The sequence below is a fragment of the Micromonospora sp. NBRC 110037 genome, from assembly GCF_001652995.1.
GTDB lineage: Bacteria > Actinomycetota > Actinomycetes > Mycobacteriales > Micromonosporaceae > Micromonospora > Micromonospora chalcea.
On the sequence record NZ_BBVA01000002.1, the window covers coordinates 225874 to 283544 of the forward strand.

A 57671-nucleotide genomic window follows, 5' to 3' on the forward strand; every position below is an offset into this window, starting at 1 on the left:
GCCGAGGTCGTTTCGGTGGGCGACCACATCGAGGCCCTCGTCCTCCAGAAGGAGGACAAGGAGGGTCGGCTGATCCTCTCCAAGAAGCGGGCGCAGTACGAGCGGGCCTGGGGCACGATCGAGAAGATCAAGGACGAGGACGGCGTCGTCCGCGGTTCGGTCATCGAGGTCGTCAAGGGTGGTCTCATCCTCGACATCGGCCTGCGCGGCTTCCTGCCCGCGTCGCTCGTCGAGATGCGGCGTGTGCGTGACCTGCAGCCGTACGTCGGCCGCGAGCTCGAAGCCAAGATCATCGAGCTGGACAAGAACCGCAACAACGTGGTCCTGTCCCGCCGTGCCTGGCTGGAGCAGACGCAGTCCGAGGTGCGCACCGAGTTCCTCAACAAGCTGCAGAAGGGGCAGGTCCGCAAGGGCGTCGTCTCCTCGATCGTCAACTTCGGCGCGTTCGTCGACCTGGGCGGCGTGGACGGCCTCGTGCACGTCTCCGAGCTGTCCTGGAAGCACATCGACCACCCGTCCGAGGTCGTCGAGGTGGGCCAGGAGGTCGAGGTCGAGGTCCTGGACGTCGACCTGGACCGCGAGCGGGTCTCGCTGTCGCTGAAGGCGACGCAGGAGGACCCGTGGCGTCAGTTCGCCCGCACCCACGCGATCCAGCAGATCGTGCCGGGTAAGGTCACCAAGCTGGTGCCGTTCGGCGCGTTCGTCCGGGTGGACGACGGCATCGAGGGCCTGGTCCACATCTCCGAGCTGGCCGAGCGCCACGTGGAGATCCCGGAGCAGGTCGTGCAGGTCGGCTCCGAGGTCATGGTCAAGGTCATCGACATCGACCTGGAGCGCCGCCGGATCTCGCTGTCGCTCAAGCAGGCCAACGAGGGCTTCGTCGAGGGCGAGGAGCACTTCGACCCGACCCTCTACGGCATGGCCGCGACCTACGACGAGCAGGGCAACTACATCTACCCGGAGGGCTTCGACCCGGAGACGGGCGAGTGGCTCGAGGGCTACGACAAGCAGCGCGAGACCTGGGAGCAGCAGTACGCCGAGGCACGTCAGCGCTGGGAGGCCCACACCAAGCAGGTGCAGACCTCCCGCGCCGCCGACGCCGAGGCCGCTGCCAACCCGGCTCCGCCCGCCACCAGCGGCACCACCACCTCGACCTCGGCCCCGAGCCGTCAGGCCGAGGAGCCGGCCGGCACGCTCGCGACCGACGAGGCGCTCGCCGCGCTGCGGGAGAAGCTCGCCGGCGGCAAGTGACCGGACGCTGACGCCGGCTCGTCCCACCGGACGAGCCGGCGACCGCCTCTGACGACGGGCCCCGTCCCCGCGTTCCGCACCAGCGGAGCGCCGGGGGCGGGGCCCGCGTCGTGTGCCGGGACGGTTTGGCATGTGGACGAGCGATCCGGTTGACTGTCCGGGTGCTGAAGGTGGGGCTGACCGGCGGAATCGGATCGGGCAAGAGCGCGGTGGCGAGCCGCCTCGCCGCGCTGGGCGCGGTGATCGTCGACTCGGACCGCATCGCCCGCGAGATCGTCGCGCCCGGCACCGACGGGCTGGCCGAGGTGGTCGCCGCCTTCTCCGACAGGGTCCTCGACGCCGACGGGGCGCTGGACCGGGCCGCCCTCGGCGCGCTGGTCTTCGGCGACGAGGCCGCCCGCCGCACGCTCGAAGGGATCACCCACCCCCGGGTACGCGCACGCAGCGCCGAACTGGTCGCCGCCGCCCCGGCCGACGCGATAGTCGTCAACGACGTCCCGCTGCTGGTCGAGGTGGGGCTCGCGCCCACGTACCACCTGGTGGTCGTGGTGCAGACGGCCGTGCCGACCCGGATGGCCCGGCTGACCCGCGACCGGGGCATGGCCGCGGCGGAGGCGCAGCGGCGCATCGCCGCGCAGGCCGACGACGCCACCCGGCGCGCGGTCGCCGACGTGCTGCTGGCCAACGACGGCACGCTCACCGAGCTGCACGCCGCCGTGGACGCCCTCTGGCGGGACCGCCTGGTGCCCTACGAGCGCAACGTCCGCGAGCGCCGCGCCGTGTCGGCCGACCCGGCGGCGCTCGCCGGGCCGGACCCGACCTGGCCCGAGCAGTACGCCCGGCTGGCCGCCCGGATCCGCCACGCGGCGGGCGGTGACGTCCGGGTCGACCACGTCGGCTCCACCGCCGTGCCGGGGCTGGCCGCGCCGGACGTGATCGACATCCAGGTGACTGTCTCCTCGCTGGACGAGGCGGACGGGCCGCTCGCGCAGCGGCTGGCCGAGGCGGGCTTCCCGCGCCTGCCGGGTGACTGGTGGGACGTCCCCCGGCAGCCGGAGCCGGTGCGCTGGCCCAAGCGGCTGCACGGCGGCGCGGACCCGGGGCGTCCGGTGCGGCTGCACCTGCGCGAGGCCGGCTCGCCCGGCTGGCGGTACGCGCTGCTGATGCGCGACCACCTGCGCGCCGACCCGGCGCGGCGGGCCGACTACCTGCAGGTGAAGCGGGAGCTGGCGGCCACCGCGCCGGAGCACGCCGCGTGGGGCACTGTCAACGACCCGTGGTTCGACGAGGAGCACCTGCGCGCCGAGGAGTGGGCCGCGCAGACCGGCTGGCGTCCCTGACGCTCACCCGCGGCCTCGCGCGCGGCGGCGGGCGGGTCAGCGCGACGCCGGGCCCGCTGGACCGGCGGACACACGGCCCGGCGTGAGGTCGAGCCGGACCCAGACACCGGACCCGGTGCGCAGTTCCAGCCGGCGTGGCAGCCCACCGCGGTCGAGCCACCAGCGCCTGCCGCCCGGCACCTCGACCACGTCGACGGTCCGGTCGGCGACCCGGTCCTCCCGTACCCGGAGGGCGCCGTCCGGCGCGTGCGTCCCGGCGCGCAGCGCCGCGTCGATCAGCCGGTCCAGGTCGTCGCCGGGCGGGCGCGCGGGCGCCGCGAGCAGCCCGGCCGGCATCGGCGTCGGCGGCGTGGCCGGCCCGTCGGGGGACCGGTGCGCCTCGGCCACCCGGCCCGGCCGGACCCAGCGCAGGGTGCGCCGGCCGCTGCCGTCCTCGATCACCACCAGGTACGCCGACGAGGTAGCCCAGCTCAGCGTGCCCGTGCCGCGCAGGGTGGCGGACGGGCCGAGCGGGGCGGTCACGGTCACCGCCGCGCCGCCGACGGCGCGCAGGCGGGCGGGCAGCGCGGCCAGCCGCTCGGCCTCGTCGTCGGTGAGGTCACGGGGTTGCCCGGGCCGGCCGCCGAGGGCGTCCACCGGGTGCAGCGTGGGCCGGTCCGCGCGGCTCAGCTCGACGGTGACCGGGGTGCCGTCGGCCAGCCGTCCGGCGAGCCGGTGCAGGCGGGCGTCGGCGTCCAGCCAGAGTGTGGGCCGCGGGTCGCCCGGCACGGCGAGCGGGGCCTGGAGCACGTCCACCGGGATCCCGCCGACGCTGTCGTGGCGCAGCCATCGGCCGTCGGCGCCGGGCGGGTCGACCCGCGCGGCGCCGAGCCCGATCAGCAGGTCGCGTACCGCGCCCAGGCCGTGCCCGCCGCCCGGGGCCCGCATCCGCCAGCCGTCAGTGGGCGGCACCAGCGGGGGCCGGGCCGGCGTGGGGAGCGCGCCGGGGTCGGGGCGCACGAGCAACGCGGAGCCGGTGGCCTGGGCCAGGCCCCGGTCGGCGTCCGCGCCGGGGCCGCCGACGTCCAGGTAGACCAGGGGGCGGGCCCAGTCGACCCAGCCGACCAGTTCGGTACGGGCGCCGCCGGCGCCCACAGTGACCCGGACGCCGGCGCGTACGTCGCGCAGGTTGGTGACCCGCAGCGCGGCCACCCGGTCGGCCTCGGCGGAGGTGAGCGGGCGAGTCGTCCCGGCCGGTGCGTCGGGCCCGGGCGTCCCGGTCAGCAGCGCGGCGACCAGCGCCGTCGCGGAGATCACGGCGGCGCCGGCGAGCGCGGCGAGCATGATCCGGCGGCGGCCCGGCCCGTCCGGTGGGTCGTCGGCGCCGTCCAGTTCCGGGCCGCCTCCGGGCCGGGCCGGGTGAGCGGGGGAGCGGCCGGTGACGAGCTCGCGGCGGCGCCGGCCGGCCACGGTGGCGGGCCGGGCCGGCGTGCTGGTGCGGGCGCGGCGGTGCCGGCGGCCGGGCTCACGGGGCACGGACTGGTCGCCGCCGCCCCGGGCGGTGAGGCGGCGGGGGCGACCCGCGCCGCGTGGGCGGCCGGCGTCGTCGGCGGACGGGGGCGCGCCGGTGTCGGGCGGCTCGCGTCGCGGCCGGCGGTCGGGAGAGGTCCCCACGAGTGGAAAACGCGAGAGCGGGGTTTCGGTGACGAGCAGGGGCGCTCGCGGCGGCCGGTCAGCGCCTGCGCGCGACCACCGTCGGCGCGCACGCCGGTCGACCCGGGTGCTGCGGCCCTGGCGCCGGGGGCAACCGGCCCTCGGAAGGGGGCGGTCGCCGGCCCGGTCGGCCGCCGCGAGCGGCCTACGGTACGAGGGTAAACCCGTGAGATGAGCCACACAATGGGAATATCGAAGCTGATCAGGGACGGTCCGTGGTCGTGGCCGGAAGTGTCGGACCGCGGGCGTACGGTTGGTGTCATGGCGCTCGACATTCCCCGGCTCGACGGCCGCTTCCAGGTCGTCAGTGAGTTCCAGCCGGCCGGTGACCAGCCGGCTGCCATCGACGAGCTTGAGCGTCGCGTGCGGCGCGGCGACCGCAACACGGTGCTGCTCGGCGCGACCGGCACCGGCAAGAGCGCCACCACGGCGTGGCTGGTCGAGCGGCTGCAGCGGCCGACCCTGGTGCTCGCCCCCAACAAGACCCTCGCGGCCCAGCTGGCGAAGGAGTTCGGCGAGCTGCTGCCGCGCAACGCCGTCGAATACTTCGTCTCCTACTACGACTACTACCAGCCCGAGGCGTACATCCCGCAGACCGACACCTACATCGAGAAGGACTCCTCGATCAACGAGGAGGTCGAGCGGCTGCGGCACTCGGCCACCATGTCGCTGCTCACCCGGCGCGACGTCATCGTGGTCGCCACCGTCTCGGCGATCTACGGGCTGGGCACGCCGGAGGAATACCTCGACCGGGCCGTGCGGGTGAAGGTGGGGCAGGAGCTGGACCGTGACCAGTTGCTGCGGCGGCTGGTCGACATCCAGTACACGCGCAACGACATGGCCTTCCAGCGCGGCACCTTCCGGGTCCGCGGCGACACGCTGGAGATCATCCCGGCGTACGAGGAGCTGGCGGTCCGCATCGAGCTGTTCGGTGACGAGATCGAGAAGCTCTACTACCTGAACCCGCTGACCGGTGACGTGGTCCGCGAGGTCGACAGCTTGATGATCTTCCCGGCCACGCACTACGCCGCCGGCCCGGAGCGGATGGAACGGGCGATCCGCGACATCGAGGCCGAGCTGGGCGAGCGGCTGGCCGAGCTGGAGCGGCAGGGCAAGCTGCTGGAGGCCCAGCGGCTGCGCATGCGCACCACCTACGACATCGAGATGATGCGGCAGGTGGGCTTCTGCTCCGGCATCGAGAACTACTCCATGCACATCGACGGCCGGCTGCCCGGCAGCCCGCCGCACTGCCTGCTCGACTACTTCCCCGACGACTTCCTCACCGTGGTCGACGAGTCGCACGTGACGATCCCGCAGATCGGCGGCATGTACGAGGGCGACGCCTCCCGCAAGCGGATGCTCATCGACCACGGCTTCCGGCTGCCCAGCGCGGCGGACAACCGCCCGCTGCGCTTCGACGAGTTCCTGGAGCGGGTGGGCCAGATGGTCTACCTGTCCGCCACCCCCGGCCCGTGGGAGCTGGAGCAGGCGCAGGGCGAGTTCGTCGAGCAGGTGATCCGCCCCACCGGCCTGATCGACCCGGAGGTCGTGGTCAAGCCGACAAAGGGCCAGATCGACGACCTCATGCACGAGATCAAGCTGCGCACCGAGCGGGACGAGCGCGTCCTGGTCACCACGCTCACCAAGAAGATGGCCGAGGACCTCTCCGACTACCTGCTGGAGAACGGCATCCGGGTGCGCTACCTGCACTCCGAGGTCGACACGCTGCGCCGGGTCGAGCTGCTGCGCGAGCTGCGCAAGGGCGACTACGACGTGCTCGTCGGCATCAACCTGCTCCGGGAGGGTCTCGACCTGCCCGAGGTCTCCCTGGTGGCGATCCTCGACGCCGACAAGGAGGGGTTCCTGCGCAGCGGCCGGTCGCTGATCCAGACCATCGGCCGGGCGGCCCGTAACGTCTCCGGCCAGGTCCACATGTACGCCGACAAGATCACGCCGTCGATGGCGGACGCGATCGACGAGACCAACCGGCGCCGGGCCAAGCAGATCGCGCACAACGAGGCGAACGGCATCAAGCCGGAGCCGTTGCGCAAGAAGATCCACGACATCCTCGACGACATCTACCGCGAGGCGGAGGACACCGAGAACAGCAACGTCGGCGGTGCCGTGCGGCAGCTCTCCCGGGGCAAGGCGCCGGTGAAGGAGACCCGCAGCCGCCGGGGCGCCGCGACCACCCCGTCCCGCGAGGGCATGGCCCGGGCCGACCTGGCCAACCTCATCCAGGAGCTCAACGACCAGATGCTCGCCGCCGCGCGGGAGCTGCAGTTCGAGCTGGCCGCACGCATCCGGGACGAGGTCGCCGACCTCAAGAAGGAGCTGCGCGGGATGGACGCCGCAGGAGTCCGGTGACCGGCGTGACGGCCGGGGCGGCGCGATGCTGACCGAGGCCGTCGTCGCGCGCCCCGATCCGCGACTGCGCCAGTGGGTGGACAGCTACCTCGGCTACCGCGAGGACGTGTCCGTCCCGCTGGTGCGCCGGGAGGTGGCGGGCGCGTTCGTGGTGCTGATCCTCGGCTGGGGCGACCCGCTGGACGTCACCGACCCGCGTGACCCGGCCCGGGGCGCATACTCCACGAACGCCTTCCTGGCCGGCCCGTTCGACAGCTGGTGCGCCACCCGCACCGTGGGGACGGGCACCGGGGTCCAGGTGATGCTGACCGCCCCGGCGGCCCGCCGCCTGCTCGGGCTGCCGCTGGCCGAGCTGGCCAACCGGGCGGCGCCGGTCGACGCGGTGGCGGGCTGGCTGGCCCGGCTGCGCGACGAGCTGGCCGCAGCGCCGGGCTGGCCGGAGCGTTTCGCCCGGCTCGACGCCGCGCTGTCCGCGCGGCTGGCGGCGACCACGCCGGTGGACCCGCACCTGCTGGCCGCCTGGCGGCGGCTGGACGGCGGCGGGGAAGCGGTCGGCGTGGCCACGCTGGCCGAGGAGCTGGGCTGGTCGCGTCGCCACCTGTCGGTCCGGTTCCGACGGGAGTTCGGCCTGCCGCCGAGGACCGTCGCCCGTCTGCTGCGTTTCGACCGGGCGTACGCGAGCCTGGGCCGCACCGTGCTCACTGCGCCCTTCGCCGTGCCCGGCGACACCGGCTGGGCGGAGCGGGCGGCCCGGTGGGGCTACTACGACCAGTCGCATCTGATCCGGGAGTTCCGCGAGTTCGCCGGCGTCACCCCGGCCGCGCTGGCCGGGCCGGGATCTCATTCGTCCAATCCGGCCTGACCGAGGCGGCGGCAGACTGGCGGCATGCAGAGCGTTTATCCCGTCTTGCGCTATCCCGACGTGCGAGCCGCCGTCGACTTCCTCTGTTCCGCGTTCGGCCTCACCGTGCGCGAGCTGCACGAGCTGCCCGACGGCACCCTGGTCCACGTCGAGCTGGAGTACGCCGGCGATCTGGTGATGCTCGGCCCGGGGCCGGCGCCGCAGCCCCGCCCGGCCGACGACGACTACCGCGTCTACCTGGCGATCGACGACGTCGACGCGCATCACGAGCGGGCCGGGGCGGCCGGCGCGGAGATCATCAGGGCGCCGTTCGACACCGACTACGGCTCCCGTGACTACATCGCCCGCGACCTGTCCGGGCACGTCTGGTCGTTCGGCACCTACCGCCCCTGAACGACTGGCGCCTACTCCGGGCGTGGTAGCGCTGTGTGGGCGAGGTATTGCCGAGCGTGATGGTCATGCGTACTCTCCTCCCCTGGGAGGCGTGCATGCCGTTGTCAGCAAGTCCCGTGGTCCGGAGGGCGCGGCTCGGTGTGGAGCTGCGCCGGCTGCGCCGTCGCGAGTCGCTCACGTTGGAGCAGGTCTGCGTCCGGCTGGGTTGGGCGTCCACCTCGAAGCTGTCCCGCATCGAGCTGGGGCAGAGTCGGCCCGACCTGGCCGACGTGCTCGACCTGCTCGACGTCTATCAGGTGCCGTCACCGCAGCGGGACGAGCTGATAGTCATCGCCCGGGACGCCGCCACCGGACGCGGCTGGTCCCGGGCGCTCGGCGAGATGGGCGAACGGCAGCGGGCGTACGTCGAGCTGGAGGCGGGCGCCGAGCGCATCGTCGAGTATCAGTGCGCGCTCGTGCCCGGCCTGCTCCAGACCCCGGCGTACGCCCGGTTGCGCGTATCGGCGGGCGCGGCGCTGACCGGGGACGTGGACGTGGAGGCCGAGGTCCGCGCCCGCGCGGCGCGTCAGGAGCTGCTGATCCGGCCGGATCCGCCGCACTACACGGCGCTGATCGACGAGCGGGTCTGCGACCCGGACGGCCTGCCCGGTGACGTGTGGCGTGACCAGATGCGGCATCTGCTCGCCCTCGCCGAGCGGCCTCGCGTCAGCGTCCGGCTGCTGCCCGGCGCGTCCTGCGGCGACGGCCCGCACCCGCTCGCGCCGTTCTCCTACTACGCCTACCCCGATCCGGCGGACCCGCGCACCGTGCTGGTGGAGACGCTGACCACCGACGTGCGCCTGGTGTCCGAGACGGACGTGAGCCACTACGAACGGGTCATCGAGCGGCTGCTCGCGGTCGCGCTGCCACCCGATGCCACGGCCGAGCTGGTGGCCCGGCGGCTGGGGGCTGCGCCGGTGCCCCGTCAGCGCGATCCGCACGACCTGGGCTGACCGGCGCGAGCTGGATCGACCGGCACGAGCTGGCGCGACCACCGGGCCCGGCGCCCCCGATGACCGTCGGGGCCGGTGGCCGCGCAGCGCGCAGGCTACGGCACGGGTACGACAGTTCAGGCCGGGACGTCGGTGAAGTGCTCGACCAGCGGCGGCCCGGCGAAGTACGGGCCGATCAGCCCGCGCCACTGCGCGAACCGGTCGGTCTGGCGGAAGTTCACGTCGTGCGCCTCGACCGAGTCCCACTCGACCAGCAGGACGAACCGGGTGGGCGACTCCACGCCCCGGGTCATCCGCACGGAACGGCAGCCCTCGGCGCCGGCGAGGATCGGCCGTGCCTGCGCGTAGGCGGCGGCGAAGTCGTCCTCGTTTCCGGGCGTCACATCGATCAGCGCGACCTCAAGAACCATGTCCGCAGCCTGCCATGCCACCCCGCCGGGTGTACGCACCGGGGGAGACGCCCGGGCGAGAGTTGCTGGGCTAGCCTCCTAGGATGCGCTACGCGGGGTGAGGCGGCGCACGTCACCCAGCCGTACGACGGCCCGGAGATGCGGCACCTGGGTGTGATGGTGAACAATGGCGCCCGAGGAGGGGAGTATTCCCTCGCGGTGGAGTCGTCAGCACGGAAGAGCGCCGGTACCTTACGGTGGCCCGACCCGGCTCCGTCGGTCGGAACCTGCTGTCAGGCTCCGGCGGAAGAGACCTCCGACAGTCACCCCTGTCAGCGTCGACGCACCCCTGCAGCCCACCCGGCGTACGGTGTGCCCGAGGCCGCGTGTCTGCCGGAGGATGGATTTGAACGTGTCCGCATTGGTGTGGGCGGTAACGCTGATCGCGATGATCGCGGTCCTGCTCGCCGACCTGTTCATCATCGGCCGGCGACCGCACGAGCCCAGCGTCCGCGAGTCCAGCCTCTGGGTGGGCTTCTACGTCGGCCTGGCGCTGATCTTCGGCGGGGTGCTCTGGCTGACCGCCGGTGGCCGCGTGGCGGGGGAGTTCTACACCGGCTGGCTCACCGAGTACAGCCTCTCGGTGGACAACCTCTTCGTCTTCGTCATCATCATGGCCCGCTTCGGGGTGCCCCGGCAGTATCAGCAGAAGGTGCTGCTCGTCGGCATCATCCTGGCGCTGGTCATGCGTGGCGGCTTCATCGCGGCCGGCGCGGCGCTGATCTCCCAGTTCTCCTGGGTGTTCTACATCTTCGGCGCGTTCCTCATCTACACCGCGGTGAACCTGGCCCGGCAGGGCGAGCCGGACGAGGACGAGTTCAGCGAGAACGTGCTGATCCGGTGGAGCCGGCGGGCGCTGCCGCTGTCCCGGGACTACGACGGGGCGAAGATCACCACCCGGGAGAACGGTCGGCGGCTGTTCACCCCGATGCTGATCGTGATGATCGCGATCGGCACCACCGACCTGATCTTCGCGCTCGACTCGATCCCGGCGATCTTCGGCATCACCCAGGAGCCGTACCTGGTCTTCACCGCCAACGTCTTCGCCCTGATGGGGCTGCGGCAGCTCTACTTCCTGCTCGGCGGCCTGCTGGACCGGCTCATCTACCTCAGCTACGGCCTCGCCGTGGTGCTCGGCTTCATCGGCGTGAAGCTGATGCTGGAGGCGCTCGCCGACAACCACCTGCCGTTCATCAACGGCGGCGAGCCCGTGGGGTGGGCCCCGCACATCCCGATCTGGCTGTCGCTCACCGTCATCCTCGGCACCCTGGCCGTGGCCACTGCGGCAAGCCTGGCGAAGTCGTCGCGGGACCGGCGACGGGAGCTGGTCAAGACCCGCCCCTGACCGCAGGGTCAGACGCGGTGCGCGCCGACGAGCGTGGCGGCCCGGTCGGCGGGCAGCTCCTCCTCGACCACCCGGCGGGTCAGGTAGCAGGCGTGCAGCATCCGGCGCCGGCCGCCGTGCGGCTCGGCCGAGACGATCCCGACGTGGTGGACGCGCCGGCCGGGCCGCGCGAAGAAGTAGAGGTCGCCGGGACGTTCGTCGCCGAGCGCCACCGGCGTCGTCGCGTCCGCCTGGTCGTCGGCGTCGCGGGGGAGCGTGATCCCGTGCCGCCGCCAGGCCAGGTGGACCAGCCCGGAGCAGTCGATGCCGTCGGTGGACAGGCCGCCCCAGACGTAGAGCAGGTCACGCAGCCGCTCGGCGACCGCGAGCACCTCCTTGGCCTCGGGGCGTTCGGCCGGCAGCGGCACCAGGTCGCCCTCCGGGGCCCACAGCGGGTCGGCCCGACCCGGTACGCGGACCGGTCGCCCGCCGTCCACCGGCCGCCCGGCCGACTCCAGGCGGGTGCCGAGCACCAGGCCGCGAAGCGCCGGTGCGCCGCCCGGCGAGGCGTGCAGCGTGGTGTGGGCGACGTCGACGGTCAGCGCGGCGCCGGCCGGCTCGGCTGTGGTCAGGTGGGCGGTCCGCACCCAGCCCGGGTAGCCGTCGGCGCCGTGTTTCGCGGCGGGCTGGCCGAGCGCGACGACGCGGGCCCAGCCGTCCGGCCGCGTCTCGGTGATCCGTACCGGCTCGCCGAGCAGCAACTGGGTCAGGACGCAGTCACCGACCCGCTGGTCGCGGTCCATCCCGGCGATCCAGCCGGCGACGTCGGGGCAGTCGGCAAGAGCGGGCCGGTCGATCGGGCGCACCGCATCGGGTGCTGTCCACAGGGTCGCCACCGGCACCCGTACGACGGCCTGTCGGCACGGTTGAGGCGCCACGCGTACCCCTCTCTGGAATGCTTCTCCGGGCGACCATATGAAAAATTCTGCCGCTACTCAACCATGTGACTGAATTTTAGCTTCACGGAGGCCGGTGACGCCGAGACCCGGCGCGTCCGGCAGCAGCACGCTCGCGCCCTCGTACCGGATGCCGCCGGTCACCGGCGACCAGGCCAGCCACCAGGCGGCGTCGAGGTCCGACACGGCGGTGGTGCCGTAGGCGGCGACCAGGCTGGCGGCGGCGCCCACGCCGACCGGGCCCTCCATCATCGAGCCGACGATGGTGCCCATGCCGTGCGCGGCGGCCAGGTCCAGCAGCGTGCGGGCCGGTTGCAGCCCACCGCACTTGGCCAGCTTCACGTTGACCATGTCGGCGGCCCGCCGCCGGATCACCTCGACCATGTCCCGCACGTCGAAGACGGACTCGTCGGCCAGGATCGGCAGCCCGACCCGGTCGCTGACCCAGGCCAGCCCGTCCAGGTCACGGCGGTGCACCGGCTGCTCGACCAGCTCGACGTCGAGCCCCGCGTCCTCGATCGCGCGGATCACCCGCACCGCCTCCCGGGGCGTCCAGCCCTGGTTGGCGTCCAGCCGGATGCGCACGTCCGGCCCGACCGCGGCCCGCACCGCGCGCACCCGGTCCAGGTCGCCGCGGGCGTCGGTGCCGACCTTGAGCTTGAGCACCCCGAACCCCTCGGCGCCGCGCCGCGCCGCCGTCGCGGCCAGGTCGACCGCGTCGCCGGCGGCCAGCGTGACGTCCGTCGGCACGCGCAGCGCCGTGCCGCCGAGCAGACGCACCAGGGGTACGCCGAGCCGCCGCGCGGCCAGGTCGTGCAGCGCCACGTCGACCGCCGCCTTCGCCGACTCGTTGCCGACCACCGCGCGACGCACCAGCGCGCAGCCCGCCTGGAGGTCGTCGGCGTCCCGGCCGATCAGCAGCGGCGCGAGCAGTTCGCGTACGCACGCCTCGGCGCCGGCCACCGACGCGCCGGTCACCTGCCAGACCTGCGGCGCCTCACCGAAACCCGAGCGGCCGTCGCCGTCGATCACCTCCACGACCAGCGTGTCCACTGTGGTGGTGCGGCGCAGCGCGGTGACGAACGGGGTGTGTAAGGGGGCCGACAGACGGTGGGTGCGTACCGCGGCGATGGTCATGTGGGGCACCCTATAGCCAACTGGCGGCGAGCAGGGGAGGGCCGATGACCGGGCGGGAATGGGAGCTGGTGGGCGCGCCGAACGCGCGTGACCTGGGCGGACTGCCGACGACAGACGGGCGGCGGATACGCGCCGGGCGGCTCATCCGCACGCCCGCGCTGGGCCGGCTCACCGACGAGGACCTGCCGGTGCTGGGCAAGCTCGGCCCGGCCTGCGTGGTGGACCTGCGTGACGTCCACGAGCAGGCGGTGGCCCCGCCGGACCGGCTGGCCGGTGCGCCCCGCGTGGTGCACCTGCCCGTCTACGACGCGGCGCATCCCGTTTTCACGTACGTCTCGGCGGTGCTGCAGGGCCACGACCTGAACGCCTACGCGGCGCTGGCCCGGGAGGGCATGCCGGGGGCGATGACGGCGATCTACCGCTGGTTCGTCACCGGCGAGTCGGCGCGGGCCGGTTTCAGCGCGGCGGTGCGGCTGGCCGTCGAGGACGCGAACCTGCCGCTGCTGTTCCACTGCTCGGCCGGCAAGGACCGCACCGGCTGGCTGTCGGTGGTGCTGCTGACCGCGCTGGGCGTCCAGGAGGAGGCGATCCGCGCCGACTACCTGGTGCACAACGAGCTGACCGAGAGCCTGCGCGAGGTGCTGCTGTCCGCGATGATCCAGCGCCGGCCGGACCTGGATCCGGCGGTGGCGCGGCCGCTGCTGGAGGTGCGCCCGGAATACCTGGACGCCGCCTACGACGAGGTGCGCCGGACGCACGGCTCGTTCGAGGCGTACCTGCGCGACGGTCTGGGGGTGACCGACGCGGACCGCGCGGCGCTGCGCGAGCGGCTGCTGGAGTAGCCGGGTCAGCCGGCCAGGTCGTGTCGCGCCGCCCAGACCCGCGCGGAGACGTGCGCGATCAGCCGGCAGGCGTCGTCCTCCACCTCGTCGCCGTCCGCGCCGCCGTCGGCCAGGTCGGTGGTGGTGCAGACGACGATCGTGTACGGCGGCGCGTCGTCCGGGAAGACCACGCCGGCGCCGTGGCGCACGCCGCGCACCCAGCCGTTCTTGTGCGCGACGCGGGTGCCGTCGGGCAGCCCGGCGGCGAGGTCCTCGCGGTGCTCCTGGGCGGCGAGCACGTCGAGCATGGCCGCGCAGGCAGACGGCGAGGCGAGCGGGCGGGGCCGGGTCGCGCCGAGCGCCAGCTCGCCGAGCAGGGCGGCCAGGTCGGCGGCGGTGACCAGGTTGTCGATGCCGGAGTCGCGGGCGGCGAAGTCCTCGATGCCGCGGCCGGTGACGCTGTGCCGCGCCCCGGCGAGCGCCCACGCCCGCGCCACGGCGGGCAGCCCCACCTGGCCGATGCAGATGTTCGTGGCCAGGTTGCTGGACCGGACGATCATCCGTTCGGCGAGCCAGCGCAGCGGCGCGTCCCCGCCGACGCGGTCCCAGACCGCCTCGTCGTTGTCGTAGTTCCGGGCGTTGGCGAACCGGGGCGCGCCGGGCAGCGCGGAGTCGAACGAGTTGCGCACCGGCACCGGCGCGTCCAGGTCGAGCCGGCCGGCCTCGGCGGCGCGGAACAGCGCCACCAGCACGGCGAGCTTCATCGTGCTCGCCGCGTAGTGGGTGGCGTCGGCGCGCCGCGTCCACGTCGGCCGCGCGCCGGGCCGGCCCACGTACGCGGAGACGGTGCCGGGCACCTTGTCCAGGTGCGCGTCGAGCTCCTCCCAGGTCATGGGGGCACCGTAGCCGATCTGCGGGGCAGCGGCGGGCCCGGTGCGGGGCTAGCGTGCGGAGATGACGACCCCGTTGTACGACGACATCGCCGACTGGTACGAGGAGTACGCCAGCGAGACCTCGTCGGTCTACATGGACCGGATCCGGTCGGTGCTGGCCGGCCTGCTGGGCGAGGGCCCGGGCCGCTGCCTGGACCTGTGCTGCGGCACCGGCGCGCACGCGGCCGAGCTGCGCCGTCTCGGATGGACGCCGGTGGGTGTGGACCTGTCCGGCGGGCAACTGCGCCACGCCCGGTCGCGGCTGCCGGTGGCCCGGGCTGACGCGACAGCGCTGCCGCTGGCCGCCGGCGCGGTGCCGGCCGCGGTGTGCGTGCTCGCGCACACCGACATGCCCGACTATCCGCCCGCGCTCGCGGAGGCGGCGCGGGTGCTGGCGCCCGGTGGCCGGCTGGTGCACGTCGGGGTGCATCCGTGTTACGTGGGCGCGTTCGCCGACCGGTCCGAGCCGGAGCGGATCGTGATCGACGGCGGGTACGCCTCACGGGAGCACACGCTGCGGTCGTGGAACGTCGTCGGGGTGCGGGCGCGTGTCGGCGCCTGGCACCTGCCCCTGGCCGACCTGCTCAACGCCGTCACCGCGGCCGGTCTGGTGGTGACCCGGGTGGTCGAGTCCGGCTCCGGGCCTGTCCCCGACGCCCTGGCGATCGCCGCCACCAAGCCCCGCTGACGCCTCGTCCCCACGATCGTCCTGTTACGGGCGTTCGTCCGGGGCAGTGCCGCCACCGCTGTCGCCCGACCTCCACCGTGGTCGGCCACTCGTCCGCCCGCTTCCGGGATCCGCCCGCCCGCTCCTGCCCCCGTCCGCCGGCTTCCGCCTGCGTCGGCCCGCTCGCTTCTCCTCCGCCCACCGGTTCCGGCCTGCGTCGGGACGTCCACTGCTGGCTCAGTCCGCCAGTTCCACGTCATCCGACGGCCGCTCCCATGCCGTCCGCGGAGACCGCCCAATCTCCCACTATCCGGGATCTAGAAGGTCATATCCCGAGATCCGTGTAGATCTTGGTAGGAATCGGCCCCTGGAGGGGCCATTTCGTACCAAGATCTCGCGCTTGGCGGTCGATCATGAGGTTGGCGGCGGTTATGGAGATCGAAAACGCCGCCAACCTCATGATCAACCGGGCAGGGCAGGGCAGGGCAGGGCAGGGCAGGGCAGGGGGAGAGACGGGGGAGCCCGGTCCGCCTGGGGCGGGCCGGGCTCCGGGTGGGGCGGGGTGGGTCAGCCTGCGTGCTTGCGGCGGGCCGCCATCCGGCCGCGCTGGGTCTGGTCCAGCACCACCTTGCGGATGCGCACCGCGGCCGGGGTGACCTCGACGCACTCGTCCTCGCGGCAGAACTCCAGCGCCTGCTCCAGGGACAGCTTGCGCGGCGGGATCAGCTTCTCGGTCTCGTCGGCGGTCGACGAGCGCATGTTGGTGAGCTTCTTCTCCTTGGTGATGTTGACGTCCATGTCGTCGGAGCGGGAGTTCTCGCCGACGATCATGCCCTCGTACACCTCGGTGCCCGGCTCGACGAAGAGCTGGCCGCGTTCCTGGAGGTTGGTCATCGCGAACGCGGTGACCGCGCCGGCCCGGTCGGCGACCAGCGACCCGTTGTTGCGGGTGCGCAGCTCGCCGAACCACGGCTCGTACGACTCGAAGACGTGGTGCAGGATGCCGGTGCCGCGGGTCTCGGTGAGGAACTCGGTGCGGAAGCCGATCAGGCCGCGCGCCGGGACCAGCCACTCCATCCGGATCCAGCCGGTGCCGTGGTTGACCAGCTGCTCCATCCGGCCCTTGCGGGTTGCCAGGAGCTGGGTGATCGCGCCGAGGTACTCCTCCGGGGCGTCGATGGTCAGCCGCTCGACCGGCTCGCAGGTCTTCCCGTCGATCTCCCGGGTGACGACCTGCGGCTTGCCGACGGTGAGCTCGAAGGACTCGCGGCGCATCTGCTCGACCAGGATCGCCAGGGCCAGCTCACCACGGCCCTGCACCTCCCAGGCGTCCGGCCGCTCGGTGGGCAGCACCCGCAGCGACACGTTGCCGATCAGCTCCTTGTCGAGCCGGTCCTTGACCATCCGGGCGGTGACCTTGGCGCCCTTGACCCGGCCGACCAGCGGCGAGGTGTTGGTGCCGATGGTCATCGAGATGGCCGGCTCGTCCACGGTGATCAGCGGCAGCGGCACCGGGTTCTCGGCGTCGGCGAGTGTCTCACCGATCATGATCTCCGGGATGCCGGCCACGGCGATGATGTCGCCCGGCCCGGCGGACTCGGCCGGCTTGCGCTCCAGGCCCTCGGTCATCAGCAGCTCGGAGATGCGTACCCGCTGGGTGCTGCCGTCGGTGCGGCACCAGGCCACGGTCTGGCCCTTGCTGATCGTGCCCTGGCGGACCCGGCACAGCGCGAGCCGGCCCAGGAACGGCGAGGCGTCGAGGTTGGTGACGTGCGCCTGCAGCGGCGCGCCCTCGTCGTACGCGGGCGCGGGGATGGTGTCCAGCAGGGTGCGGAACAGCGGCTCCAGGTTGCTGCTGTCGTCCGGGACCGCGCCGTCGGCGGGCTGGGTCAGCGAGGCGATGCCGTCGCGGGCGCAGGCGTAGACGATCGGGAAGTCGATCTGCTCCTCGTCGGCGTCCAGGTCGAGGAACAGCTCGTACGTGTCGTCGACGACCTCCTTGATCCGGGCGTCCGGACGGTCCACCTTGTTGATCACCAGGATGATCGGCAGCCGCGCGCGCAGCGCCTTGCGGAGCACGAACCGGGTCTGCGGCAGGGGGCCCTCGCTGGCGTCGACCAGCAGCACCACACCGTCGACCATGGTCAGGCCGCGCTCGACCTCGCCGCCGAAGTCGGCGTGACCGGGGGTGTCGATGATGTTGATGGTGACCGGTTCCGAGCCGTCCGCCGGCAGGTACCGCACGCCGGTGTTCTTGGCGAGGATGGTGATGCCCTTCTCGCGCTCGAGGTCCATCGAGTCCATGACCCGCTCGGTGTTCTCACCGCGGGCGCCGTAGGCGCCGGCCTGCCGCAACATGGCGTCGACCAGGGTCGTCTTGCCGTGGTCGACGTGGGCGATGATGGCGACGTTGCGGAGGTCGGTGCGTAGCTGCATACCCTCCATACTCCTGTCTGCGGTAGCCCGGGCACGCCTCGGGGTCACCCCGAGATCGCCCGGATCTGCGTCGAAAGTGCTGTGCCGACCGTTCCAGCGACTGGCATGCTGACACCCGTGCGGGGTGTCCGATGCCTGACCTGCTGAGCTGGCTGCAGGAGCTGCCGCCCCTGCTGATCTACCTGGCCGCCGCGGCGATCGTCGCGGCGGAGACCGCGGTGATCGTCGGGCTGCTGATGCCCGGCGAGGCGACCCTGCTTCTGGTCGGCTTCCTAGCGTACGCGGGGACGCTGCGCCTCGCGCCCGTGCTGGTGGCCATGACCGCCGCCGCCGTGATCGGAGACACACTCGCGTGGCGGGCCGGGCGGCGGTACGGCCCACGGCTGCGCGCCTCGGGGGTGGGTGCCCGGATCGGGGCGCACCGGTGGCGGCGGGCCGATTCGCTGCTGGACCGGCTGGGCGGTCGCGGCGTGCTGGCCGCCCGCTGGATCGCGTTCGCCCGTACGCTGGCGCCCCGGCTGGCCGGGTCGGCCGGAATGCCGTACCGGCGGTTCGCGCCGTGGAACCTCGCCGGGGTGGCGAGCTGGGTCGGCGCCTCGGTGCTGGCCGGTTACCTGGCCGGGGAGTCGTACGAGCGGGTGTCGAAGCTGCTCGGCCAGGCCACCGGGGCGGTGCTGGCCCTGCTGCTGTGCCTGCTCGGCGTGGTGCTGGCGGGCCGCTGGCTGGGGCGCAACCCGGACCCGGTGCGCGCGCTGGCCGCCCGGGCCGCCGCGCTGCCGCCGCTGCGCTGGCTGCGGTCCCGGTACGGCGTGCTGTTCTTCCTGGTCGCGATGCGGGTCGGCCCGGCCTGGAGCCTGCTGGTCAACCTGGTGCTGGGGCTGGCGCTGCTGTTCGTCGCCGGGCTGGCCGTGGCGCTGCTGCTGGAGGCGGTGGTCCGGCACAGCGGGCTGGGTGTCCTCGACGGGCTGGTCTCCGACTGGTTCGCCGCCCGGCGTACCCCCGGGGTGGTCGACGCGGCGCAGGCCGCGGTGTCGGGACTGCGCGGCTGGCTGCTCATCGCCGCGGTCGCCGTGGTGGCCGCCGTGGTGACGGGGCGGGGCCGGCCGTGGCGGGCCGACCCGCTCGGGGTGCTGGGCACCGTCGGCGCGGCGGTGCCGCTGGTGTTGCTCGTCGTTGTCGCGGAGCTGACCGATCCGGGTGGCCCGGACCGGGCCGGTGACCTGTTCCCGACCCAGAACGCGGTGGTGACGGCGAGCTTCGGCACGCTGGCCTGGCTGCTGTCCCGCGGCGTGCGCTGGCCGGTCGGCGTGGCCGTGTGGACGGCCGCGTCGGCAGGCGTGGTCATGGTCACCGGCGCGCGGCTCTACCTGGGACTCAGCACCGCGAGCGGCACCGTCACGGCGGTGCTGCTGGGCCTCGCCTGGACCACCGTGTTCGTGGTGGCGTGGGCGACCCGGGACCGGCTGGCGGACGGCGCCGAGCGGCCGGACCCGGCGGACGGCGGCCCGGCCCCACGGGACGCGCCGCCGCGGCCCCGGCGGCGCCGGTCGGCGTCTCGGGTACCCCGCGGACCTGCCGATCCTTGTTAGGGTGCGCCGACGGCAACGACGGGGGAGGTCGGATGCGGCGAGGATTCGGCAGGTGGGCCGCGGTGGCGGTGGCAGCGCTGCTCGCGACGGGCACGCTGACGGCGTGCGGCGAACAGGAACGGCCGGTCCGCGAGGTCGCCGCGGACCTGCCCACGGCGGCGCCGGCGGACGAACCGCAGGAGGCGCCCGCCGACGCGCCCAGCGAGGAGCCACCGGCGGTCGCGGCGATGGGTGGGCGGCCCAGCCCGAGCGCGTCGGCGAAACCGAAACCGGCCGCGAAGCCGTCCCGCACGTCCACGGCCCCGCTGGCCAAGCCGAAGCCGCCGACCGAGACCCAGGTGCCTCCCGCCCCGCCGAAGCCGGCGGACGAGGGCTGTAAGCCGAGCTACCGGGGCACCAAGGCCAGCCAGAGCCAGGTGAAAGCGGCGCTCGCCGATGCCGCGGCGCGCACCTACTGGCCCACCTCGGCGCCGGACATCCGCATCCCGTCGGCCCTGATGAAGGCCACCGCCTGGCAGGAGAGCGGGTGGCAGTCCAACATCATCGCCTGCGATGGCGGGGTCGGGCTGATGCAGGTCATGCCGGCCACGGCGGAGTGGATGAACCAGCGGTTCGGGCAGTCGTACGACATCGACGCCTACCGCGACAACGCCTACCTGGGCGGCACGTACCTGGCCTGGCTGACCAAGTACATCGGCGACATGTACTTCGAGTCCGACTACCGCCTCGACGCCTCGCTGTGCACGTCCACGTTGAACTCCTGCCTGCTCAACGCCGTGATCGCGGCGTACAACTACGGGCACGGCGCGGTGGCGCGGGAGGACCAGCCGCTGACCATCCCCAACCCGCAGTACGTGCGCAACGTGCGGGCGCTGATGACCCAGTGCGAGTGCCTGAGCTTCTGAGCGAACGAGCGAACGAGCGGACAAACGAACGGGCGGGGCCGGCGAACGTGCCGGCCCCGCCCGTCTGTCCAGGTCAGTCCCGCGCGGGCACCGGCTCGGCCGGCGCGTCGACGGCGTCGCTGGGCGCGTCGGCGTCCCGGGTGATCCGGCCGGGCCACCAGAACCGGTCGCCGAGCAGGAACGCCAGCGACGGCACCAGCACGGTACGGACCAGCAGCGTGTCCAGCAGCACACCGATGCAGACGATGATGCCGATCTGGGTGAGCGTGATCAGCGGCAGCACGCCGAGCACCGCGAAGACCGCGGCGAGCAGCACGCCCGCGCTGGTGATGACGCCGCCGGTGACCCGCAGCGCCGACAGCATGCCGTCGCGGGTGCCGGTGCGCCGGGCGTCCTCCCTGGCCCGGGTGACCAGGAAGATGTTGTAGTCGACGCCGAGCGCCACCAGGAAGACGAACGCGAGCAGCAGCACCCCGCTGTCCAGCGCCGGGAAGTCCAGCACGTGGTCGAAGAGCAGCCAGGCCGCGCCGAGGCTGGCGAAGAACGACGCGATCACGGTCACCACCAGCAGCAGCGGCGCCAGGATTCCGCGCAGCAGCAGCACCAGCACCGCGCCGACCAGCAGCAGGATGAGCGGCAGGATCAGCTTGAGGTCCTTGGTGTTCGCCTCGTTCGAGTCGTAGGTCGCGGCGACCGAACCACCGACCAGGGCGCCGTCGGGGGCGTCCGCGCCGTCCACGGCGGGCGGCGCGGAATCCGGTACGGCGGCCACGGCGTCGCGCAGCGCCACCACGGCCCGGTCGGAGGCGGCGCTGCCGGGCTCGGCGGTGAGCACCACGTCGATCTGGGCGACCCGGTCTCCGGCGGCGCCCGGCCGGGCCGAGGCGACCCCGTCGACGTCGGAGGCGGCGGCGAGCACCGCCGGGGCGGCCTGCGGGTTGGTGAGCACCGCAACCGGCTGGGTGCTGCCGGCCGGGAACGCCCGGGCGAGCGTCTCCGCCCCGGCGACCGCCTCCGGCTTCTCACTGAACTGCTCGGTCTCGGACAGGCCGGTGCGGATGCCGAGGCCGCCGAGGGCCAGGCCGGCGAGCAGCAGTACGGCGAGCGCGGCGACCGGCAGCGGCCGGCGGATGACCATCTCGCCGAGGCGGCCCCAGATCCGGCCCTCGCGGGCGGCGCTGCCGACGCGGGGGATGAACGGCCAGAACAGGCCCCGGCCGAACAGCAGCAGGGCCGCGGGGAGCACGAACAGGGCGGAGAGCATGGCGAGGATCACACCGGTGGCGCAGGCGATGGCGAGCGCCCGGTTGGTCTCCTGCTCGGACAGCAGCAGCGTGAGCACGCCGAGGACGACGGTGCTGCCGCTGGCCAGGATCGGTTCGGCGGTGCGGCGCAGCGCCGAGCGCATGGCGGCGAACCGGTCCTCCTCCCGGCGCAGCTCCTCCCGGTAGCGGGCGATGAGCAGCAGGGCGTAGTTGGTCGCGGCGCCGAACACCAGCACGCTGGCGATGCCGGTGACCTGGCCGCTGGGCAGGTAGATGCCGAACGCGGGCACGAGGGACTCCACCACGCGCAGCGTGATCTGCTCGGTCGCGCCCACCACCAGCAGCGGTACGAGCCACAGGAACGGGCTGCGGTAGGTGACCAGCAGCAGCACCGCCACCACGGCGGCGGTGACCAGCAGCAGCGTGGTGTCCGCGCCCTGGAACACCTTGCCCAGGTCGGCGGTGAACGCGGGCCCGCCGGTGACCTCGACGGTCAGCTCGCCGGGCAGGTCACCGACCGCCTCGCGGAGCTTCTCCACCTCGTCGACCACCGCCGACGGGCCGCCCTCGGTGGACAGCGGCACCGCGACCAGCGCCACGGTCCCGTCCGGGGAGACCTGGGCGGGGGAGACCCGGCCGCCGGCGGCGAGTGAGCTCAGCTGGCCGGCGAGGCCGTCGAGCTGGCCCCGGTCGGCGCCGCTCAGCGGAGCCTGGTCGGCGCGGCTGACCACGACCAGGGCGGTCTGGGCGTCCTTGGAGGGCAACTGGTCCTGCAGCCGTTCGACCTGCGTCGACTGCCATTCCACGGACAGGCCGGTGCCGGAGACCGGGTCGGGATTGTCCGGCTTCGGCAGCCCGAAGGCGACTACGCCGACGACGAGCGCGACGGCCAGGGTGAGCCAGGCGGCGAGCCGGCCCCGGACGACGCGGGAGAACAGTGACATCGGATGCCCTCACTATTGGTCGCGGAGGATTCTCTCTGAACGAGTATCTTGATAGGCGAGATTATCCGGGGTGGTTCTATGCTGCAACCGGATCAGTTCGGGCAGGGGGTGTCGGCGAGCGGTGGCGCACAGGATGTACCGGCGACGGGACGACCCGCGCGGGCGGATGATCGCCGAGATCACCAACGACCTGCGGCGCTACTCCGTCGACGCCCAGCACATCGGGCACGCCTTCGCCGGGCTGCACGGGCTCAACGCCACCGACCTGCACGCGCTGATCGCGGTGATGGAGGCCGAGCTGGTCGGCGACCCGATCACCCCGGGCCGCCTCGGTGAGGCGCTCAACATCTCCTCCGGGTCGGTGACCGCGCTCGTCGACCGCCTGGAACGCGGCGGTCACATCCGCCGCGACCGGGACACCGCCGACCGCCGCAAGATCCTCCTGCACTACGCCGACCGTGGCGCCACGCTGGCGCAGAGCTTCTTCGGCCCGCTCGGGCGCCGCACCGACGAGGTGATGGACCGCTTCACCGACGACGAGCTGGCCGTGGTGCAGCGGTTCATGGCGGAGATGGTGCGCTCCATGCGTACCCACCGGGACGAGATCCGCGCCGCGCCCCGCCGCGGCGCCGCACCCGGCCCCGGCGAGGGCGACTGACCGTGCGGCTGGTCACCCGGGCCGCCGCCGTGGCGCTGCGACTACCGGCCGCCCGCACCGGGCGGGTCACCGTCACCCGGGACATCCCGATCCGGGTCCGCGACGGGGTGACGCTGCGTGCCGACCACTACGCACCCGACCTGCCCGGCGCGCACTGCGTGCTGATCCGCACCCCGTACGGGCGGGGCGGGCCGATCCGCCTGCTCGGCCGCCTGATCGCCGAGCGGGGCTTCCACGTGGTCATCCAGTCCTGCCGCGGCACGTACGGCTCGGGCGGCGAGTTCGCGCCGCTGGTGCACGAGCGCGACGACGGCCTCGACACGCTGGACTGGCTGCGCCGCCAGCGGTGGTGGACCGGCGCGTTCGGCATGTTCGGTGCCAGCTACCAGGGCTTCGTGCAGTGGGCGCTCGCCGCCGAGGCGGGCGACGAGCTGCGCGCGATGGTCGCCGTGGTGACCGCGTCGGGCACCCGCGACTCCACGTACGCGGGGGAGTCGTTCGCCCTGGACACGGTGCTCACCTGGGCCGAGCTGCTCCAGGCGCAGACGGTGCCCTGGCTGGCCCGGCAGTGGGAACTCAAGCGTGGTCAGCCCCGCCTCGTCCGTGCCCTGGCGCACCTGCCGCTGGCCGAGGCGGACCGGGTCGCCACCGGTGTCACGGTGCCGTTCTTCCAGGAGTGGCTGCGCCACCACACCCCCGACGCCGACTACTGGCGTACCCGGGTCTTCGGCGAACGGATCACCGAGGTGCGCGCCCCGGTCGCCATGGTCAGCGGCTGGCAGGACATCTTCCTGCCGGCCCAGCTCGACGACTACGCCCGCCTGCGGGCCGCCGGAGCGCGACCCCGCCTGGTCGTCGGCCCCTGGACCCATGGCAGCCCGGGGCTGCTCCTGGCGTCGCTGCGCGAAGGGCTGGACTGGCTCGACACGCACCTGGCCGGGCGACCCGCGCCGCAGCGCGCGCCGGTGCGGGTGCACGTCGGCGGCGCCGGCGGCGGCTGGCGTGACCTGCCGGACTGGCCGCCGCCCGCCACGCCCGTGCGGTGGCACCTGCGCTCGGGCGGCGGGCTCGCCCCGGAGCCGCCGGAGCCCGGCACCGCGCCCGACCGCTTCTGGTACGACCCGGCCGACCCGACCCCGTCGCTGGGCGGGCCGCTGCTCGTGGCCCAGCGGGCCGGCGCGGTCGACAACCGGCCGGTGGAGGCCCGGCCGGACGTGCTCACCTACACCGGTGGGCCGCTGCCGGAGCCGGTCGAGGTGGCCGGGCCGGTACGCGCCGAGATCCACGTGCGCAGCGAACTGTCGTACCTGGACGTGTTCGTGCGTCTGTGCGACGTGGACCGGCGCGGGCGTTCCTGGAACGTCTGCGACGGGCTGGTCCGGGTCGAGCCGGGCCGGTTCCCGCGTGATCCGTCCGGTGTGGTCGCCGTGCCGGTGACGCTCTGGCCGACCGCGTACCGCTTCGCGCCCGGGCACCGGCTGCGGGTCCAGGTCTCCGGTGGCGCCCACCCCCGGTACGCGCGCAATCCCGGCACCGGTGAGCCACTCGGCACTGCCGTGACTCTTCGTGCTGGTTGGCGAGAGATTCTCAGCGATCGTGAGCATCCCTCGGGGTTGGAGCTGCCGCTCACGCGGACACCGTCCACAGCGGGCTGATAGTCCAAAAAACCGTCCCTGAGCTGGGCACTTCTGCCTAACCGTGGTTAAGCTCGGAGCAAGTGCCCGGTGCCGTGCAGTTATCCGGCGGGGCGCGTCCGCGGATCGCACGCCATCACGCGGTGTGATTGTCGTGCCCTCGCCGGTCATCGATCGGAAGGGGATCTGCCATGACGTCGGCCCCGGCGAACCTGCTGGCCGTCCGGAACCTGTTGCTCACCTATCTCAACGTCGACAAGAAGGCCGTACGCGCCGACGACCTGGAGCCGGCGGAGGTCGGCATCGTCGGCGACCCCAACCACCGGGGCGGCTACCACTGCGGATCCGACCGGGTCGTGACGAACGACTACTCGGTGGTGGAGTCCACCCGGGACCGGTCCGGCCTGACCCTGTACGCGTCCGCGTTGGACGTCGGCACGTTCTCCGTCCGCTCCGGCGGCGGTACGCACAACCTGCGGACGTTCTCCACCTGGATGGTGGCGCAGTGCGTGGCGAACGCGGCCGACACCCGGGACATCCGGGAGATCATCTACTCCCCGGACGGGCGGACCGTGCGCCGCTGGGACCGGCTGGGACGGCGCACCAGCGGCGACAGCAGCCACCTGTACCACACGCATTTCAGCTTCTTCCGTGACTCGACAAAGGCGGGGCGTGACCTGACCCCGCTGTTCCGCCGCTATCTGACCGCGATCGGAATGATCGCCACCGCGAAACCGGAGGACGACATGGAACAGACCGACCGGCTCATCAAGGACACCGGCTCGAAGAACCGCACTGTGGGCGACGTCCTGGCCGACCTGCAGAACCTGCGCAACTGGCTGATCTCGCCGGCCAACACCACCGGGCTGGTCAACCCGCCCATGCCCAACTCGCCGTTGCAGCAGATGCTGGCGATGCTGCGCGCCTGGCCGGCGCTGGTCGCGCAGGTGAACGAGTTGTCCGGCCGGGACTTCACCGACGAGCAGCAGATCGTCTCCGGTGTGCTGGCCGGGTTGCCGCCGGAGAAGATCGCCGAGGCCATCCCGCCGCAGATCGCCCGGGACGTGGCCGACGAGTTGTCCCGGCGGTTGATCGCCTGACGGTCCGGCGCCGCGACCGCGGGGTCGCGGCGCCGTCGGCCGGCGCATTCCGCAAGAGCTGTTGCGCAACAGCTCTTGCGGATGTGAGACTCGGGCGCATGGAACAGCGGACCGTCCGGCAGATCACCGACTCGCGGGTGCTCGCCGCGCTCGCCCACCCACTGCGCCGCCGGCTCATGGACGTGCTCAAGGTGTACGGCCCGTGCACCGTCGGCATGCTCGCCGAGCGCACCGACCAGGCGCCGGCGAACGTGAGCCACCACCTCAAGGTGCTGGCCGCCGCCGACCTGCTGGTCGAGGCGCCCGAGCTGGCACGCGACCGCCGGGAACGCTGGTGGCGACTGCGCGATCGCGGGGTGCGCTGGTCCAACAGCGACTTCGGCGACGACCCGGCGGCCCGGGTGGTGGCCGACGCGGCCAGCTCGCTCAACCTGGAGCGGCACGCCGAGCTGGTCCGCGCCTGGCACGCCGCCCCCGACGAGGCGCACGCCGCGTGGCGAGAGGGGCCGTTCAGCACCGACAAGTGGCTGCACCTGACCCCGGACGAGCTGGCCGAGCTCAGCCGTGAGGTGATCGCGCTGTTCGCACGGTGGGCCGACCGGCCGGCGCCCGAGGACGGGCAGCGCCGCGAGCCGGTCTTCGTGTTCGCCCACGGCGTCCCGGGCCGGCCGTGACCGTCCACCGCGTTCCGGCGCCGTGCGGGAACGCCTTACCGGGACGCCCGTCGTGACCGCCCCCGCACGCATGTCGGGGCCGGCCGCCCCGACGCGCGGAGGGCTGTTCCGGCACCGCGACTTCCGGCTGCTCTGGACCGGCCACACGGTGAGCGCCGTCGGCAGCAACATGACCGCAGTGGCGCTGCCCCTGGTCGCGGTCGCGGTGCTCGACGCGAGCACGTTCCAGGTGGCGGTGCTCACCGCCGCGGCGTGGCTGCCCTGGCTGCTGGCCGGCCTGCCGGTCGGGGCGTGGGTCGACCGGGTCCGCCGTCGCCCGGTGATGATCGCCGCCGACCTCGCCGCCGCCGCGTTGTTCGCCAGCGTGCCGGTGGCCGCCCTGGCCGGGATGCTCACCGTCGGGCACCTGCTGGTCGTGGCGCTCGGCGCCGGCCTGGCCCGGGTCTTCTTCGAGACCGCCGACCAGGTCTACCTGCCCACGCTGCTGCGTCCCGAGCAGGTGCCCGAGGCGAACGCCCGGCTGCACGCCACCCAGACCGCGAGCTACCTCGTCGGCCCGGGACTGGCCGGTCTCGTCGCCCAGCTCGTCGGCGCGGTGACCGCGGTGGCGCTGGACGCGCTCACCTTCCTGCTGTCCGCGCTCTGCCTGCGCCGGATCAGCGCGGTCGAGGCCCGGCCGCACCGGGACGCCGGGACGACGTCGCTGCGCCGCGAGGTCGCCACCGGACTGCGGTTCGTCGTCCGCGACCCGTACCTGCGGGTGCTGACGGTCTTCGGGGCGGCGAGCAACATCGGGCTCACCGGCTACCAGGCGGTGCTCGTGGTGTTCCTGGTGCGCTCGGCCGAACTCCCGGCGGGCCTGGTCGGCCTCCTGATCGGACTCGCCAGCCTCGGCGGCGTGATCGGCGCCGCGCTCGCCGCGCGCCTGGCCCGCCGGATCGGCAGCGCCCGGACGTTGCTGGTCGCCGGCGCTCTCACCGGGCCGCCCGCGCTGCTCATCCCGCTCGCCGGTCCCGGCGCTCGCACGGCGTGGCTGGTGCTCGGCGGTGTGCTCGTGAGCCTGGGCGTCGCGGTCGGCAACGTGGTGAAGGGCAGCTTCCGGCAGACGTACACCCCGCACCGGCTGCTCGGCCGCGTGACGGTGAGCATGCATCTGCTCAACTACGGCACCATTCCGCTGGCCGCCCTGCTCGCCGGCGCGCTGGGCGCGGCCTGGGGGCCGGGTGGCGCGATCCGGGTGATGACCGCGTGGCTGGCGCTGACCCCGCTGATCCTGCTGGCCGGGCCGCTACGGAGACGGCGCGACCTGCCGGCCGCGCCGTCCTGATGATGCGCTGCGGCGGCGGTCGGAGCCCCGACCGCCGCCACCGGCACGTCACTACATCGGACGGACGTTGTCCGCCTGCGGGCCCTTCTGGCCCTGGGTCACCTCGAACTCGACCTTCTGACCCTCGTTCAGCTCGCGGTAGCCACTGCTCTGGATGGCCGAGTAGTGGACGAACACGTCCGGGCCTCCGCCGTCCTGCTCGATGAAGCCGAAGCCCTTTTCCGAGTTGAACCACTTGACCGTGCCGGTTGCCATGCGTCTCTCCCTGTTCAATGCGGGCGAGCGCCGGCCCCGCGGCCGGTGGTCGCCCTGTACCACCCCGACAGTAACCGTCCGGACCGCAATCCGCTGCCGGAAGCGCGCGGCGCGCCCGTGAATACGTGCCGCGCCGGGAAAATGACCCCGGCGCCGGGCGCGGCGCGGCATGCTTGCCCCGATGAGCACGCAGACGGCTCTGGCCGACCTGGAACAGGAGATCGCGGTGCCCGGCGCGGGCCCGGACCGCCTGCGACTGGTCGACACGCCGTTCGTGCCCGAGGTGCGCCTGCACCTGGCCGAGGACGCCATCCTGTGGTGGGCCCGGATGGAGGCCGCCGCCGGTCGGTCGCTGCCGCCGCCGTACTGGGCGTCGGTCTGGGCCGGCGGGCAGGCGCTGGCCCGGCACCTGCTCGACCACCCCGAACTGGCCGCCGGGCGGCGGGTGCTCGACCTGGCCGCCGGATCGGGGCTGGTCGCCATCGCCGCCGCGCTCGCCGGGGCGGACGAGGTGGTCGCCAACGACATCGACCCGTACGCGGTGGCGGCCGTCACTGTGAACGCCCGCGCCAACCGGGTCCGGGTGGCGGCCGACGGCGACGACCTGCTCGACGGCGTCGCGGGCGCCGACCTGCTGGTGGCCGGGGACGTGCTCTACGACGCCGGACTGGCCGCGCGGGTCCTGCCCTACCTGCGGCGCTGCGCCGACCACGGCGTCGAGGTGCTGGTCGGCGACCCGGACCGGGGCCACCTGCCGCCGGGCGGGCTGGAGCTGGTGGCCAGCTACCCGGTGCCGACCACCGAGCCCTCCGTCGACTCCCCGGTACGCCGGGTGCAGGTGCTGCGACCCCGATGACCCTCAGGGATCTCCGGGTCGGGTGTCGGGGGCCACTGGGGGATCATGCCCGATGTGCCGGGTGACCGGCGGGCCATAGCGTGCAGCTCATGAACGATCTCGTGGCCGCCGCCGGTGAGCTGCCCACCACCCTCCTGATGGGTCTGCTGGGCATCGTGATGCTCGCCGACGCCGTACCCTGATCGGGGTGCTGGTGCCCGGCGACGCGGCGGTCCTCGCGGCGGTCGGCGCCGGTCGCCCGGCCGGCGGGGCCCTGACCGTCGCCGCGGTGGTCACCGGCTGCCTGGCCGGCTGGTCGCTGAGCTTCTTCGCCGGACGGCGCTGGGGCGGGCAGTTGCGGGAGAGCCGGGTCGGCGGCTGGATCGGCGAGTCCCGGTGGACCGCCGCCGAGACGCTGCTGCACCGCGGTGGCGGACGGATCGTGCTGGTGGCGCCGTTCCTGCCGGTGTTCAACGCGCTGCTGCCGCTGGCCGCCGGCGGGCTGCGGATGTCGTACCGGCGGTTCCTGGCCTGCGCGGCGGCGGGGGCGACCGCCTGGGCCGGGCTCTACGTGGCGCTGGGCCTGACCGCGCGGGCGCTGACCGGGCTGCTGCCCGCGGCGCTCAACCCCACGGTGCTGACCATGGCGGTCGGGCTGCTGCTCGCCGGCCCGGTGCTGCTCGCCACCCGGCGCCGCCTGCGCGCGGTCACCGGCTGACCGCGCCCGGCCCGGCCGCCACGGGGGAGGCCGGACCGGGCGTGTTCACCAGCCGCGGGCGCGCCACTGCGGCAGCGCGGGCCGCTCGGCGCCGATGGTGCTGTCCTTGCCGTGGCCCGGGTAGAACCAGGTGTCGTCGGGCAGCCGGTCGAAGAGCTTGGCCTCGACGTCGTCGATGAGCTGCCCGAAGCGCTCCGGGTCCTGGTCGGTGTTGCCGACGCCGCCCGGGAAGAGAGAGTCGCCGGTGAACAGGTGCGGGGTGCCGGAGGGGTCGCGGTAGAGCAGCGCGATCGAGCCCGGCGTGTGCCCGCGCAGGTGGATGACCTCCAGCGCGCAGTCGCCGACCGGCACCGTGTCGCCCTCGCCGAGCCGCTCGGCGGAGATGGGCAGGCCCTCGGCGTCGTCGGCGTGCACGAGCGCGCGCGCCCCGGTCTTGGCCACCACCTCTTCCAGCGCGACCCAGTGGTCCATGTGCTGGTGCGTGGTCACCACGGCGGCCAGCCCGCCGTCGCCGGCCAGCTCCAGCAGGCGCGGCGCCTCGTTCGCGGCGTCGATCAGCACCTGCTCGCCGGTGGCGTTGCAGCGCAACAGGTAGGCGTTGTTGTCCATCGGGCCCACCGACAGCTTGGTGACGGTGAGCCGGTCGAGCTCGCGCACGGCCGGCGGCCCGCCGGGCGTGACGTCTCCGGTGTAGGTCATGACGATGTTCAGATCCATTCCGGTGGGTTGGGCAGAGGGCCGTCGGGGTCGACGGTGAGCAGCTCGCCCGCGCCCCGGCCGGTCAGCCAGGCGGCGAGTTCCGGCGCGGGGCCGGTGACCGTGGGCGCCCCCTCGGGGTCACCCACGACGAGTTCGGAGGCCGCGCCGTCGAAGCGCAGCACCATGGCCGGCGCGGCCGGATTGCCGGACAGCCCGGTCACCACCTCGTGCAGCAGCCGCTGGGCGAACGCCTCCGGCCAGTCCGCCGGAAGGTAACCGGCCGCCAGGTCGACGTGGTGGACCTCGACCTCGCGCAGCCGGCCCCAGACCAGCATCGCCGCCGGCCAGGGGCCGCGCCGGGTCTGCACGGTGGCGCCCCAGGCGTCCACGGGCATCGCCGCGACCGCCGCGTCGAAGCGCTGGCCGCTGCGGCGTACGTCGTCGAGCAGGTCGGCCGGACCCCGGTCGGCGCCGGCGTCGATGTCGGCGGCGCGGGCCTGCGCCGAGGCGTACATCGGGATGTCCTCGCCGGTGCGCGCGGAGGCGAGCAGGTTGACGAACCCGTCGGCGTTGCGGGCCAGGTGGGTGAGCACGTGCGCCCGGGACCAGCCCGGTAGCAGCGAGGGCGCCGCGACGTCCGCCGCGGTCAGGCCGGACACGGTACGCAGGAGACGGTCGTTCGCCTCGGCCAGCGGGCCGGTCAGCAGCAGGGGGTCGGTGGTCATCGCGTTCTCACGGTTCGACAGTAGCGGGCCCGGGCAGGGCGCGCCGCCGGGGAAATCGCTTTCGGCGCGTCGGCGCGGCACCTACCGTCGGGGCCGACGACCTGGGCCGCCCGGTCCGCGTCGTCGCCAACGCGGCACCGGGAGTCGGAGAGGAGGTGGTGTGCATGCCGGTCGCAGCGCGTGTGCTCCACCACGTATCCCTCGACACCGAAGAGGACACCATGACTCTCGACCTGACCGCCCTCGGCTGGGACGCCGGCTGGGCGGCCCACCTCGACCGGCGCGCCGGCCACCGTCCCGGGCGGGTCGCCCGGGTGGACCGGGGCGTCTGCACCGTGCTGAGCCCGCAGGGGCCGGTGCGGGCCAGCCTCGGCGGCGCCGTGCTCGCCGCCGCCGCCCGTGACCTGGCCGCGCTGCCCTGCGCGGGCGACTGGGTGCTGCTGTCCACCTGGCCGGACGGCCCGGTCACGGTGGAGGCGGTGCTGCCGCGGCGTACCGCGCTGGTGCGCCGTACCGCCGGCAAGGACGCCAGCGGCCAGGTGCTGGCCGCCAACCTCGACGCCGCCGCGGTGGTCGAGCCGGTGCACCCGGAACCGGACGCCGCGCGGATCGAACGGCTGCTCTCCCTGGCGCACGAATCCGGGGCGCAGCCGCTCGTCGTGCTCACCAAGGCCGACCTGGCCGCCGACCCGGAGGCGGTGGCCCGGCAGCTGGCCGACCTCGCGCCGGGCGTGCCGGTGCTGCCGGTCAGCGCCGAGCGGGGCGCCGGCCTGGCGCCGCTGCGCCGGTTCGTCGGCCCCGGGCGCACGCTCGGCCTGCTCGGCCCCTCCGGCGCCGGCAAGTCGAGCCTGGTCAACGCGCTGGCCGGGGCGGACGTGATGCGCACCCAGGCGATCCGCCGCGTCGACGGCAAGGGCCGGCACACCACCACCTGGCGGTCGCTGGTGCCCCTGCCGGGTGGGGGAGCGGTGCTGGACACCCCCGGCGTACGGGCGGTCGGCCTGCTCGACGGCGCGGCCGGCCTGGACCGTGCCTTCGCCGACATCGCCGAGCTGGCCGCCGGCTGCCGGTACGGCGACTGCGCCCACGACGCCGAGCCGGGCTGCGCGGTGCGCGACGCGCTGGAGGACGGCGCGCTGCCGGCGCGCCGCTGGGAGAGCTGGCGCCGGTTGCAGCGGGAGATCGAGTACGAGGGCGGCCGGCGCGCGGCCCGGCTGGCGGCCGAACGGCGGGGCGGCTGGCGTGGCGGACGGCGACGTACCGGGCGTCCGGCGCCGCCCCCGGCACCCGGGGCATTCTGAACCTGCGCGAGCCGGTCGGGTGGGCGTGAGTGGTTCCCGCCCGACCGGCCTGAGCTGGGGGAATGTTCGCGAGACGGAAGTTGTCATACGTCGGGGCTAGAGTTGCCGAGGCGTCTTCTCTGCGCCCCGACAACCTGTGAAAACCACCCAGACCCGGCGTCTGGTGCACAGATCCGCCTCATATTCTTCTTCCGGGAGCACACGCACCGTGGCCGACCGACTGATCATCCGTGGCGCGCGCGAGCACAACCTGCGTGACGTCAGTCTCGACCTGCCCCGGGACGCCCTGATCGTCTTCACCGGGCTGTCCGGTTCGGGCAAGTCGAGCCTGGCGTTCGACACCATCTTCGCCGAGGGGCAGCGCCGCTACGTCGAGTCGCTGTCGTCGTACGCCCGGCAGTTCCTCGGGCAGATGGACAAGCCCGACGTCGACTTCATCGAGGGCCTCAGCCCCGCCGTCTCCATCGACCAGAAGTCCACCTCGCGCAACCCCCGCTCCACCGTCGGCACCATCACCGAGGTCTACGACTACCTCCGCCTGCTGTTCGCCCGCATCGGCGAGCCGCACTGCCCGATCTGCGGCGAGCGGATCTCCAAGCAGAGCCCGCAGCAGATCGTCGACCGGGTCCTGGCCATGGCCGAGGGCACCCGGTTCATGGTGCTCGCGCCGGTGGTGCGCGGCCGCAAGGGCGAGTACGTCGACCTGTTCGCCGAGCTGCAGGCCAAGGGCTACGCCCGGGCCCGGGTCGACGGCGTGGTGCACCCGCTGACCGAGCCGCCGAAGCTCAAGAAGCAGGAGAAGCACACCATCGAGGTGGTGATCGACCGGCTCAGCGTCAAGCCGAGCGCCAAGCAGCGGCTGACCGACTCGGTCGAGGCCGCGCTCGGTCTCTCCGGCGGCCTGGTGCTGCTCGACTTCGTCGACCTGCCGGAGGACGACCCGGCCCGGGAGCGCCGCTACTCCGAGCACCTGGCCTGCCCGAACGACCACCCCCTCGCGATCGAGGACCTGGAACCCCGGGTCTTCTCCTTCAACGCGCCCTACGGCGCCTGCCCCGAGTGCACCGGCCTGGGCACGAAGAAGGAGGTCGACCCCGAGCTGGTCATCCCCGACCCGGAGCGCACGCTGCGCGAGGGCGCGATCCAGCCGTGGGCCACCGGGCACAACCTCGAATACTTCCTGCGGCTGCTGGAGGCGCTGGGCGAGGCCGAGCACTTCGACATCGACACGCCGTGGCGGAAGCTGCCGTCGCGGGCGCAGAAGACGATCCTGCACGGCTCCGACGACCAGGTGCACGTGCGCTACCGCAACAAGTACGGCCGCGAGCGCTCCTACTACACCGGCTTCGAGGGCGTGGTGCAGTGGATCGAGCGCCGGCACACCGACACCGAGTCGGAGTGGTCCCGGGAGAAGTACGAGGGCTACATGCGGGACGTGCCCTGCGCGGCCTGCGGCGGCGCGCGGCTCAAGCCCGAGGTGCTCGCGGTCACCCTGGCCGGCAAGAGCATCGCCGAGGTCTGCAACCTGTCCGTGGGTGAGGCCGCCGACCTGCTGGCCGGCATCGAGCTGACCGACCGGCAGAAGATGATCGCCGAGCGGGTGCTCAAGGAGATCAACGCCCGGCTGAAGTTCCTGCTCGACGTCGGGCTGGACTACCTCTCCCTGGACCGGCCCGCCGGCACGCTCTCCGGTGGCGAGGCGCAGCGCATCCGGCTCGCCACCCAGATCGGCTCCGGCCTGGTCGGCGTGCTCTACGTGCTCGACGAGCCGTCGATCGGCCTGCATCAGCGCGACAACCACCGGCTCATCGAGACGCTGCTGCGGCTGCGCGGCCTGGGCAACACGCTGATCGTGGTCGAGCACGACGAGGACACCATCCGGGTGGCCGACTGGATCGTCGACATCGGCCCGGGCGCGGGCGAGCACGGCGGCAAGATCGTGCACAGCGGGTCGGTGCCGGCGCTGCTGGACAACACCGAGTCGGTCACCGGGGCGTACCTTTCGGGGCGCAAGTCCATCCCGACGCCTGCCGGCCGCCGGCCGCAGACGCCGGGCCGCGAGCTGGTGGTGCACGGCGCGCGCGAGCACAATCTGCGCAACCTCACCGTGAGCTTCCCGCTCGGCCAGCTCATCGCGGTCACCGGAGTCAGCGGCTCGGGCAAGTCGACGTTGGTCAACGACATCCTCTACACGGTGCTGGCCAACCAGATCAACGGCGCCCGGCTGGTGCCCGGCCGGCACACCCGCATCACCGGCCTGGAGCACGTGGACAAGGTCGTCGGCGTGGACCAGTCGCCGATCGGGCGTACCCCGCGCTCCAACCCGGCCACCTACACCGGCGTCTGGGACCACATCCGCAAGCTCTTCGCCGAGACCACCGAGGCCAAGGTCCGGGGGTACGGCCCGGGCCGGTTCTCGTTCAACGTCAAGGGCGGGCGCTGCGAGGCGTGCTCCGGCGACGGCACCATCAAGATCGAGATGAACTTCCTGCCGGACGTCTACGTCCCCTGCGAGGTGTGCAAGGGCGCGCGCTACAACCGCGAGACGCTCGAGGTGCACTACAAGGGCAAGACTGTCGCCGAGGTGCTGGACATGCCGATCGAGGAGGCGGCCGAGTTCTTCTCCGCCATCCCGGCCATCCACCGGCACCTCCGGACGCTGGTCGACGTCGGCCTCGGCTACGTGCGCCTCGGCCAGCCCGCGCCGACGCTGTCCGGCGGTGAGGCGCAGCGCGTCAAGCTCGCCTCCGAGCTGCAGAAGCGCTCCACCGGCCGCACCGTCTACGTGCTCGACGAGCCGACCACCGGCCTGCACTTCGAGGACATCCGCAAGCTGCTGATGGTGCTGGAGGGGCTGGTCGACAAGGGCAACACCGTCATCACCATCGAGCACAACCTCGACGTGATCAAGACGGCCGACTGGCTCATCGACATGGGCCCCGAGGGTGGCCACCGGGGCGGCACGGTGCTGGCCACCGGCACGCCGGAGGAGGTCGCCGAGGTGCCGGAGAGCCACACCGGGCAGTTCCTGCGGCCGATCCTCAAGCTCGACGGCAAGGCCAAGGGCGCCAAGGCGGCCACCAGCCGGGCGGCCAAGGCCAACGGCAACGGCGGCGCCAAGCCGCGGGCCCGCAAGGTGCCGGCCGCGGCGCGCTGACCGACGTCCTCCATGCGATGCCCGGTACGTTGACGCGCCAGTATGAACCGTGCCCCACGCTGGTGCGTGTTTCCGCAGTAAGCCGAGAGAAAGGCCGGATATGAGTGATGATCAGGCGTTGACCCGACCGGTCACCCAGAGCCGCCGTGCCCTGCTCGCCGGAGCCGGGGCGGTCGGCGCGGCAGTGGTGCTCGCGGGCTGCGGCAGCGACGACGAGGCCTCGCCCGGGCTCGCCCCGACCAGCGGCGGCCCGCCCGGCGCCACCGCCACCGGGGACGCCGGCGGCGGCGACCGGGCCGGCAGCAACTCCGTGGCCCGCACCTCGGACATCCCGGTCGGCGGCGGCGCGGTCTTCGCCAGCCAGGGCGTGGTCATCACCCAGCCCGAGGCCGGCCAGTTCAAGGCGTTCGACCCGATCTGCACGCACCAGCGCTGCCCGGTGTCGAACGTCGACGGCGGCACGATCAACTGCACCTGCCACAACAGCCGCTTCTCCATCGTCGACGGCTCGGTGAAGGGCGGCCCGGCCACCAAGCCGCTCGCCGCGAAGGACATCACCGTCGACGGCGACCAGATCCGCCTGGCCTGACCACCCGCCGCGCCCCCGGTCACCCGGGGGCGCGGCGGCGGCCGGGTGTCAGGGGTGCGGACTAGGCTTGACAGCGTGGCTGACCCCTCGACGTACCGTCCCGCGCCCGGCACCATCCCGGAATCGCCAGGGGTCTACCGCTTCCGCGACGGCACCGGGCGGGTGATCTACGTCGGCAAGGCGCGCAACCTGCGCAGCCGGCTCAACTCCTACTTCGCCGACCCGGTCGGCCTGCACCAGCGCACCCGGCAGATGGTCTTCACCGCCGAGTCGGTCGACTGGATCACCGTCGCCACCGAGGTCGAGGCGCTCCAGCAGGAATACACCTGGATCAAGCAGTACGACCCGAGGTTCAACGTCCGCTACCGCGACGACAAGTCGTACCCCTATCTCGCGGTCACACTCGACGAGGAATACCCCCGGTTGCAGGTGATGCGGGGCGTCAAGCGCAAGGGCGTGCGCTACTTCGGGCCGTACTCGCACGCCTGGGCGATCCGCGAGACGCTCGACCTGCTGCTGCGCGTCTTCCCGGCGCGGACCTGCTCGTCCGGGGTGTTCAAGCGGGCCGGGCAGGTCGGCCGGCCCTGCCTGCTCGGTTACATCGGCAAGTGCTCCGCGCCGTGCGTCGGCAGCGTCACCGCCGACCAGCACCGGGAGATCGTCGACGGTTTCTGCGACTTCATGGCGGGCCGCACCGACACCATGGTCCGCCGGCTGGAGAAGGAGATGCTCGACGCCAGCGAGCAACTGGAGTTCGAGCGGGCCGCCCGCCTGCGCGACGACGTCGCGGCGCTGCGCCGGGCCATGGAGAAGCAGACCGTGGTGCTCGGCGACGGCACCGACGCCGACGTGGTCGCCTTCGCCGACGACCCGCTCGAAGCCGCCGTGCAGGTGTTCCACGTCCGCGGCGGCCGGGTGCGCGGCCAGCGCGGCTGGGTGGTGGAGAAGACCGAGGAGCTGAGCACCGGCGACCTCGTGCACCACTTCTGCACCCAGGTGTACGGCGGCGAGCAGGGCGAGGCCGACGTGCCCCGCGAGCTGCTCGTGCCCGAGCTACCAGGCGACGCCGACGCGCTCGCCGACTGGCTCTCCACCCGCCGGGGCAGCCGGGTGTCGCTGCGGGTGCCGCAGCGCGGCGACAAGCGGTCGCTGCTGGAGACCGTCGAGCGCAACGCCAAGGACGCGCTGGCCCGGCACAAGCTCAAGCGGGCCGGCGACCTGACCACCCGCAGCCAGGCGCTCGACGAGATCGCCGACGCGCTCGGCATGAACACCTCGCCGCTGCGCATCGAGTGCTACGACGTCTCCCAGATCCAGGGCACCGACGTGGTCGCCAGCATGGTCGTGTTCGAGGACGGGCTGCCCCGCAAGAGCGAGTACCGCCGCTTCATCGTGCGCGGCGCCACCGACGACCTGTCGGCCATGTCCGAGGTGCTGCGGCGGCGCTTCGCCCGCTACCTCGACGCCCGCGCCGAGACCGGGGAGCTGGGCGAGGAGACCGCCTCCGACCCGGACCGCCCCGGCATCGACCCGACCACCGGGCGGCCGCGCAAGTTCGCGTACCCGCCGCAGCTCGTGGTGGTCGACGGTGGCCCGCCGCAGGTGGCCGCCGCCGCGAAGGCGCTCGCCGAGCTGGGCATCGACGACGTGGCGCTGTGCGGGCTGGCGAAGCGGCTGGAGGAGGTGTGGCTGCCCGACGACGAGTTCCCGGTGATCCTGCCCCGCACCTCCGAGGCGCTCTACCTGCTGCAACGGGTCCGCGACGAGGCGCACCGCTTCGCCATCACGTTCCACCGGCAGCGGCGCTCCAAGCGGATGACCGAATCGGCGCTGGACAACGTCCCCGGCCTCGGCGAGGTACGCCGCAAGGCGCTGCTGCGGCACTTCGGCTCGCTGAAGCGGCTGTCGTCGGCCACCGTGGAGGAGATCACCGAGGTGCCCGGGGTGGGCAGGCGTACGGCCGAGGCGATCCTGGCCGCGCTGGACGGCTCCACCGACGCCACCACGGCCGCCCCCCGTTCCTGACCCTTCGCCTGCTCGCGCCTGCTCGCGCCTGCCGTCGTGGCCCCCGGCCGCTGTCCAGCGTGCGTCAACCAACGCCCGCTGTCCGGCCCGCCGGCCCGCCACCGCCGTCGCGTGCCGTGGGTGGAACGCCGTGGGTGTCTCGGGCTGCTTTTGACACCCATGCCGCTCCAGTCGCCGTCGCCAGGTGCCTCGGGTGGAACGCCATGGGTGTCTCCGCCCGCCTTTGACACATACGCCGTTCCAGCCATGGCTGTTCCCGGTGGGCGGAACCGTCCACCTTGCAGTTCGTGCCTAACGTATGACCGCTTTGTGAGGCTTGTCCGGGGGGCCGACTGCAAGGTCTGCCGTGCGCGTGCACCGCGAAGGCGCCGCCCAGTGCGCCCTGGGGCCGGTGTCCGGTTTGCCGGGGTGGCGCGTTGTGGTCGGCGCCATGCCCACGGCGGAATCCGGGGTGGGGTGCAGGCGTTGTACATGGCTGACCGCTCAGGCACCAGGGCCGAGCGCTCAACCCGGTCCGCCCGGCGCCACGGGTCAGGTCACGGGAATCGCCCCGGCCCGGCCGTCGTTACATCCCCCGACGACGAGCACCCCCGCCGGCGGGAATGACCCGGGCCCGGTGGTCGTTACATCCCCGAGCCGCGGAGCAGCCCCCTCTCGGGTCGCCCGCGTGCCAGCCCGCTCGACGGGCGCCCCCCAAGACTTTTCCCCTTCGCGGCACCCCCGCCGCGTATCCCCCATTTCAGGGAGGCAACCATCATGGCTACCACTCTGCTGCGCAAGACCGTTCTGACCGCTGCTGGTGTCGTCGCCACCGCCGGTGGCATCGCCGGCCCTGCCATCGCCGCCCACGCCGCCCCGGCCGAGAAGGCCGCCATCGTCGCCGACCGCAAGAGCGGTCATGGTGAGCGTGAGCTGGACGTGCGCTACGAGGCGCAGCCCAACTTCTACTTCTGCGGCCCCGCCGCCGCCCGCAACGCGCTGAGCGTGCAGGGCAAGAACATCGACGTGCACGCCATGGCCCGCGAGATGGGCACCACCGAGGCCGGCACCAACTCCATCAACGACATCACCCCGGTGCTGAACAAGGAGACCGGCGCCAAGGACGCCTACAAGTCGGTCGAGATCAGCACCCCCAAGGCCGACGACAAGCAGACCGACAAGCTGCGCGCCGACGTGGTGAAGACCGTCGACGCCGGCCGGGCCGTGGTCGCCAACATCGCCGGCACCGCCACCGACACCGACGGCACCACCCACTCCTTCGAAGGCGGCCACTACATCAGCGTCATCGGCTACCGCGACGACGGCAAGACCGTCACCATCGCCGACAGCGCCGACCCGAACACCGCCACCTACCGGATGAGCATCGACAACCTCGCCGACTGGATCGCCACCCGCGGCTACAGCACCAGCTAAGACCAACACCGCCGCACCCATGGCTGCAGAGCAAGAACGGCAGCACGCACACCGGAAGGGCCCGACCCCCACCACAGGGGGGCGGGCCCTTCCGCGCGTACGTCAGGACTCGGCGAGGACGGCCAGGATCGCCTCGCCGTACTTGGCGAGCTTGTTCTCGCCCACCCCGCTGACCCGGGACAGCTCGGCCAGGGAAGCCGGCGGCTCGGCGGCGATCTGCCGCAGCGTCGCGTCGTGGAAGATGACGTATGCCGGGACGCCCTGCTCCTTGGCGGTGGCCGCGCGCCACGCGCGGAGCCGCTCGAAGACCGGCGCGGCGGCGGGGGAGAGGTCGGCGACCACAGTGGCCGCGCCCCGGGGCTTGGCGGACCGGCCGGCCGCCGGCCGCTCCGGCTCCTTGCGCAGCGTGACCGTACGGCGGCGGCCGAGCACGTCCGCGCTGGCCTCGGTCAGCGCCAGCGTGCCGTAGTCGCCCTCGACAGCGAGCAGACCCTCGGCGAGCAGCTGCCGTACCACGCCACGCCACTCGGTCTCGCGCAGCTCGGTGCCGATGCCGAACGTGCTGAGCGAGTCGTGGCCGTACTGGTCGATCTTGTCGGTGTGCTTGCCGAGCAGGATGTCGATGCTGTGCCCGGCGCCGAAGCGCTGGTTGCGTTCGCGGTCGAGCCGGTAGACGGTGGAGAGCAGCTTCTGCGCGGCGACAGTGCCGTCCCAGGACTCGGGCGGGTCGAGGCAGGTGTCGCAGTTGCCGCAGGCGGCCACGCCGGTCTCGCCGAAGTATTCGAGCAGCTGGGCGCGGCGGCAGCGGACCGTCTCGCAGAGCGCCAGCATCGCGTCCAGGTGGGCGGCGAGGTTGCGCCGGTGCGCCAGGTCGCCCTCCGACGTCTCGATCATCTTGCGCTGCTGCACCACGTCCTGCAGCCCGTACGCCAGCCAGGCGGTGGACGGCAAGCCGTCGCGCCCGGCGCGGCCGGTCTCCTGGTAGTAGCCCTCGACCGACTTCGGCAGGTCCAGGTGGGCGACGAAGCGTACGTCGGGCTTGTCGATGCCCATGCCGAACGCGATCGTGGCGACCATGACCAGCCCGTCCTCGCGCAGGAAGCGCTGCTGGTTGGTGGCGCGGGTCGTGGCGTCCAGCCCGGCGTGGTACGGCAGCGCGGGGATGCCGTTGGCGACCAGGAACTCGGCGGTCTTCTCCACCGAGGCCCGGGACAGGCAGTAGACGATGCCGGCGTCGCCCGGGTGCTCGTCGCGCAGCAGGCTGAGCAGCTGGCGGCGGGGCTCCCGCTTCGGCACGATCCGGTACTGGATGTTGGGCCGGTCGAAGCTGGCCACGAAGTGCCGGGCCTCGGTGAGCCGCAGCCGGGTGGCGATCTCGGTGCGGGTCGCCCGGGTCGCGGTGGCGGTCAGCGCGATGCGCGGCACGTCCGGCCAGCGTTCGTGCAGCATCGACAGGTTGAGGTAGTCGGGGCGGAAGTCGTGCCCCCACTGCGAGACGCAGTGCGCCTCGTCGATCGCGAACAGCGCGATCCGGCCGCGCTCCAGCAGGCCGAGCGTGGACCGCACCGCCAGCCCTTCCGGGGCCAGGTAGAGCAGGTCCAGCTCGCCGGCCAGGTAGGCCGCCTCGACCCGGCGCCGCTGCGCCGGGTCCTGCGTCGAGTTGAGGAAACCGGCGCGTACGCCGACGGCGGTGAGCGCGTCGACCTGGTCCTGCATGAGCGCGATCAGCGGGGAGACCACTACCGCCACGCCGTCGCGGACCAGCGCGGGGATCTGGTAGCACAGCGACTTGCCGCCACCGGTGGGCATGAGCACCAGCGCGTCGCCGCCGGACACCACGTGTTCGACGACGTCCTGCTGGAAGCCGCGGAAGGCGTCGTACCCGAAGACCCGCCGCAACACGTCGAGCGCGTCGCCGGTCGGTGGGGAGCCGGCCGGTGCGGAGGTGGTCCGCTCGTCGGTGGGGGAGACCATCCGCGCAGTCTACGAGCGTCCCCCGACAGCGCCCGTCCGGCGAGCCGGTCCGGGGGTGGCGACATGTTCCGGTGGTCACCCCGTGGAATCCCGGACGGGGTCGCAGCCGTTAGAGTCGCTGATTGACCATGCGCGGCCGACCGGCCGCGGCGCCACGGCTGGGGGTAGCGGGTGAGCGAGGCGCGTACAGCGGGTGACCTGGGGCTGAGCGAGGCGGAGACGGCGCCGGCCGAGTCGGACACCTCACTGGTGGTGGTGACCGGGCTCTCCGGCGGCGGGCGCAGCACGGTGGCCCGGGCGCTGGAGAACGTCGGCTACTACGTGGTCGACAACCTGCCCCAGGCGCTGCTGCTCGACATGGCCGAGCTGGCCTTCAAGGCCGGCGGCGCGGCCCGGCGTACGGCGATGGTGCTGGACGTGCGCTCGCGCGCCTTCTCCACCGACCTGGCCGGGGCGATCCGGGAGCTGCGCGAGCGCGGCTTCTCCCCCCGGGTGGTCTTCGTCGACGCCGACGACGAGGTGCTGATCCGCCGGTTCGAGAGCGTGCGCCGCTCGCACCCGCTGCAGGGCGACGGGCGGCTGGCCGACGGCATCGCCGTCGAGCGGACGCTGCTGGAGGAGGCACGCGAGCAGGCCGACGTGATCATCGACACCAGCCACCTGAACGTGAACCAGCTTCGGCGCCGGGTCGAGGAGCTGTTCGGCGGCGAGGACGCCCGCCGGCTGCGGATCACCGTGATCTCGTTCGGCTTCAAGTACGGCCTGCCGCCGGACGCCGACTTCGTGATGGACGCCCGGTTCCTGCCGAACCCGTACTGGGTGCCGGAGCTGCGCGAGCACACCGGCCGGGAGGAGGCGGTCAGCGCGTACGTGCTGGGCCAGGAGGGCGCGGACGCCTTCGTGGCCGGGTACGCCGACCTGGTCAACGCCACCACCGCCGGTTTCGAGCGGGAGGGCAAGCGCTACCTGACCGTGGCGGTCGGCTGCACCGGCGGCAAGCACCGCAGCGTGGCGATCGCCGAGGAGCTGGCCGCCCGGCTGCGCCGCTCCGGTATCGCCGCCAACGCCCAGCACCGGGACCTGGGGCGGGAGTGACCCCGACCAGGGTGGTCGCCTTCGGTGGCGGGCACGGGCTCTCGGCGTCGCTGCGGGCGCTGCGGCACTGCGTACCCGAACTGGACCTGGACATCACCGCGGTGGTCACCGTCGGCGACGACGGCGGGTCCAGTGGGCGGCTGCGCGCGGAGCGCGGCGGCCTGCCCCCGGGTGACCTGCGTCAGGCGCTCGTGGCGCTGGCCGGCGACCATCCGGCCACCCGGCGCAGCGCGGCGCTGTTCCAGTACCGCTTCACCACCGCGACGCCGCCCCCGCCGACGCTCGCCGCGCCGGTTCCGGCCGCCCGCGCCGGCGACTCGCTCGCCGGCCACGCGGTCGGCAACCTGCTGCTGCACGGCCTGACCGAGCTGCTCGGCGATCCGGTGGCCGCGCTCGACCACGCGGGCGCGATGCTCGGCGCGGTGGGGCGGGTGCTGCCGATGTCCCGTCAGCCGGTGGGCATCGAGGCCCGGGTCCGCGGCGCGGACCCGGCCCATCCGGACGAGGTGTCCACCGTGCGCGGCCAGCACCAGGTCGCGGTCACCCCGGGCACCGTCGAGTCGCTGCGGCTCAACCCACCCGCGCCGGCCGCGTGCGCCGAGGCGGTGACAGCGGTACGCGCCGCGGACTGGCTGATCTTCGGGCCGGGCAGCTGGTACACGAGCGTGCTGCCGCACCTGCTGGTGCCGGGCCTGGCCGACGCGATCGTCTCCAGTCCGGCGCGGCGGCTGGTGACGCTCAACCTGGTGGCGGAGAAGGAGACCTCGGGGCTCTCCCTGCCCGACCATCTGGACACGCTGCGGCGCTATCTGCCCGAGCTGAAGGTGGACCGGGTGCTGGCGGACTCCACGGCGGTGGGTGATCCCGCGGCGGTCGAACGTGCGGCAGAATCGCTTGGTGCCCGGCTGGTCCTCGCTCCCGTCGCCGTCCTCGACGGCACGCCCCGTCATGATCCAGCCGCACTGGGCGCCGCGCTGGTGCCTGTCCTGCGCGCCGATCGTTAGACACGTACGTAATCACCGGCGACACGCCGGAACCGGTCCGTGAGGGGGCGCACTATGGCGATGACGGCTGCGGTCAAGGACGAGCTGAGTCGGGTCGACGTGCCCAAGCCCTGCTGTCGGCGGGCGGAGATGGCCGCCCTGCTGCGTTTCGCCGGCGGCCTGCACATCGTGTCCGGCCGCGTCGTGGTCGAGGCGGAGCTGGACACCGGCGCGGTGGCCCGCCGGCTGCGGCGGGAGGTGGCCGAGGTCTACGGCTACCCGAGCGAGATCCACGTGCTCGCCTCCGGCGGCCTGCGCAAGGGCAGCCACTTCATCGTGCGGGTGGTCAAGGACGGCGAGGCGCTCGCCCGGCAGACCGGCCTGCTCGACGTGCGGGGCCGCCCGGTGCGCGGCCTGCCGCCGCACGTGGTGGCCGCGAACGTCTGCTGCGCCGTGTCGGCCTGGCGGGGCGCGTTCATGGCGCACGGCTCGCTGACCGAGCCGGGCCGTTCCAGCGCGCTGGAGATCACCTGCCCCGGCCCGGAGTCGGCGCTGGCGCTCGTCGGCGCGGCCCGCCGCATCGGCATCACCGCGAAGAACCGCGAGGTGCGCGGCGTGGACCGGGTGGTGGTCAAGGACGGCGACGCGATCGCCGCGCTGCTCACCCGCATAGGAGCGCACTCCAGCGTGCTGGCCTGGGAGGAGCGGCGGGTACGCCGGGAGGTGCGCGCCACCGCCAACCGGCTGGCCAACTTCGACGACGCCAACCTGCGCCGCTCGGCCCGGGCCGCGGTGGCCGCCGCCGCCCGGGTGACCCGCGCGCTGGAGATCCTCGCCGACGACGCGCCCAACCACCTGACCTCGGCCGGCCGGCTGCGGCTGGAGCACCGTCAGGCGTCCCTGGAGGAGCTGGGCGCGCTCGCCGAGCCGCCGCTGACCAAGGACGCCATCGCCGGCCGGATCCGCCGGCTGCTCGCGCTGGCCGACAAGCGCGCCCGCGACCTGGGCATCCCGGATACGGAAGCGGCAGTCACGCCCGACATGCTCGTGGTCTGATAGGACTCGGGCGGCGAGCACGCGAGCGGGATCACCACCCGCCGCAGCGCGACGCCGCACGCTCGGATATGGTCGCTGCGTACGGCAAGGGGGCCGCGCACAGGCATCCCTCGCCGTGCTCACCGCCTCGGGCGGTCAGGTCTCCGTGACCGCGGCGGGGTGGCCGAGATGACATGTCGACGGCCGGCTCCAACGGTCGGCGCACACACCTCCGCCGGCCCCGGTCTGGCGCCGGCGGACCAGAACGCGAGGAGATGGGACCTGTGACCATCCGGGTTGGCATCAACGGCTTCGGCCGGATCGGCCGCAACTTCTTCCGGGCAGTGCTGGCGTCCGGCGCTGACATCGAGGTCGTGGCGGTCAACGACCTGACCGACAACGCGACGCTCGCCCACCTTGTCAAGTACGACAGCATCCTGGGCCGCCTCCCGCACGAGGTGAAGGCCACCGCCGACGAGATCACCGTGGGCGGCAAGACCATCAAGGCGTACGCCGAGAAGGACCCGGCGAACCTGCCGTGGGGCGAGGTCGGCGCCGACGTCGTCATCGAGTCCACCGGCTTCTTCACCGACGGCACCAAGGCGAAGGCGCACCTCGACGGCGGGGCCAAGAAGGTCATCATCTCCGCGCCGGCTAAGAACGAGGACGTCACCGTGGTCATGGGCGTCAACCAGGACCAGTACGACCCGGCCAAGCACAACATCATCTCGAACGCCTCCTGCACCACGAACTGCCTCGCGCCGATGGCGAAGGTGCTGCAGGACACGTTCGGCATCCAGCAGGGCCTGATGACCACCATCCACGCGTACACGCAGGACCAGAACCTGCAGGACGCGCCGCACAAGGACCTGCGCCGGGCCCGCGCCGCCGCGCTGAACATCGTGCCGACCTCGACCGGCGCCGCGAAGGCGATCGGCCTGGTGCTGCCGGAGCTGAAGGGCAAGCTGGACGGTTACGCGCTGCGCGTGCCGATCCCGACCGGCTCGGCCACCGACCTGACCGTCACGGTCGGCCGGGAGACCACTGTGGACGAGGTCAACGCCGCGCTCAAGGCCGCCGCCGAGGGCCCGCTGCGGGGCATCCTCACCTACAACGAGGACCCGATCGTCTCCGCCGACATCGTGACCGACCCGGCGTCGTGCATCTTCGACGCGCCGCTGACCAAGGTGATCGGCAACCAGGTCAAGGTCGTCGGCTGGTACGACAACGAGTGGGGCTACTCGAACCGCCTGGTGGACCTGGTCAAGCTGGTCGGTAGCTCGCTGTGAGCATCCGCAACCTCGACGACCTGCTCGCCGAGGGGGTGTCGGGTCGGCGCGTGCTGGTGCGCGCCGACCTGAACGTCCCGCTCGACAAGCAGACCGGTGAGATCACGGACGACGGCCGGATCCGGGCCGTCCTGCCGACGCTGAGCGCGCTGGTGCAGGCCGGCGCGAAGGTGGTCGTCTGCTCGCACCTGGGCCGCCCGAAGGGCGCGCCGGACCCGCAGTTCAGCCTCCGCCCGGTCGCCGGGCGGCTCGGTGAGCTGCTCGGCGCCCCGGTGGCCTTCGCCGAGGACACCGTCGGTGACTCGGCGCGGTCCACCGTGGCCGACCTGGCCGACGGCCAGGTGGCGCTGCTGGAGAACCTGCGGTTCAACAAGGGCGAGACCAGCAAGGACGACGCGGAGCGGGGCGCGTTCGCCGACCAGCTCGCCGCGCTCGGCGACGCCTACGTGGACGACGCGTTCGGCGCTGTGCACCGCAAGCACGCCAGCGTGCACGACGTGCCGGCCCGGCTGCCGCACGTCGCCGGCCGGCTGGTGCTGCGCGAGGTCGAGGTGCTCAGCCGCCTCACCGGCTCCCCGGAGCGGCCGTACGTGGTGGTGCTGGGCGGCTCGAAGGTCTCCGACAAGCTGGCCGTGATCGAGGCGCTGCTGCCGACCGTGGACCGGCTGCTCATCGGCGGCGGGATGTGCTTCACCTTCCTCAAGGCCCAGGGCCACGAGGTGGGCACGTCGCTGCTGGAGAAGGACATGGTCGAGACCTGCCGCAACCTGATGGAGCGCGCGCCCGGCAAGATCATGCTCCCGGTCGACGTGGTGGCCGCCGACGCGTTCGCGCCGGACGCCGCGCACGACACCGTGCCCGCCGACGGCATCCCCAGCCACCGGCTGGGCCTGGACATCGGCCCGGAGACGGTGGCCGGCTTCGCGGCCGCGCTGTCGCAGGCGAAGACCATCTTCTGGAACGGCCCGATGGGCGTGTTCGAGATGGCGGCGTTCGCCAACGGCACCCGGGGCGTGGCCGAGGCGATCACCAAGGCCGACGCGTTCAGCGTGGTCGGTGGCGGCGACTCGGCCGCGGCGGTGCGCGCGCTGGGCCTGGACGAGTCCTCGTTCGGGCACATCTCCACCGGCGGCGGCGCCTCCCTGGAATACCTGGAGGGCAAGACCCTCCCCGGCATCGCGGCTCTGGAGAACTGAATGGCGAGCACGACCCGCCGGCCGCTGATGGCCGGCAACTGGAAGATGAACCTGAACCACCTCGAGGCCAACCTGCTGGTGCAGAAGCTGGCCGCGAGCCTGAACGAGAAGCAGCTCACCGACGTCGAGTGCGTGGTGCTGCCGCCCTTCACCGACCTGCGTACGGTGCAGACCGCTGTGGACGGCGACAAGCTGCTGATCGGCTACGGCGCGCAGGACCTGTCGCCGCATCCGTCCGGCGCGTACACCGGTGACATCGCCGGGCCGATGCTGGCGAAGCTGGGCTGCGGCTACGTGGTGGTCGGCCACTCCGAGCGGCGGCAGTACCACCACGAGGACGACGCGCTGGTCAACGCGAAGGTGTCGGCGGCGCTGGCGAACGGGCTCACCCCGATCCTCTGCATCGGCGAGGGCCTGGAGGTCCGGGAACAGTCGGGGCAGGTGCGGCACTGCTGCGACCAGCTCGACGGCGCGCTGAAGGGGCTCACCGCCGAGCAGGTCACCAAGGTCGTCGTCGCGTACGAGCCGGTCTGGGCGATCGGCACCGGCAAGACGGCCACGCCGGAGGACGCCCAGGAGGTCTGCGGCGCGGTGCGCAAGCGCATCGCCGAGACCTACGACGAGGGCACCGCCGAGCAGGTCCGGATCCTGTACGGCGGGTCGGTCAAGGCGTCGAACGTCGCCGCGATCATGGCGCAGCCGGACGTGGACGGGGCCCTGGTCGGGGGCGCCAGCCTGGACGCGGAGGAGTTCGCGCAGATCTGCCGGTTCCCGGAGCACACCGCCCGCTGATCGCTCGCTATCCTTGACGCTGCCCGTCCACCGGTCGGTGCCGCAGTGCCCGACAGGTCCGGGCAGTGATCGCAACGAGAGGACTGACCCCCGCCATGCCGATCTGGTTCGCCTACACGATGATCACGTTGCTGGTCATCACCAGCGTGCTGCTCGTCCTACTGATCCTCCTGCACCGCGGTAAGGGCGGCGGGTTGTCGAGCATGTTCGGCGGCGGCGTCAGCTCCAGCCTGGCCGGTTCGTCCGTGGCCGAGAAGAACCTCGACCGCTACACCGTTCTGGTGGGAATCGTCTGGTTCGCCTGCATCATCGGGCTCGGGCTCTGGCTGCGGTTGCAGATGGCCAACGGCACCTGAGTCAGCGCTGAGAAGCGTACAATCTGCGCGCGGTCCGTCACGGACCGCGCGCAGTTTTGTTTCTCCGCGCGTCGCCCGTCGCCCATCCCCTCCGGCGGCGGTCCCCTCCGACGACAGGGAGCGAGCAATCGTGCCCAGCAACAACGTCATCCGCGGCACCCGGATCGGGTCCGCCCCCGAGCGCTTCGACCAGCGCGTGGAGCCCGCGCCGCGCCGCCCGGTCGTCTACTGGTGCCGCCACGGGCACCGGGTCGAGTTCCTGATCGCCGCCGAGGCGGAGACGCCGGCCGCCTGGGAGTGCCCCCGCTGCGGCGAGCCGGCCGGCCCCGACCCGGGCGACCCGCCGGGCCGCCAGCGCGCCGAGCCCTACAAGACCCACCTGGCGTACGTGCAGGAGCGGCGCACGCCGGAGGAGGGGGAGGCGCTGCTCGCCGAGGCCCTCGACGCGCTGCGCCGACGTCGTGGCCGCGCCTGAGCCGAGGCGTTAAGAAGGGGCCCCTTCTCTACCGGAGACGTTAAGAAGGGGCCCTTCCTTACACCTCAGCGGAGGCTGCGCAGGCGCGGGGGCACGTTGGCCGCCGCGGCCCGGTCGAGCAGCCAGAGCGTACGGGAGACGCCCTGCACCCCGGCGGCCGGCAACTGCACCGGCCCGGCCCCGGCCAGCGCCATGCCCACCGCCCGGGCCTTGTCCGCCCCGGCGGCGATCAGCCACACCTCTTCGGCCGTGTTGATCGTCGGCAGGGTCAGCGTGGTACGCACCGGCGGCGGCTTCGGGCTGCCCCGTACCGCGCTGACCGGGCGGTTGTCGTGGTGCACCGGGTGCTCCGGGAACACCGACGCCACGTGCCCGTCCTCGCCGACGCCGAGCATCAGCACGTCGAAGTGGGGCAGGACGGCGTTCCCGGGCCGGGCGGCGGCGGCCAGCTCCCGCGCGTACCCGGCGGCGGCCGCCTCCGGGTCGTCACCGGCCGGGCCGTCGGACGCCGGCATCGGGTGCACCCGGGCCGGGTCCAGCGGCACCGCGTCCAGCAGCGCCGCCCGCGCCTGCGTCTCGTTGCGCTCCGGGTCGCCGGCGGGCAGGAACCGCTCGTCGCCCCACCACACGTCGACCCGGGACCAGTCGACCGCGTCCCGGGCGGGCAGCTGCCCGACCGCCCGGTACACCGCAGCGGCGATCCGCCCGCCGGTCAGCACCACCGACGCCTGGCCGCGCTCGGCCTGCGCGTCGAGCAGCTTCACCACCAACCGGGCCGCCACCGCCTGCGCCAGCAGGTCGGGGTCGGCGTGTACGGCGACACTCGCCTCAGTCATCCGTCGAGCCCTCGTGTTCCGACCGCCCACCGGCGGTCACCTGTGCCTCCGACCACCCGGTCCGGGCGGTCACTCGTTCGCGGTCGCGCCCGCGTGCGCGGTCACGCCGGCCTCGGCCCGCTGGGCGGTCGCCGGATCCTTCCACACGTGCACCCGCTGGGCCGGCCGCTGGTCGAGTCCGGTGATCCCGGCCGCAGCGCCGAGCGCCTCCGCGTACACCTGGTCGGCGTCGAGGCGGCGCAGCTCCTCGGCCAGCTCGTCACCGAGCGGCCGGCGGACCAGCGGCAGCGTGCGGTCCTCCTGCCCGGTACGCCGGAACACCGCGATGCTGTCGTCGCGGGTCAGCGTCAGCTCGTCGCCGTTGGCGCAGCGCAGCTGCACCTGACGCATGCGCGGGAACTCGTCGGTCCGCTCCCAGGTCGGTTCGATGCCGAGCCGGGCCTTGAGCCACCCGCTCATCAGCGCGGCCGTCGGATCCGACGGGGGCGCCACCACGCTGGCCTCGGTGACCCGGGCCTGGGTGGTGTCGAACGCGCCCGCCACCAGCGTGCGCCACGGGGTGATCCGGGTCCACGCCAGGTCGGTGTCGCCGGGGGCGTAGTCGTGGGCCCGCTGCCGCAGCGCGGCGATCGGGTCGGCCGCCTGCGCCGAGTCGGTGATCCGCCGGTCGGCCACCACACCGAGGAAGTCGGTGGCGATCTCCTCCGGCGGCTCGCCGTGCCACCACGTCACCACCGGTACGTCCGGCACCAGCAGCGGCATCACCACGGATTCGGCGTGCAGCGCGAGCCGCCCGTACATCCGGGTCACCACCGCCTCGCACGGCCCGAGCCGGCCGCCCACGACGATCTCCGCGTCCAGCCGGTTGCGGTCGCGCTCCACGTCGGAGCGGACCACCACGAGCAGGCGGCAGGGGTGCGCCGCCGCGGCGATGGTGGCGGCCGCCTCGGCCTCCCGGACCCGCTTCTCGTCCACCACCACGATCAGCGTGAGCGCCATGCCGCTGGCCACCCCGCCCGCGCTGCGCCGTTCCGCGGCCAGCGCCTTGACCACCTCGTTGCCGGTGGTGTCCCACAGCCCGATCAATGGAGCCTCCTGGTTCGCTCGCAGTGCTCGCTCACGCTCTCCGCCAAGCCCGGCCCTCGCGGGCCAGCATCTCGTCGGCGGCCCGGGGTCCCCACTCGCCGGCCCGGTACGGCTCCGGCGTCGTGCCCTCCCAGGCGTGTTCCAGCGGGTCGACGACCTGCCAGCTCTGCTCGACCTCGGCGGCGTCCGGGAACAGCGTCCGGTCGCCGATCAGCACGTCCAGCACGAGCCGCTCGTACGCCTCGGGGCTGGACTCGGTGAACGCCTCGCCGTACTGGAAGTCCATCGCGATGTCGCGGACCTCCATCGTGGTGCCCGGCACCTTGGAGCCGAACTTCAGCACCACGCCCTCGTCCGGCTGCACGCGGATGACGAGCTGGTTGGGACCGAGGGACTCCATGTCGGCGGCGTTGAACGGCAGGTGCGGCGCCTTCTTGAACATGATGGCCACCTCGGTGACCCGCCGGGGCAGCCGCTTGCCGGCCCGGATGTAGAACGGCACCCCGGCCCAGCGCCGGTTCTGGATGCCCAGCTTCACCGCCACGTACGTCTCGGTGGTGGAGCCCGCCGGGACGCCCTCCTCCTCCAGGTAGCCCTTGGCGCGCTCGCCGCCCACCCAGCCGGGCAGGTACTGGCCCCGCACGGTGTCCTCGGAGACGTCGTGCGGCACGGTGATCGCCTTGAGCACCTTGAGCTTCTCGGCGCGGATCTCGTCGGCGTCGAAGCTCGTCGGCTCCTCCATCGCGACCAGCGCGAGCAGTTGGAGCAGGTGGTTCTGGAGCACGTCACGGGCGGTGCCGACGGAGTCGTAGAAGGCGGCCCGGGTGCCGATGCCGACGTCCTCGGCCATGGTGATCTGCACCGAGTCGACGTACTTGGAGTTCCACAGCGGCTCGAACAGGTTGTTCGCGAACCGCAGCGCCAGGATGTTCTGGACCGTCTCCTTGCCCAGGTAGTGGTCGATCCGGAACACGTCCTGGCGGGTGAAGACGTCGTCGACCAGGTCGTTGAGCGCCTTGGCAGAGGGCAGGTCGTTGCCGAACGGCTTCTCCACCACCACGCGGCGCCAGCCGCCGGACCTGTCGTTGTCGGCCATGCCGGTGCGGGCGAGCTGCTTGAGCACCACCGGGAACGCCGCCGGGGGGATGGAGAAGTAGAAGGCGGCGTTGCCGGCGATGCCGTGCGAGTCGCGCAGCTCGTCGAGCGTGGCGGCGAGCTGGTCGAACGCGGCGTCGTCGTCGAACGAGCCGCCGACGAACTTGATGTTGCCGGCCAGCCGGGCCCACACCTCCTCCCGCCACGGGGTACGGGCGTGCTTCTTGGCCGCCTCGTGCGCCACCGACTCGAAGTCGCCGTCGCCCCAGTCCCGGCGGGCGAAGCCCAGCACCACGAAACCGGGCGGCAGGAGCCCCCGGTTGGCCAGGTCGTAGACCGCCGGCAGTAGTTTCTTGCGGGCCAGATCGCCGGTCACCCCGAAGATCACCAGGGCACACGGCTCGGGGATCCGGGGCAACCGCCGGTCCTGGACGTCGCGCAGCGGGTTCACCGGGCCACCTCCTCCTGCGTCTCGGTCCGCTGATTCCAGGTCATTGATCGTCACGTGCGTGTCCGTCCGGCCGTATCCAGCAGCTGGGCGACGCCAGCCGCCCGCTTGGTCAGGTGCAGTCGCAGCACCGGTCGTTCCCGGCCGGCCAGGGCCCGCCGGTCACCGGCGGCCTGGGCCGCCTGGAGCTGCGCGAAGGTGTACGGACGACCGGGCACTTCCAGATCATCGGTGACCGCACCGGTGATCTGGAGGTGCCGGCCGCGGGTGTCCGTGTGTTCCGGCCGGCGCGGTCCCCAGGTGAAGGTGACCGGCCGCCGGGTGTGCCGTGCCAGCAGCGGGCGCAGCCCGGCCAGCGCCGCGTCGGCCCGCGGGTCGAGGTACGCGGTGACCGCGAGGTGTTCCCGTTCGCCCAGCCCGTCGAGCAGCCAGCACAGCGCGCCGGTCAGGTCGGCCGGCGCGCCGCTCGGGGCGTACACCTCGATCGCGTCCTCCACCGACGACGGCGGCCCGCTGTCCGCCTCGTCGTCGGCCGCCGCGGCGGCGGGCGCCGCGAACGGGTCGGTCCGCAGCGTCACCGCGGCGGTCGCGGCGGCGTAGGTCCAGGTGAGCAGGTGCGCGCCGAGCGGCCCGTTGACGGCGACGTCGGCGGCCACGCCCGGGCCGACGCCCGCGCCGAGGGCGCCGCCGAGACCGACTGTGAGCACGCCCGGCCCGGTGGCGCCGGGGGAGTCGGGGGACTCCACGGCCACCGGCAGGAGCCGTCCGCCGGTCGCGTCGGCGAGCAGCGCGCCCGCCCAGCGGCCCAGGCCGTCGAGTCCGGTGCCGTCGGGGACCAGCGCTACCGTGTGCCGGCCCTCGCCGGGCGCCGCGCCCAGGGCCGCGCCGAGCGCGAGGCCCGGGTTGTCCCGGTCCCGGTCGAGCGCGGCGGTGAGCGCCTCCGCCTCGTCCAGCACCTCGGCGACCGGCGCGCCGGCCAGCGCCGCCGGGACCACGCCGAACGCGGTGAGCGCGGCCCACGGCCCGGTCACGCCGGGCTCGGCCGGGAGCACCACCGCGCCCAGCTCGTCGGCGCGCGCCGCGAGGTCCGTGCCGGGCTCGGTGACCACCACGACGTGCCGGGCGGCATCCGGGCCCTCGTCCGCCCACGCCTGCCGGTAGGCCCGCAGGTGGGCGTCGGTGGTCCGGTCCAGGCCGTGCCGGGCGGCGAGCACCAGGAGGGTACGCGCCGGGCGGTCGGCGAGCGCGGCCCGGACCGGCCCCGGATCGGCGGTGTCGAGCACCGTCACCGGCCGGCCCAGGCATTCGGCCAGGACCTCGGCGGCGAGCGTGTCGCCGGGGGCGCCGGCCAGCACCACGTGGTCCAGGTCGCTCAGCTCGGCGGCCAGCTCGGCGAGCTGGGGGAGCAGGTCCCGGCTGCGCCGGTGGGCGTGCAGCCAGCCCAGCCGGTCGAGGGCCGCCGGCTCGGCGGCGGGCCCCCAGAGGGCCGGGTCGGCGGCGGCGAGCCGGGCCGGGACGTCGTGGGCGACGAGCGTGGCGCGCGCCGACGCGCCCAGGGCGTCCGCGCCGCGCACGGCCAGACCGGCGGCCATGTCGGCCCGCCCGGCCAGCAGGTCACTCACGGTGCCGCCCCTCACCCAAACCACGGTACGGCGCGACGCGCCCCGGGGCCGGGCCCCGGGACGCGTCGGACGCCGTCTGTCACGCGTTGCCGCCGGCCTGCTGCGCCGCCTGCGCGTTCTTCCCGGCCGCCCGGTGCGGGCTGCCCGAGCCCTTGGCCGCCTCGGCGAGGGACTTCTTGACCCCCTCCAGCAGCTCCACCCAGCTCGCCTCGAACTTCTCCACGCCCTCGCGCTCCAGCGTGGCGATCACGTCGGACAGGTCAACGCCCACCGCCAGCAGGTCGGCGAAGACCTGGCGGGCGTCGTCGTACGCGACGGTGACGGTGTCCGGCTTCGTCTCGCCGTGCTCGGCGTAGGCGTGGATCACCGGCTCCGGCATGGTGTTGACGGTGCCGGGCGCGATCAGCTCCTCGACGTAGATGACGTCCCGGTAGTCCGGGTTCTTCGTCGAGGTGGAGGCCCACAGCGGGCGCTGCGGGTGGGCGCCCGCGTCGGCCAGCTTCTGCCAGCGCGCCGAGGAGAACACCTCGCCGTAACGCTCGTACGCCAGCCGGGCGTTGGCGACAGCGGCCTTGCCGCGCAGCGCCTTGGCCCGGTCCGAGCCGATCTTCTCCAGCCGCTTGTCCACCTCGGTGTCGACCCGGGAGACGAAGAACGAGGCGACCGAGCCGATCTTCGACAGGTCGTGCCCGTTGGCCTGCGCCTGCTCCAGGCCGGCCAGGAAGGCCTCCATCACCTGCGAGTACCGGTCCAGGCCGAAGATCAGCGTGACGTTGACGCTGATCCCCTCGGCCAGCGTCGCGGTGATCGCGGGCAGGCCCTCCTCGGTGGCCGGGATCTTGATGAACAGGTTCGGCCGGTCGACCAGCCACCACAGCGCCTTGGCCTCGGCGACGGTCTTCGCCGCGTCGTGCGCCGAGCGCGGGTCCACCTCGATCGACACCCGGCCGTCCACGCCGCCGCTGGTCTCGTACGACGGGCGCATCACGTCGCAGGCCCACCGCACGTCGTACGTGGTGAGCATGCGGACCGCCTCCTCGACGTCCACACCACGTACGGCGAGGTCACGAAGCTGCCAGTCGTACTCGCCGGCGTCGCTCAGCGCCTTGGCGAAGATCGTCGGATTGGTGGTCACCCCGGCTACGTGGCTCTCCCGGCGCAGCTTGTCCAGCCCGCCGGAGCTCAGCCGTACCCGGGAGAGATCGTCGAGCCAGATCGCCACCCCGGCGCCCTGGAGCTCCTTCAGCCTGTCCGTCATGCCGTCCACGCTCCCCTCAGTTGCCGGTCGTGAAACCGGTGATGTCGCCCACCCGGGTCAGCGCCGCGTGCGCGGCGGCCACGATCCGGTCGGGGGTGAACCCGAACTGCTCGAAGAGCACGGTGTGCGGCGCGCTGGCGCCGTAGTGCTCGATGCTCACGCACTCGCCGCTGTCGCCGACGATCGCGCGCCACGACATCGCGATGCCCGCCTCCACGCTCACCCGTGCCTTTACCCCGCGCGGCAGCACCGACTCCCGGTACGCCTCGTCCTGCGCGAAGAACCACTCCTGGCAGGGCATGGAGACGACCCGGGTGGGGGTGCCGTCGGCCTCCAGCCGCTCCCGTGCGGTGAGGCAGAGCTGCACCTCGGAGCCGGTGCCGACGAGGATCACCTGCGGCTTGCCGTTCGACGCCTCGGCCAGCACGTACCCGCCCTTGGCGACGCCCTCGGCGCCGGCCAGGTCGGTGCGGTCGAACGTCGGCAGCGCCTGGCGGCTGAGCGCCAGCGCGGTCGGCCGGTCGGTGTGCTCCAGCGCCTGCCGCCACGCCCAGACCGTCTCGTTGGCGTCGGCCGGGCGCACCACGTCCAGGCCGGGGATGGCCCGCAGCGCGGTCAGGTGCTCGATCGGCTGGTGCGTCGGGCCGTCCTCGCCGAGGCCGATCGAGTCGTGCGTCCAGACGTACGTCACCGGCAGCTTCATCAGCGCGGCCAGCCGCACCGCCGGGCGCATGTAGTCGCTGAACACCAGGAACGTGCCGCCGTACGGGCGGGTGCCGCCGTGCAGGGCGATGCCGTTGAGGATCGCGCCCATGGCGTGCTCGCGGATGCCGAAGTGCAGCGTGCGGCCGTACTCGTCACCGGGGAAGTCCTTGGTGGCGTGCGCGGCCGGGACGAACGACGGCTCGCCCTTCATCGTGGTGTTGTTGCTCTCGGCCAGGTCGGCCGAGCCGCCCCACAGCTCCGGCAGCACCGGCGCCAGGGCCTCCAGGATCTTGCCGGAGGCGGCCCGGGTGGCGACGCCCTTGGCGTCCGCCGGGAAGGTCGGCAGCGCGTCGGTCCAGCCGGTCGGCAGCGTACGGGTGGCCATCCGGTCCCACAGCGCCTTGCGCTCCGGGTTGGCCTGCGCCCAGGCGTCGAACCCGGTGGTCCACTCGGCCTGCTCCTGCGCGCCACGCTCCAGCACCTGACGGGCGTGCTTGAGCACCTCCTCGTCGACCTCGAAGGTGCGCTGCGGGTCGAAGCCGAGGATCTCCTTGGTGGCCTTCACCTCGTCCGCGCCGAGCGCCGAGCCGTGGATCTTGCCGGTGTTCTTCTTGTTCGGCGCGGGCCAGCCGATGATGGTGCGCAGCGCGATGAACGACGGCCGGCCGGTCTCCGCCTTGGCGGCCAGCAGCGCCTGGTACAGCGCCTCCACGTCCTCGTGGTAGTCGCCCTGGTCGGCGTCGCCGCTGCGCCAGTCGACGGTCTGCACGTGCCAGCCGTACGCCTCGTAGCGGGCCGCCACGTCCTCGCTCTTGGCGATGCGGGTGTCGTCCTCGATCGAGATCTCGTTGTCGTCGTAGATCACGCAGAGGTTGCCGAGCTGCTGGTGACCGGCGAGCGCGCTGGCCTCGTGGGTGATGCCCTCCTCGATGTCACCGTCGGAGGCGATGCACCAGATGTCGTGCCGGAACGGCGAGTCGGCGCGGTCCGGCTCGCTGTCGAACAGGCCGCGCTCGCGGCGGGCCGCCATCGCCATGCCGACCGCGTTGCCGAGGCCCTGGCCGAGCGGCCCGGTGGTGGTCTCCACGCCCGGGGTGTGGCCGTGCTCCGGGTGACCCGGGGTGAGCGAGCCCCACTGGCGCAGCGCCTTGAGGTCGTCCAGCGACAGCGGGTAGCCGGAGAGGAAGAGCTGGATGTAGAGCGTCAGGCTGGAGTGGCCGGCGGAGAGCACGAACCGGTCGCGCCCGGCCCAGTTCGGGTCGGCGGGGTTGTGCCGCATGACCCGGTTGAAGAGCAGGTACGCCACCGGGGCGAGGCTCATCGCCGTCCCCGGGTGGCCGTTGCCGGATTTCTCCACGGCGTCCATGGCCAGCACGCGGACCGTGTCGACGGCCCTGCGGTCGAGGTCGGACCAGTTGAGAGCGGGAAGCTCGGGTCGGTTGGCAGCCACGATGGTTGTGCTCCTCGGCAGATGGGCGGAACCCTCACTGATGACCCTATCGAGCGGTGCTAAACGTCCGCCCGGGGATCTCAGCATGCTGTTCTGTACGGATCGCGGACGTCCGGTCGTTCAACCCCAGGTGTGACGGCTCGCACCGTTGCCGGGTCTGCGGGGCAGCCAAAACGACGCCGCGTAGTGTGTGGGGCGGTGTGTGGACCTCGACGGGTCCGGGCCGAACGACCTCCCCCCGCCGATGCCGGAAGGTGGCAATCCGTGAGCATGATCACCGAGCGCCCCGTCAGCAACCCTGCCGGGCAGCCGCCGGTGGGCGCGGTGGCGGAGGCGCCGGCGAGCGGCCGGCGGGACGTACGCGCCGTGGTGGCGGCGTACGTGGCGCTGACCAAGCCGCGGATCGTCGAGCTGTTGCTGGTCACCACCGTTCCGGCGATGATGCTCGCGGACGGCGGCATGCCGTCGCTGTGGCTGGTCGCCGTCGTGCTCGTCGGCGGCTCGCTCGCGGCCGGCGCGGCGAGCGTCCTGAACTGCTACATCG

The 57671-nt window shown here is 73.3% G+C and carries 48 protein-coding genes and 1 pseudogene (2 of these 49 only partly in view); 32 read left to right on the forward strand and 17 right to left on the reverse strand.

Translation table 11 applies throughout. The annotated features are described in order from the left end of the window. Both rpsA and coaE read left to right on the forward strand, forming a co-directional pair. Positions 1-1251, forward strand: partial view of a 30S ribosomal protein S1 gene (gene rpsA, locus A4R25_RS01065; RefSeq protein ID WP_051611429.1) — the 3' portion only. It extends 279 nt beyond the left edge of the window; only the last 1251 of its 1530 coding nucleotides appear in the window; its start codon lies beyond the left edge, outside the window; its stop codon occupies positions 1249-1251. Between the two features lie 161 nt (positions 1252-1412). Further along, positions 1413-2591, forward strand: a complete 1179-nt coding sequence (gene coaE, locus A4R25_RS01070) for a dephospho-CoA kinase (protein ID WP_064445285.1) — start codon at positions 1413-1415, stop codon at positions 2589-2591. Positions 2592-2627: 36 nt separating this feature from the next. Here the strand turns inward: coaE and A4R25_RS01075 are convergent, their stop codons facing one another. Further along, positions 2628-4244, reverse strand: a complete 1617-nt coding sequence (locus A4R25_RS01075) for a hypothetical protein (protein WP_231915395.1) — start codon at positions 4242-4244, stop codon at positions 2628-2630. A gap of 300 nt (positions 4245-4544) precedes the next feature. Here A4R25_RS01075 and uvrB point away from each other — a divergent pair, with 300 nt between their 5' ends. From uvrB to A4R25_RS01095, 4 genes are all read left to right on the forward strand, one after another. Further along, complete coding sequence (gene uvrB / locus A4R25_RS01080) at positions 4545-6650, forward strand: excinuclease ABC subunit UvrB (RefSeq protein ID WP_043329585.1); 2106 nt, start codon at positions 4545-4547, stop codon at positions 6648-6650. A 25-nt stretch (positions 6651-6675) separates the two neighbouring features. Continuing rightward, on the forward strand, positions 6676-7512 hold the full coding sequence (locus A4R25_RS01085; RefSeq protein ID WP_064445286.1) for a helix-turn-helix transcriptional regulator: 837 nt from the start codon (positions 6676-6678) through the stop codon (positions 7510-7512). A gap of 24 nt (positions 7513-7536) precedes the next feature. Further along, positions 7537-7905 (forward strand): VOC family protein, encoded by a 369-nt coding sequence (locus tag A4R25_RS01090; protein WP_064445287.1) that lies wholly within the window; start codon positions 7537-7539, stop codon positions 7903-7905. Between the two features lie 95 nt (positions 7906-8000). Continuing rightward, positions 8001-8897, forward strand: coding sequence for a DUF5753 domain-containing protein (locus A4R25_RS01095; RefSeq protein WP_030503826.1), 897 nt, complete (start codon positions 8001-8003; stop codon positions 8895-8897). A gap of 116 nt (positions 8898-9013) precedes the next feature. On the opposite strand, the gene A4R25_RS01100 is transcribed toward A4R25_RS01095, so the two are convergent. Continuing rightward, entirely contained in the window at positions 9014-9307 is a 294-nt protein-coding gene (locus A4R25_RS01100) for an antibiotic biosynthesis monooxygenase (RefSeq protein ID WP_030503827.1), read from the reverse strand. Between the two features lie 385 nt (positions 9308-9692). On the opposite strand from A4R25_RS01100, the gene A4R25_RS01105 reads away from it, so the two are divergent. Continuing rightward, on the forward strand, positions 9693-10691 hold the full coding sequence (locus A4R25_RS01105; RefSeq protein ID WP_043329590.1) for a TerC family protein: 999 nt from the start codon (positions 9693-9695) through the stop codon (positions 10689-10691). An 8-nt stretch (positions 10692-10699) separates the two neighbouring features. Here the strand turns inward: A4R25_RS01105 and A4R25_RS01110 are convergent, their stop codons facing one another. Beyond that, the gene (locus A4R25_RS01110; protein WP_223201373.1) at positions 10700-11536 is read right to left on the reverse strand and encodes a C40 family peptidase; all 837 of its coding nucleotides are present in this window, start codon (positions 11534-11536) and stop codon (positions 10700-10702) included. Positions 11537-11665: 129 nt separating this feature from the next. Continuing rightward, complete coding sequence (locus A4R25_RS01115; RefSeq protein ID WP_043329594.1) at positions 11666-12763, reverse strand: mandelate racemase/muconate lactonizing enzyme family protein; 1098 nt, start codon at positions 12761-12763, stop codon at positions 11666-11668. A gap of 44 nt (positions 12764-12807) precedes the next feature. On the opposite strand from A4R25_RS01115, the gene A4R25_RS01120 reads away from it, so the two are divergent. After that, positions 12808-13605, forward strand: a complete 798-nt coding sequence (locus A4R25_RS01120) for a tyrosine-protein phosphatase (RefSeq protein ID WP_064445288.1) — start codon at positions 12808-12810, stop codon at positions 13603-13605. 5 nt (positions 13606-13610) lie between these two features. On the opposite strand, the gene A4R25_RS01125 is transcribed toward A4R25_RS01120, so the two are convergent. Further along, a complete protein-coding gene (locus A4R25_RS01125; RefSeq protein ID WP_064445289.1) occupies positions 13611-14477 on the reverse strand; it encodes a serine hydrolase in 867 nt (288 codons plus the stop codon). Positions 14478-14538: 61 nt separating this feature from the next. On the opposite strand from A4R25_RS01125, the gene A4R25_RS01130 reads away from it, so the two are divergent. After that, entirely contained in the window at positions 14539-15204 is a 666-nt protein-coding gene (locus tag A4R25_RS01130) for a class I SAM-dependent methyltransferase (RefSeq protein WP_064445290.1), read from the forward strand. Positions 15205-15750: 546 nt separating this feature from the next. On the opposite strand, the gene typA is transcribed toward A4R25_RS01130, so the two are convergent. Beyond that, positions 15751-17619 carry a translational GTPase TypA gene (gene typA / locus A4R25_RS01135; protein ID WP_043329598.1) on the reverse strand — a complete coding sequence of 623 codons (1869 nt, stop codon included), beginning with the start codon at positions 17617-17619 and terminating at the stop codon, positions 15751-15753. 131 nt (positions 17620-17750) lie between these two features. On the opposite strand from typA, the gene A4R25_RS01140 reads away from it, so the two are divergent. After that, complete coding sequence (locus A4R25_RS01140; RefSeq protein WP_064445291.1) at positions 17751-19208, forward strand: DedA family protein; 1458 nt, start codon at positions 17751-17753, stop codon at positions 19206-19208. A 32-nt stretch (positions 19209-19240) separates the two neighbouring features. Further along, positions 19241-20113: a lytic transglycosylase domain-containing protein gene (locus A4R25_RS01145; protein WP_064445292.1), complete on the forward strand. Its 873-nt coding sequence runs from the start codon at positions 19241-19243 to the stop codon at positions 20111-20113. 73 nt (positions 20114-20186) lie between these two features. On the opposite strand, the gene A4R25_RS01150 is transcribed toward A4R25_RS01145, so the two are convergent. After that, on the reverse strand, positions 20187-22322 hold the full coding sequence (locus tag A4R25_RS01150) for an efflux RND transporter permease subunit (protein WP_064445293.1): 2136 nt from the start codon (positions 22320-22322) through the stop codon (positions 20187-20189). Positions 22323-22455: 133 nt separating this feature from the next. On the opposite strand from A4R25_RS01150, the gene A4R25_RS01155 reads away from it, so the two are divergent. From A4R25_RS01155 to A4R25_RS01175, 5 genes are all read left to right on the forward strand, one after another. Beyond that, complete coding sequence (locus A4R25_RS01155) at positions 22456-22980, forward strand: MarR family winged helix-turn-helix transcriptional regulator (RefSeq protein WP_064445294.1); 525 nt, start codon at positions 22456-22458, stop codon at positions 22978-22980. Positions 22981-22982: 2 nt separating this feature from the next. Continuing rightward, complete coding sequence (locus tag A4R25_RS01160) at positions 22983-24635, forward strand: CocE/NonD family hydrolase (RefSeq protein ID WP_064445295.1); 1653 nt, start codon at positions 22983-22985, stop codon at positions 24633-24635. 170 nt (positions 24636-24805) lie between these two features. After that, complete coding sequence (locus A4R25_RS01165) at positions 24806-25714, forward strand: hypothetical protein (RefSeq protein WP_043329608.1); 909 nt, start codon at positions 24806-24808, stop codon at positions 25712-25714. Between the two features lie 98 nt (positions 25715-25812). Next, positions 25813-26388, forward strand: a complete 576-nt coding sequence (locus A4R25_RS01170; RefSeq protein WP_064445296.1) for a helix-turn-helix transcriptional regulator — start codon at positions 25813-25815, stop codon at positions 26386-26388. 52 nt (positions 26389-26440) lie between these two features. Further along, positions 26441-27715, forward strand: a complete 1275-nt coding sequence (locus A4R25_RS01175; RefSeq protein ID WP_064445297.1) for an MFS transporter — start codon at positions 26441-26443, stop codon at positions 27713-27715. 51 nt (positions 27716-27766) lie between these two features. Here the strand turns inward: A4R25_RS01175 and A4R25_RS01180 are convergent, their stop codons facing one another. Next, positions 27767-27970: a cold-shock protein gene (locus A4R25_RS01180; protein WP_013287480.1), complete on the reverse strand. Its 204-nt coding sequence runs from the start codon at positions 27968-27970 to the stop codon at positions 27767-27769. Positions 27971-28151: 181 nt separating this feature from the next. Here A4R25_RS01180 and A4R25_RS01185 point away from each other — a divergent pair, with 181 nt between their 5' ends. Both A4R25_RS01185 and A4R25_RS01190 read left to right on the forward strand, forming a co-directional pair. Beyond that, complete coding sequence (locus tag A4R25_RS01185) at positions 28152-28826, forward strand: methyltransferase (protein ID WP_043331125.1); 675 nt, start codon at positions 28152-28154, stop codon at positions 28824-28826. Positions 28827-28915: 89 nt separating this feature from the next. Then, positions 28916-29523: pseudogene (locus A4R25_RS01190) on the forward strand (DedA family protein). 45 nt (positions 29524-29568) lie between these two features. On the opposite strand, the gene A4R25_RS01195 reads toward A4R25_RS01190, so the two are convergent. Further along, positions 29569-30222: an MBL fold metallo-hydrolase gene (locus tag A4R25_RS01195; protein ID WP_043331130.1), complete on the reverse strand. Its 654-nt coding sequence runs from the start codon at positions 30220-30222 to the stop codon at positions 29569-29571. An 8-nt stretch (positions 30223-30230) separates the two neighbouring features. Beyond that, a complete protein-coding gene (locus A4R25_RS01200; RefSeq protein ID WP_064445298.1) occupies positions 30231-30947 on the reverse strand; it encodes a maleylpyruvate isomerase family mycothiol-dependent enzyme in 717 nt (238 codons plus the stop codon). A 221-nt stretch (positions 30948-31168) separates the two neighbouring features. Here A4R25_RS01200 and rsgA point away from each other — a divergent pair, with 221 nt between their 5' ends. The 5 genes from rsgA (at position 31169) to A4R25_RS01225 (ending at position 39432) form a co-directional block, all read left to right on the forward strand. Next, positions 31169-32248 (forward strand): ribosome small subunit-dependent GTPase A, encoded by a 1080-nt coding sequence (rsgA, locus tag A4R25_RS01205; RefSeq protein ID WP_064446421.1) that lies wholly within the window; start codon positions 31169-31171, stop codon positions 32246-32248. A gap of 208 nt (positions 32249-32456) precedes the next feature. Then, complete coding sequence (gene uvrA, locus A4R25_RS01210) at positions 32457-35405, forward strand: excinuclease ABC subunit UvrA (protein WP_043329614.1); 2949 nt, start codon at positions 32457-32459, stop codon at positions 35403-35405. Between the two features lie 100 nt (positions 35406-35505). After that, positions 35506-35994, forward strand: coding sequence for a Rieske (2Fe-2S) protein (locus tag A4R25_RS01215; RefSeq protein WP_064445299.1), 489 nt, complete (start codon positions 35506-35508; stop codon positions 35992-35994). Positions 35995-36069: 75 nt separating this feature from the next. Further along, positions 36070-38019, forward strand: a complete 1950-nt coding sequence (uvrC, locus tag A4R25_RS01220) for an excinuclease ABC subunit UvrC (RefSeq protein WP_043329617.1) — start codon at positions 36070-36072, stop codon at positions 38017-38019. Between the two features lie 756 nt (positions 38020-38775). Then, complete coding sequence (locus tag A4R25_RS01225) at positions 38776-39432, forward strand: C39 family peptidase (RefSeq protein WP_043329619.1); 657 nt, start codon at positions 38776-38778, stop codon at positions 39430-39432. 102 nt (positions 39433-39534) lie between these two features. On the opposite strand, the gene recQ is transcribed toward A4R25_RS01225, so the two are convergent. Further along, complete coding sequence (recQ, locus tag A4R25_RS01230) at positions 39535-41406, reverse strand: DNA helicase RecQ (RefSeq protein WP_043329621.1); 1872 nt, start codon at positions 41404-41406, stop codon at positions 39535-39537. Positions 41407-41577: 171 nt separating this feature from the next. Between recQ and rapZ the strand changes: the two genes are divergently transcribed. The 8 genes from rapZ to A4R25_RS01270 all read left to right on the forward strand — a co-directional run bounded on the left by rapZ (position 41578) and on the right by A4R25_RS01270 (position 48627). Then, on the forward strand, positions 41578-42501 hold the full coding sequence (rapZ, locus tag A4R25_RS01235) for an RNase adapter RapZ (RefSeq protein WP_373887988.1): 924 nt from the start codon (positions 41578-41580) through the stop codon (positions 42499-42501). Further along, on the forward strand, positions 42498-43505 hold the full coding sequence (locus A4R25_RS01240) for a 2-phospho-L-lactate transferase CofD family protein (protein ID WP_043329623.1): 1008 nt from the start codon (positions 42498-42500) through the stop codon (positions 43503-43505). The genes rapZ and A4R25_RS01240 overlap by 4 nt, the downstream gene beginning before the upstream one ends. A gap of 54 nt (positions 43506-43559) precedes the next feature. Further along, on the forward strand, positions 43560-44540 hold the full coding sequence (gene whiA, locus A4R25_RS01245) for a DNA-binding protein WhiA (RefSeq protein WP_030503240.1): 981 nt from the start codon (positions 43560-43562) through the stop codon (positions 44538-44540). Positions 44541-44803: 263 nt separating this feature from the next. Continuing rightward, the gene (gap, locus tag A4R25_RS01250) at positions 44804-45808 is read left to right on the forward strand and encodes a type I glyceraldehyde-3-phosphate dehydrogenase (protein ID WP_043329624.1); all 1005 of its coding nucleotides are present in this window, start codon (positions 44804-44806) and stop codon (positions 45806-45808) included. Continuing rightward, entirely contained in the window at positions 45805-47004 is a 1200-nt protein-coding gene (gene pgk, locus A4R25_RS01255; protein WP_064445300.1) for a phosphoglycerate kinase, read from the forward strand. The genes gap and pgk overlap by 4 nt, the downstream gene beginning before the upstream one ends. After that, the gene (gene tpiA / locus A4R25_RS01260; protein ID WP_043329625.1) at positions 47005-47796 is read left to right on the forward strand and encodes a triose-phosphate isomerase; all 792 of its coding nucleotides are present in this window, start codon (positions 47005-47007) and stop codon (positions 47794-47796) included. Between the two features lie 95 nt (positions 47797-47891). Next, entirely contained in the window at positions 47892-48152 is a 261-nt protein-coding gene (gene secG, locus A4R25_RS01265; protein WP_043329626.1) for a preprotein translocase subunit SecG, read from the forward strand. A gap of 130 nt (positions 48153-48282) precedes the next feature. Further along, on the forward strand, positions 48283-48627 hold the full coding sequence (locus A4R25_RS01270) for an RNA polymerase-binding protein RbpA (protein ID WP_013287462.1): 345 nt from the start codon (positions 48283-48285) through the stop codon (positions 48625-48627). Positions 48628-48692: 65 nt separating this feature from the next. On the opposite strand, the gene pgl is transcribed toward A4R25_RS01270, so the two are convergent. The 6 genes from pgl to tkt form a co-directional block, all read right to left on the reverse strand. Continuing rightward, a complete protein-coding gene (gene pgl, locus A4R25_RS01275; RefSeq protein WP_064445301.1) occupies positions 48693-49463 on the reverse strand; it encodes a 6-phosphogluconolactonase in 771 nt (256 codons plus the stop codon). Between the two features lie 69 nt (positions 49464-49532). After that, complete coding sequence (locus tag A4R25_RS01280) at positions 49533-50549, reverse strand: glucose-6-phosphate dehydrogenase assembly protein OpcA (RefSeq protein ID WP_043329629.1); 1017 nt, start codon at positions 50547-50549, stop codon at positions 49533-49535. A 31-nt stretch (positions 50550-50580) separates the two neighbouring features. Then, positions 50581-52095, reverse strand: coding sequence for a glucose-6-phosphate dehydrogenase (gene zwf, locus A4R25_RS01285; protein ID WP_043329630.1), 1515 nt, complete (start codon positions 52093-52095; stop codon positions 50581-50583). Between the two features lie 50 nt (positions 52096-52145). Further along, positions 52146-53714, reverse strand: coding sequence for a hypothetical protein (locus tag A4R25_RS01290; RefSeq protein ID WP_064445302.1), 1569 nt, complete (start codon positions 53712-53714; stop codon positions 52146-52148). A gap of 79 nt (positions 53715-53793) precedes the next feature. Beyond that, positions 53794-54972 (reverse strand): transaldolase, encoded by a 1179-nt coding sequence (gene tal / locus A4R25_RS01295; protein WP_043331133.1) that lies wholly within the window; start codon positions 54970-54972, stop codon positions 53794-53796. A gap of 16 nt (positions 54973-54988) precedes the next feature. After that, complete coding sequence (gene tkt, locus A4R25_RS01300) at positions 54989-57127, reverse strand: transketolase (RefSeq protein WP_043329631.1); 2139 nt, start codon at positions 57125-57127, stop codon at positions 54989-54991. 264 nt (positions 57128-57391) lie between these two features. On the opposite strand from tkt, the gene A4R25_RS01305 reads away from it, so the two are divergent. After that, a protein-coding gene (locus tag A4R25_RS01305) for a heme o synthase (RefSeq protein WP_043329632.1) crosses the window boundary here: on the forward strand, positions 57392-57671 show its beginning. 680 nt of this gene lie beyond the right edge of the window; the window shows 280 of its 960 coding nt (coding positions 1-280); its start codon is at positions 57392-57394; the stop codon falls past the right edge of the window.

Coding starts and splice junctions, on each gene's coding strand:
- A4R25_RS01130 (WP_064445290.1), top strand. CDS start 14,539: ATGACGACCCCGTTGTACGACGACATCGCCGACTGGTACGAGGAGTAC.
- pgl (WP_064445301.1), bottom strand. CDS start 49,463: ATGACTGAGGCGAGTGTCGCCGTACACGCCGACCCCGACCTGCTGGCG.
- A4R25_RS01150 (WP_064445293.1), bottom strand. CDS start 22,322: ATGTCACTGTTCTCCCGCGTCGTCCGGGGCCGGCTCGCCGCCTGGCTC.
- tpiA (WP_043329625.1), top strand. CDS start 47,005: ATGGCGAGCACGACCCGCCGGCCGCTGATGGCCGGCAACTGGAAGATG.
- A4R25_RS01125 (WP_064445289.1), bottom strand. CDS start 14,477: ATGACCTGGGAGGAGCTCGACGCGCACCTGGACAAGGTGCCCGGCACC.
- A4R25_RS01095 (WP_030503826.1), top strand. CDS start 8,001: ATGCCGTTGTCAGCAAGTCCCGTGGTCCGGAGGGCGCGGCTCGGTGTG.
- A4R25_RS01185 (WP_043331125.1), top strand. CDS start 28,152: ATGAGCACGCAGACGGCTCTGGCCGACCTGGAACAGGAGATCGCGGTG.
- typA (WP_043329598.1), bottom strand. CDS start 17,619: ATGCAGCTACGCACCGACCTCCGCAACGTCGCCATCATCGCCCACGTC.
- A4R25_RS01170 (WP_064445296.1), top strand. CDS start 25,813: ATGGAACAGCGGACCGTCCGGCAGATCACCGACTCGCGGGTGCTCGCC.
- A4R25_RS01200 (WP_064445298.1), bottom strand. CDS start 30,947: ATGACCACCGACCCCCTGCTGCTGACCGGCCCGCTGGCCGAGGCGAAC.
- A4R25_RS01145 (WP_064445292.1), top strand. CDS start 19,241: ATGCGGCGAGGATTCGGCAGGTGGGCCGCGGTGGCGGTGGCAGCGCTG.
- rsgA (WP_064446421.1), top strand. CDS start 31,169: ATGACTCTCGACCTGACCGCCCTCGGCTGGGACGCCGGCTGGGCGGCC.
- A4R25_RS01225 (WP_043329619.1), top strand. CDS start 38,776: ATGGCTACCACTCTGCTGCGCAAGACCGTTCTGACCGCTGCTGGTGTC.
- tal (WP_043331133.1), bottom strand. CDS start 54,972: ATGACGGACAGGCTGAAGGAGCTCCAGGGCGCCGGGGTGGCGATCTGG.
- secG (WP_043329626.1), top strand. CDS start 47,892: ATGCCGATCTGGTTCGCCTACACGATGATCACGTTGCTGGTCATCACC.
- A4R25_RS01115 (WP_043329594.1), bottom strand. CDS start 12,763: ATGACCATCGCCGCGGTACGCACCCACCGTCTGTCGGCCCCCTTACAC.
- A4R25_RS01165 (WP_043329608.1), top strand. CDS start 24,806: ATGACGTCGGCCCCGGCGAACCTGCTGGCCGTCCGGAACCTGTTGCTC.
- A4R25_RS01155 (WP_064445294.1), top strand. CDS start 22,456: ATGTACCGGCGACGGGACGACCCGCGCGGGCGGATGATCGCCGAGATC.
- A4R25_RS01085 (WP_064445286.1), top strand. CDS start 6,676: ATGCTGACCGAGGCCGTCGTCGCGCGCCCCGATCCGCGACTGCGCCAG.
- A4R25_RS01180 (WP_013287480.1), bottom strand. CDS start 27,970: ATGGCAACCGGCACGGTCAAGTGGTTCAACTCGGAAAAGGGCTTCGGC.
- A4R25_RS01100 (WP_030503827.1), bottom strand. CDS start 9,307: ATGGTTCTTGAGGTCGCGCTGATCGATGTGACGCCCGGAAACGAGGAC.
- A4R25_RS01120 (WP_064445288.1), top strand. CDS start 12,808: ATGACCGGGCGGGAATGGGAGCTGGTGGGCGCGCCGAACGCGCGTGAC.
- uvrB (WP_043329585.1), top strand. CDS start 4,545: ATGGCGCTCGACATTCCCCGGCTCGACGGCCGCTTCCAGGTCGTCAGT.
- A4R25_RS01140 (WP_064445291.1), top strand. CDS start 17,751: ATGCCTGACCTGCTGAGCTGGCTGCAGGAGCTGCCGCCCCTGCTGATC.
- A4R25_RS01090 (WP_064445287.1), top strand. CDS start 7,537: ATGCAGAGCGTTTATCCCGTCTTGCGCTATCCCGACGTGCGAGCCGCC.
- A4R25_RS01215 (WP_064445299.1), top strand. CDS start 35,506: ATGAGTGATGATCAGGCGTTGACCCGACCGGTCACCCAGAGCCGCCGT.
- A4R25_RS01195 (WP_043331130.1), bottom strand. CDS start 30,222: ATGACCTACACCGGAGACGTCACGCCCGGCGGGCCGCCGGCCGTGCGC.
- recQ (WP_043329621.1), bottom strand. CDS start 41,406: ATGGTCTCCCCCACCGACGAGCGGACCACCTCCGCACCGGCCGGCTCC.
- whiA (WP_030503240.1), top strand. CDS start 43,560: ATGGCGATGACGGCTGCGGTCAAGGACGAGCTGAGTCGGGTCGACGTG.